This window comes from Streptomyces sp. NPDC005408 (assembly GCF_040606445.1).
GTDB lineage: Bacteria > Actinomycetota > Actinomycetes > Streptomycetales > Streptomycetaceae > Streptomyces.
Genome location: NZ_JBEXEX010000061.1, coordinates 1 through 40389, shown reverse-complemented (window position 1 = coordinate 40389; position 40389 = coordinate 1). Strand labels below are relative to the sequence as shown.

Annotated in this window: 37 protein-coding genes and 9 pseudogenes; 19 read left to right on the top strand and 27 right to left on the bottom strand. The window is 66.9% G+C overall.

The genetic code is table 11. From position 1 onward, the window contains the following. A pseudogene (locus tag ABZS64_RS34280) lies at positions 1-180 on the top strand (deaminase); the annotation flags it as partial. A gap of 75 nt (positions 181-255) precedes the next feature. Here the strand turns inward: ABZS64_RS34280 and ABZS64_RS34275 are convergent. The 3 genes from ABZS64_RS34275 to ABZS64_RS34265 form a co-directional block, all read right to left on the bottom strand. Then, a complete protein-coding gene (locus ABZS64_RS34275; protein WP_355838117.1) occupies positions 256-441 on the bottom strand; it encodes a hypothetical protein in 186 nt (61 codons plus the stop codon). Then, positions 432-908, bottom strand: a complete 477-nt coding sequence (locus ABZS64_RS34270) for a DUF4277 domain-containing protein (protein WP_355838115.1) — start codon at positions 906-908, stop codon at positions 432-434. The genes ABZS64_RS34275 and ABZS64_RS34270 overlap by 10 nt, the downstream gene beginning before the upstream one ends. Before the next feature lie 140 nt (positions 909-1048). Beyond that, a complete protein-coding gene (locus tag ABZS64_RS34265; RefSeq protein ID WP_355838113.1) occupies positions 1049-1522 on the bottom strand; it encodes a hypothetical protein in 474 nt (157 codons plus the stop codon). 419 nt (positions 1523-1941) lie between these two features. On the opposite strand from ABZS64_RS34265, the gene ABZS64_RS34260 reads away from it, so the two are divergent. Next, positions 1942-2613: a hypothetical protein gene (locus tag ABZS64_RS34260; RefSeq protein ID WP_355838111.1), complete on the top strand. Its 672-nt coding sequence runs from the start codon at positions 1942-1944 to the stop codon at positions 2611-2613. Between the two features lie 85 nt (positions 2614-2698). Here the strand turns inward: ABZS64_RS34260 and ABZS64_RS34255 are convergent. Continuing rightward, a pseudogene (locus ABZS64_RS34255) lies at positions 2699-3057 on the bottom strand (hypothetical protein). A 62-nt stretch (positions 3058-3119) separates the two neighbouring features. Here ABZS64_RS34255 and ABZS64_RS34250 point away from each other — a divergent pair. From ABZS64_RS34250 to ABZS64_RS34230, 5 genes are all read left to right on the top strand, one after another. Beyond that, a protein-coding gene (locus ABZS64_RS34250) for an IS5 family transposase (protein ID WP_355838109.1) occupies positions 3120-3928 on the top strand; the annotation gives its coding sequence in 2 pieces (ribosomal slippage) (positions 3120-3606 and positions 3606-3928; 810 coding nt in all). A gap of 1187 nt (positions 3929-5115) precedes the next feature. Next, positions 5116-5757 carry a hypothetical protein gene (locus ABZS64_RS34245; protein ID WP_355838107.1) on the top strand — a complete coding sequence of 214 codons (642 nt, stop codon included), beginning with the start codon at positions 5116-5118 and terminating at the stop codon, positions 5755-5757. A 625-nt stretch (positions 5758-6382) separates the two neighbouring features. Then, positions 6383-6721 carry a hypothetical protein gene (locus ABZS64_RS34240; protein ID WP_355838105.1) on the top strand — a complete coding sequence of 113 codons (339 nt, stop codon included), beginning with the start codon at positions 6383-6385 and terminating at the stop codon, positions 6719-6721. Next, the gene (locus ABZS64_RS34235; protein WP_355838103.1) at positions 6718-7386 is read left to right on the top strand and encodes a nucleotidyl transferase AbiEii/AbiGii toxin family protein; all 669 of its coding nucleotides are present in this window, start codon (positions 6718-6720) and stop codon (positions 7384-7386) included. Before ABZS64_RS34240 ends, ABZS64_RS34235 begins: the two co-directional genes overlap by 4 nt. Positions 7387-7663: 277 nt before the next feature. Beyond that, positions 7664-8050 carry a hypothetical protein gene (locus ABZS64_RS34230; protein WP_355838101.1) on the top strand — a complete coding sequence of 129 codons (387 nt, stop codon included), beginning with the start codon at positions 7664-7666 and terminating at the stop codon, positions 8048-8050. A gap of 88 nt (positions 8051-8138) precedes the next feature. Here the strand turns inward: ABZS64_RS34230 and ABZS64_RS34225 are convergent, their stop codons facing one another. The 5 genes from ABZS64_RS34225 to ABZS64_RS34205 all read right to left on the bottom strand — a co-directional run bounded on the left by ABZS64_RS34225 (position 8139) and on the right by ABZS64_RS34205 (position 12758). Continuing rightward, complete coding sequence (locus ABZS64_RS34225; RefSeq protein ID WP_355838099.1) at positions 8139-8702, bottom strand: DinB family protein; 564 nt, start codon at positions 8700-8702, stop codon at positions 8139-8141. A 711-nt stretch (positions 8703-9413) separates the two neighbouring features. Next, entirely contained in the window at positions 9414-10223 is an 810-nt protein-coding gene (locus ABZS64_RS34220) for a leucine-rich repeat domain-containing protein (protein WP_355838097.1), read from the bottom strand. A gap of 226 nt (positions 10224-10449) precedes the next feature. Further along, a complete protein-coding gene (locus ABZS64_RS34215) occupies positions 10450-10623 on the bottom strand; it encodes a hypothetical protein (protein WP_355838095.1) in 174 nt (57 codons plus the stop codon). Between the two features lie 634 nt (positions 10624-11257). Beyond that, the gene (locus ABZS64_RS34210; RefSeq protein WP_355838093.1) at positions 11258-12145 is read right to left on the bottom strand and encodes a GNAT family N-acetyltransferase; all 888 of its coding nucleotides are present in this window, start codon (positions 12143-12145) and stop codon (positions 11258-11260) included. A 172-nt stretch (positions 12146-12317) separates the two neighbouring features. After that, complete coding sequence (locus tag ABZS64_RS34205; RefSeq protein ID WP_355838091.1) at positions 12318-12758, bottom strand: hypothetical protein; 441 nt, start codon at positions 12756-12758, stop codon at positions 12318-12320. A gap of 1926 nt (positions 12759-14684) precedes the next feature. Here ABZS64_RS34205 and ABZS64_RS34200 point away from each other — a divergent pair. Next, positions 14685-15527 (top strand): DUF6461 domain-containing protein, encoded by an 843-nt coding sequence (locus tag ABZS64_RS34200; RefSeq protein WP_355838089.1) that lies wholly within the window; start codon positions 14685-14687, stop codon positions 15525-15527. 58 nt (positions 15528-15585) lie between these two features. Here the strand turns inward: ABZS64_RS34200 and ABZS64_RS34195 are convergent. Beyond that, a pseudogene (locus ABZS64_RS34195) lies at positions 15586-16416 on the bottom strand (IS5 family transposase). Positions 16417-16628: 212 nt separating this feature from the next. Here ABZS64_RS34195 and ABZS64_RS34190 point away from each other — a divergent pair. From ABZS64_RS34190 to ABZS64_RS34180, 3 genes and pseudogenes are all read left to right on the top strand, one after another. Then, positions 16629-17138, top strand: a pseudogene (locus ABZS64_RS34190) (replication initiator); the annotation flags it as partial. After that, positions 17138-17362, top strand: a complete 225-nt coding sequence (locus ABZS64_RS34185; RefSeq protein ID WP_355838087.1) for a helix-turn-helix domain-containing protein — start codon at positions 17138-17140, stop codon at positions 17360-17362. The pseudogene ABZS64_RS34190 and the gene ABZS64_RS34185, both read left to right, overlap by 1 nt. Then, on the top strand, positions 17362-18642 hold the full coding sequence (locus ABZS64_RS34180; protein ID WP_355838085.1) for a tyrosine-type recombinase/integrase: 1281 nt from the start codon (positions 17362-17364) through the stop codon (positions 18640-18642). Before ABZS64_RS34185 ends, ABZS64_RS34180 begins: the two co-directional genes overlap by 1 nt. Before the next feature lie 119 nt (positions 18643-18761). On the opposite strand, the gene ABZS64_RS34175 is transcribed toward ABZS64_RS34180, so the two are convergent. The 4 genes and pseudogenes from ABZS64_RS34175 to ABZS64_RS34160 all read right to left on the bottom strand — a co-directional run bounded on the left by ABZS64_RS34175 (position 18762) and on the right by ABZS64_RS34160 (position 22427). Then, complete coding sequence (locus ABZS64_RS34175) at positions 18762-19118, bottom strand: hypothetical protein (RefSeq protein ID WP_355838083.1); 357 nt, start codon at positions 19116-19118, stop codon at positions 18762-18764. After that, entirely contained in the window at positions 19115-20209 is a 1095-nt protein-coding gene (locus ABZS64_RS34170) for a polymorphic toxin-type HINT domain-containing protein (RefSeq protein ID WP_355838119.1), read from the bottom strand. Before ABZS64_RS34170 ends, ABZS64_RS34175 begins: the two co-directional genes overlap by 4 nt. A gap of 297 nt (positions 20210-20506) precedes the next feature. Continuing rightward, positions 20507-20596: pseudogene (locus tag ABZS64_RS34165) on the bottom strand (hypothetical protein); the annotation flags it as partial. Between the two features lie 1639 nt (positions 20597-22235). Beyond that, positions 22236-22427, bottom strand: coding sequence for a hypothetical protein (locus ABZS64_RS34160; RefSeq protein ID WP_355838081.1), 192 nt, complete (start codon positions 22425-22427; stop codon positions 22236-22238). A 183-nt stretch (positions 22428-22610) separates the two neighbouring features. On the opposite strand from ABZS64_RS34160, the gene ABZS64_RS34155 reads away from it, so the two are divergent. Genes ABZS64_RS34155 through ABZS64_RS34145 form a run of 3 tightly spaced genes read left to right on the top strand, consistent with a single transcriptional unit; the run spans position 22611 to position 23785 of the window. Next, positions 22611-22934 carry a hypothetical protein gene (locus ABZS64_RS34155; protein ID WP_355838079.1) on the top strand — a complete coding sequence of 108 codons (324 nt, stop codon included), beginning with the start codon at positions 22611-22613 and terminating at the stop codon, positions 22932-22934. Next, positions 22882-23280, top strand: a complete 399-nt coding sequence (locus tag ABZS64_RS34150; protein ID WP_355838077.1) for a hypothetical protein — start codon at positions 22882-22884, stop codon at positions 23278-23280. Before ABZS64_RS34155 ends, ABZS64_RS34150 begins: the two co-directional genes overlap by 53 nt. Before the next feature lies 1 nt (position 23281). After that, a complete protein-coding gene (locus ABZS64_RS34145; RefSeq protein WP_355838075.1) occupies positions 23282-23785 on the top strand; it encodes a hypothetical protein in 504 nt (167 codons plus the stop codon). Between the two features lie 338 nt (positions 23786-24123). Here the strand turns inward: ABZS64_RS34145 and ABZS64_RS34140 are convergent, their stop codons facing one another. Then, positions 24124-24291, bottom strand: a complete 168-nt coding sequence (locus tag ABZS64_RS34140) for a DNA/RNA nuclease SfsA (RefSeq protein ID WP_355838073.1) — start codon at positions 24289-24291, stop codon at positions 24124-24126. Between the two features lie 18 nt (positions 24292-24309). Further along, positions 24310-24897: a CGNR zinc finger domain-containing protein gene (locus ABZS64_RS34135; RefSeq protein WP_355838071.1), complete on the bottom strand. Its 588-nt coding sequence runs from the start codon at positions 24895-24897 to the stop codon at positions 24310-24312. 103 nt (positions 24898-25000) lie between these two features. Here ABZS64_RS34135 and ABZS64_RS34130 point away from each other — a divergent pair, with 103 nt between their 5' ends. Both ABZS64_RS34130 and ABZS64_RS34125 read left to right on the top strand, forming a co-directional pair. Further along, positions 25001-26167 carry an epoxide hydrolase gene (locus ABZS64_RS34130; protein WP_355838069.1) on the top strand — a complete coding sequence of 389 codons (1167 nt, stop codon included), beginning with the start codon at positions 25001-25003 and terminating at the stop codon, positions 26165-26167. Positions 26168-26245: 78 nt separating this feature from the next. Beyond that, a pseudogene (locus ABZS64_RS34125) lies at positions 26246-26323 on the top strand (resolvase); the annotation flags it as partial. A 203-nt stretch (positions 26324-26526) separates the two neighbouring features. On the opposite strand, the pseudogene ABZS64_RS34120 reads toward ABZS64_RS34125, so the two are convergent. The 9 genes and pseudogenes from ABZS64_RS34120 to ABZS64_RS34080 form a co-directional block, all read right to left on the bottom strand. Then, a pseudogene (locus tag ABZS64_RS34120) lies at positions 26527-28501 on the bottom strand (PHP domain-containing protein); the annotation flags it as partial. A 99-nt stretch (positions 28502-28600) separates the two neighbouring features. Next, positions 28601-28963, bottom strand: a complete 363-nt coding sequence (locus tag ABZS64_RS34115) for a hypothetical protein (protein ID WP_355838067.1) — start codon at positions 28961-28963, stop codon at positions 28601-28603. Between the two features lie 70 nt (positions 28964-29033). Then, a pseudogene (locus ABZS64_RS34110) lies at positions 29034-29264 on the bottom strand (hypothetical protein); the annotation flags it as partial. A 153-nt stretch (positions 29265-29417) separates the two neighbouring features. After that, positions 29418-29744, bottom strand: coding sequence for an ankyrin repeat domain-containing protein (locus ABZS64_RS34105; protein ID WP_355838065.1), 327 nt, complete (start codon positions 29742-29744; stop codon positions 29418-29420). A gap of 83 nt (positions 29745-29827) precedes the next feature. Continuing rightward, on the bottom strand, positions 29828-31072 hold the full coding sequence (locus ABZS64_RS34100; protein ID WP_355838063.1) for an RHS repeat-associated core domain-containing protein: 1245 nt from the start codon (positions 31070-31072) through the stop codon (positions 29828-29830). Further along, positions 31069-32577 carry an ISL3 family transposase gene (locus ABZS64_RS34095; protein WP_355838061.1) on the bottom strand — a complete coding sequence of 503 codons (1509 nt, stop codon included), beginning with the start codon at positions 32575-32577 and terminating at the stop codon, positions 31069-31071. The genes ABZS64_RS34100 and ABZS64_RS34095 overlap by 4 nt, the downstream gene beginning before the upstream one ends. 46 nt (positions 32578-32623) lie before the next feature. Then, positions 32624-33853: an IS630 family transposase gene (locus ABZS64_RS34090; protein ID WP_355838059.1), complete on the bottom strand. Its 1230-nt coding sequence runs from the start codon at positions 33851-33853 to the stop codon at positions 32624-32626. Positions 33854-33935: 82 nt separating this feature from the next. After that, entirely contained in the window at positions 33936-34988 is a 1053-nt protein-coding gene (locus ABZS64_RS34085; protein ID WP_355838057.1) for a protein kinase family protein, read from the bottom strand. Between the two features lie 484 nt (positions 34989-35472). Next, positions 35473-36297 (bottom strand): helix-turn-helix transcriptional regulator, encoded by an 825-nt coding sequence (locus ABZS64_RS34080; RefSeq protein ID WP_355838055.1) that lies wholly within the window; start codon positions 36295-36297, stop codon positions 35473-35475. 68 nt (positions 36298-36365) lie between these two features. Here ABZS64_RS34080 and ABZS64_RS34075 point away from each other — a divergent pair, with 68 nt between their 5' ends. The 3 genes from ABZS64_RS34075 (at position 36366) to ABZS64_RS34065 (ending at position 38246) form a co-directional block, all read left to right on the top strand. After that, complete coding sequence (locus ABZS64_RS34075; protein ID WP_355838053.1) at positions 36366-37145, top strand: dienelactone hydrolase family protein; 780 nt, start codon at positions 36366-36368, stop codon at positions 37143-37145. Between the two features lie 15 nt (positions 37146-37160). Further along, positions 37161-37505, top strand: coding sequence for a helix-turn-helix domain-containing protein (locus ABZS64_RS34070; RefSeq protein WP_355838051.1), 345 nt, complete (start codon positions 37161-37163; stop codon positions 37503-37505). A gap of 90 nt (positions 37506-37595) precedes the next feature. Further along, positions 37596-38246 carry a transposase gene (locus ABZS64_RS34065; RefSeq protein ID WP_355838049.1) on the top strand — a complete coding sequence of 217 codons (651 nt, stop codon included), beginning with the start codon at positions 37596-37598 and terminating at the stop codon, positions 38244-38246. 535 nt (positions 38247-38781) lie between these two features. On the opposite strand, the gene ABZS64_RS34060 is transcribed toward ABZS64_RS34065, so the two are convergent. Together ABZS64_RS34060 and ABZS64_RS34055 are read right to left on the bottom strand one after the other, a co-directional pair. Further along, positions 38782-39099, bottom strand: coding sequence for a hypothetical protein (locus ABZS64_RS34060; RefSeq protein WP_355838047.1), 318 nt, complete (start codon positions 39097-39099; stop codon positions 38782-38784). Positions 39100-39170: 71 nt separating this feature from the next. After that, positions 39171-40289: pseudogene (locus tag ABZS64_RS34055) on the bottom strand (IS3 family transposase). Between the last annotated feature and the right edge of the window lie 100 nt (positions 40290-40389).

Below are 40389 nucleotides of genomic sequence, written 5' to 3'. Positions count from 1 at the left end.
ATCATCCGGCAGTTCCTCGAGGCCGACCTCGTCGACACCCTGCATGTGGCGGTCGCGCCGACGAAGCTCGGCTCCGGGGCCCGGCTGTGGGAGTCCCCCGATGAGCTGCTCGACCGGTTCCACCAGGACGTCGTGCCCAGCCCGAGCGGCGTGACGCACCACCTGTTCTGGCGGAAGTGAGGCCGGACCAGCCGGCCGGCGCGGGTTCCGTCACCGGCGCCCGCGGCCGCGGCATGGCCGCCGCCCAGCGGCGTCCTAGGAGTACAGCTTGGAGTCCGCGACCATCAGCAGGCGTCGCTCGCCGGCGAGTGCCTTGAGGGCTTGTATCGCGCCGACGACCTGGGAGACCTCCCCGGCGCCGCCGGAAAGGACGCGGGAGAAGACCGGGACGGCGCCGTCGGCGGCCACCCCGATGCCGGCCTGGACCTGCTTCAAGTCCACCCGCCGGTCCTTGGGATGCCCGAACTTGACCATCGGGTAATCCTCGTCCTGCCCGGCCTCGGGGCGGCGCCGTGCACGGACATCCTCGTCATATCCCAGTGGATGCGGGCCACATCGATGCCGAAGCCGGCGATCGCGGCCGCCCCGACGCTGCCGGCAAGCCGGTCCAGGTGCGGAGCGATGGCGTCCAGAGCACGCGCCAGGCGGTCGTCACCCAGCAGGTCGGCCTCGACGCCGAAGACCTCCTCCACCGCCCAGCTGCGGGCCCAGTCCCCGACACTGAACAGCGGCGCCGGAGCGGGCAGCCGGTTGGCCACCAGCACCTCGATCACCTGGCCGTGCGTCAGCTCCGCCCAGGGATCGGGCGGGCAAAGGGCATCGCCGATCCCCGCAACATCCAGCCGGCGCAGAAACTCGGCAGCGACGGGCAGAGCGCCCAAACGCTTGGTCACCACGGACTCGATCACGCACTCCATACGGGGGCGTTCCGTCCGTGGCCGCGGGGACCGGGAAGTCATCGACACACCCGGACCAACGTTGACAGGCCCGTGCCGGACACTGCCCGGCCCCGCTCTCCAGCCGAATCAGCGACCCGCGAAATACGGGGCTAATCCGTGACGAAGGGGGCGTATCCGGTCGGGACCTCGTTGACCTGCAGGCCCGAAAAGAGCAGGGTGAGATGCTGCGCGTTGGTTTCGATGCGAACCTCGTGGAAGTCGATCCCGACGGCTTGGGCCCAACGGCGGGTCGCTTCCGACTCAGGGAGAACCTTCGCGCCTGGGTACAAGCAGTGCCACTTCACACCCCAGACGTATCCGTCGAGGTCGACACCGGTCTCGTGGTCGATGAGTCGGTCGTCCAGAGAGACACGCCAGGTTTCGGGCGCCACCGTCGACTCGCACCGGGCCTCGACGCAGTACCTGAAGAGATACCGCAGGTAGGCCGGTTCCACCCCGGTGCGGGGATCTGCTGTCGCGTAGACGATGACTTCATAGTCGCGCATGTAGTTGGTGTATCCGTGGTGCACGACGGCGTGATCGAAGGTCTCGTCCAACATCTGTTCAAGTACTGCGGCGTCCATTCCGCCGTTCTACCCCACGTGATCAGCCCTCCGACAGTGAGATAGGTACCAGGGCCGGACACAGCTGCCGCCCGGACAAGTCCTAGCGGCGCAACGCGTGCGGGAGATGTGGCGGGCCTGCCCCCGGCCGGTGCGGCAGGGCAGGCCCGGGAAGAGGTGCGGCATGGCAGGCGTGCTGCCCGGCCGGGCGGGGTGGGCGTACTGGCGGGCCGGTTGGGGGGCAGCCCTGGGGCGCGCGGTGGCTTCCAGGCCGAGCGGCCGGACAACCGGAGTGGACGGGGCCCTTCGCTTTGGAACGGAGTCGGCCGGGAATCGGGCCGTCCCCCGTGGCTCATCGTGCACGTACAAATGGACCCGGCCGGATTCGAACCGGCGACGGCAGACTCCGGCGGTGGTCGCCCCGACATAGAGTGATCATCATGCCGGTCCCCGTACATGCCCTCGCCCACCGGCCGTTGACCGCCGCGGCGGTCGCCGAGCTGCTGGACCTGCCGACCGCACCGCCTGTCGCAGAGGACTTCGATGCCCTCGACTCGGAGCTGCGGCGCCGCGGCTGCGGCTGGGAGCACGAACTGGTCGCCGACTCCTTTCGCACGGGCTCTGCCCACGTTCTCTGCACCGACGGCCCCAGCCCGTTCGGGACCCCGGAGGCCCGGCACTTCCTGGTCTTCGGCGAGCTGTACCCCGTCGACCCGGACGACGAGGACTTGGACAACGGGCCGTGGCTGTACGAGCTCATGGCCGACTGGCAGCAGCAGCCCGGCTGGACGGGGCACAGGCCGGCCACCGTCCAGGACTGCGAGACCGTGCTCGCACAGGCGGCGCAGACAGTGACCGAGCACCTCGGCGCGGCTCCCGAGCGGACGATTCTGTCCGACGCGGCCGTGGTCACCGGGCCCAGCCTGACCCACCGCGTCTGGCGCACCCCCACCCACGCCTTGGTGGTCGGCCCCGCAGCCGACAACGGCCCCTACGGCTACCTCACCCACCTGCAGCTGTCCTACACCCCGCTCACCTGCGGCCCCGAACTGCCGCCTGCGGACGACGAGGACGCCCTGCCCGGCTGGATCACTTCGCACATCGACTGGTGACCGATTGCGCCGAGGGCGGGCGCGGAGCGGCTGGGGCTACTTACTGATCGTTTCAGAATCAGGTTCTCCTGTCCGACGGAGCCTGTCAGTCGTCGAGTCGCTGAAGGACCTGCGCGAACTCATCGTTCTCAAGCAGGCCGACGAGTACTCGTGTCATGTTGCTGATGCCGGCATCGCGGACGATGAGGCCGTCCGAAACCCAGAAGTAGCGGCCTCCCAGGGCTTCCCCGCTTGCCGCCCACCTCTTCATCACAAGCTCGACCTCGGCCAGAGTGATGATGGTCGCGCTCCAACGAGAGCCGTCGGGGAGATCGACGAAGACGTCGATGTTGCCCACGGACTCCAGGTCCTCACCGGCCTTCGGACAAATGCGGCCTCGAAATGCTCTGTATGGACTCGGTAGAAGGGGCCGTCCCAGGCTCCCTGGTGTCTGATCTGACTCATCAGGCGAGTCTGTCGGGCCAATCGGCCCACCTCAACCGGGATCCTCCGCCACGCTTCCGGGCGTGAACAGTGATCTTGTACCCGATGGCCTGTGGACGCGCATTGCTCCGATGCTGCCGCCCCGTCCGCAGCGGCGGCATCGGTATGCAGGACGACACCGGATGTGCGACCGCATTGCGCTGGCAGGCATCATCTACGTCCTTCGTACCGGTGTGACCTGGCGCGACGTGCCACGTCAGGAGGTGGGTTGTTCCGGGGTCACGGCCTGGCGTCGCCTGCGGGACTGGACCGAGGCCGGCGTCTGGCCGCGACTGCACCGCTCGATCCTTACCGAGTTGCGGGCGGCCGGGCTGCTGGAGATGGACGACTGCGCCATCGACGGCTCACATCTCCGCGCCCTCAAAGGAGGCGCCCACACCGGACCATCTCCGGTTGACCGGGGCCGCCCCGGTAGCAAGCACCACGTCATCGTCGACCAGCACGGCACACCGCTCGCGGTGTCACTGACCGGCGGCAACCGGCACGATGTCACCCAGCTCATGCCGCTTGTGATGCCATCCCGCGCATTCGTGGCCTGCGCGGACGGCCGCGCCACCACCCGCGGCGCCTGTTCGCCGACCCAGGCTACGACTTCGACAAGTACCGGCGACTCCTCCGGCGCCGAGGGATAACTCCGAAGATCGCCCGCCGTGGTGCCCCGCACGGCTCCGGCTTGGGCAAGACCCGGTGGGTCGTAGAGCGCACCTTCGCCTGGCTTCATCAGTTCAAGCGCCTCCGCACTCGTTACGAGATACGCGCCGATTTACATCAGGGCCTGCTCGAACTCGCCTGCAGCATCATCTGCTTGAGACGAGTCCGAACCGCATTCTGAAACGATCAGTAGTGAACAGGCTGACCAGCTCGCTGTCCTGTCGCAGCGTAATTGGCAGGAGCAACGATGCCTGACCGGTCCTGTTGCCATGTCGAGTCCCCATTCGATGAAGCCTCGGCACTCGGGGCCGAGGCGTTCGGCTCCGCCACGACGTCGTCGATGACGTACTCGTCACCCACCAGGGAGAGCAGTGTCTCCCGCGTGATCGTCAGGTGAGCCAGCCGTTCCTCAGCCGCCGCGATCTTCTCTCGAAGCGAACTCCCCGCGCACGATGGCCTCTTCTGTATCCAGACGCTCGAACAGCGACGTCACCCCGCCCCTGCTTTCACCCGCAGCCGACATTGGGCCTCGACAGCACTCGAAGCCCCGGTCAAACGTAGGGCGGGCCGCAACAAGATCGCAGAGGGTGACTGCCAAATGACCCCAACCGACCACTTGCGCCCGCCTTGCGCGCGCACTGCTCCGCTGGCCGACAACTCCCGTCCGCGCCGTAGGCTCCCCCCATGCCGACCGAGGACAGCCCCCAGAGCACCGTCAAGCACTGGCAGGAGTGCACGGATGTGTACGACTTCCTGGAGCAGATCCGCCTGCGGCCCGGAATGTGGCTGCCCAGCGGTTCCCTCCGCCACTTGGAGTCAATCCTCACCGGATACCGCGTCGCTCTCGGCGTCCCATGCCATCGACGAACCCTTCGACTTCTGGCCCGAAGACGACTTCACCCAATGGCTCCGCGAACATTGCGAGATCCCCAGCTCACTCGGCTGGGCCGCAGAGATCGAACGCCAGACGCCAGCCGACTCCACGCCGGTCGAGCCGTTTTTCCGGCTGCTCGACGAGTACCGCGCGGATCGACGTTGCTGAGGCTGCGTCAGGCTGCCCTGGCAGCGGCGGGGACGCATAGCGGAGTCGACTGTCAGACCTGGCGCCTAGCGTGATCGTGGGGGAGCTACGGGCTCCGCCTGACCTGCGCGACTGAGTGTCCGACGATCGCACTGGGAGGGGAACGTGGCCAAGGAACGTGACTTCGGCCCGCACCAGCTGGCTGACTGGCTGGGGCTCGAACCGAAGCAAATTCGCCGAGCCCAGGCCCGGGGGCTGATACCGCCCCCCCCGACATCGACGATGAGCGTTGGTCCCTGACGCTGGCCAAGACACTGCCAGACCGCCTCCAGGAAATAGCGGAGGCCGTGAGCACCGGAGAGGTCTGTGACCCAGCACCGTCCCTCCACGTATCGCGGTCGGTCACCGCTGGGACGGGAGGTGCCAAAGCCACCAAGGGGCGGGTCTTCGGCCCTGTCCAACTGGCGAAATGGCTGGGCCTGGAGAACTGGCAGGTCCCCCGTGCGGTGCAGCACGGCTTGATTCCACCCCCGGATGTGGACGACAAACGCTGGTCGCACACCGTGGCCAGTACTCTGCCCGGTCGAGTCGAAGAGATCCGGGCCGCTGTGGGCGACCATCCGGGGCTTGGATCGATCAAGGCGGCAGAGCATCTATCCCAGCGCACGCAGCTGGATGTCGAGCGCGTGGACGTGCAGACCCTGGCCGATCACGGCCTACTGCAGCCGGTGGGCGAATTCAAGGGACACCCCATGTACTCCTTGGACGACCTCGACAGGCTCCCCGAGGAACAGATCACCACCACGGTCCGCGAACGCCATGCCTGGATCGAAGCGAGCCTGACGACCAAGGAAGCAGCAGCACTCCTCGGCTGGCCCGTCGGGATTTTCGAAGTAACCGCCGAACGTCACGCAGTGCTACCCGGGCCACTGGGGCGATATGCCCAGACGGACGTAGAAGAGCTACGTGATCAGCCAGGTCCCGTCTAGGGCAGTATCGACGCAACGTTCAGGAAGTGATCTTCGCCGAAGTGGGAAGCGATCTTCAAGAGGTCCCTTCGCTGCATGTCAGGTCTACTCGTGAACACCCCAACTCGGGGGCCGGGGCAGTGTCGGTGGCTGGGGTGGTGGGCGCGGAGAAACCGGACACGAGAGTGCGGGAGGCCCATGGGCTGCCGCCCGGCACGCGTGAACCCTGGCCGGAGGCGGGGTTATCGGTGCAACACACGGCAGGTGGGAGGCGGCTGCCCTGCCGCCAGGAGCACGGCGTACGGCGACGGCCCGCCCGCGCGGGGGTGCGCAGACGGGCCGTGGGCGGTGCCAGGCAGTGGTGGCGGGCGATGCGGCGGTGCCGGTGCCGGGCAGCGGTGGGCAGGCTGGAAGCGGCATGGACATCGATGAGATCTCGGCTGCGCCGCAGTCGGCCAGGGCCCGGACTTTGGTACTGGTGAGCGCCAAGCCCATGTGCCCCGACTGCCCAAGAACCCATCACTCGGAGCTGACCTGCGGAAACGACGAGGTTAGGGAGGGCGTCGTCGGCCTGGCCCTGGGAGCCTGGCCGAGAAGGCAGCGCGGCGGGGGCACACGCGCCCCCTGGGGCGGGGATACTGGTGGGGTGAGTGGAGAGATGTCGCTGCATCCGAGGTGGAGCCACCTGGCGGACCGGCTGCCAAGGTCGCTGGAGGACCTGCACGGGCCGTCCACGGGTGTCGTGCGGCTTCCGCAGCACCTGGCCTGGTCCGGTCTGACCGAGTTCGACCTCGGCGACGAGCAGCTCGCGATCGGCCTGTACCGGATCGTGCTGAACAACGGACTGCGCGCCGACCTCGTGACCTACCTCAATGCCGATCTGCTGCGGGCGCACTGGCCTGTCCTGCGCCGCGTGGTCGGCAAGCCGCTGCGCTCCTGCTGGGAGCAGCGCTTCCCGCAGCTGGCGTCCGCGGCCGCCGCGTGAAGCTGCCCCCTCTGCACGAGCGTCTCCTCGCGGACGCACTTCAGGCGGGCGCCCCGTACGGTCTCGTTCTCGCGGGCGGATACGCGGTGCAGGCGCATGAGCTGGTGTCCCGGCTCAGCCAGGATCTGGACTTCGCCACCACCGACCCGGCCGGCCTGGACGTCATCACCACGCACCTCGCCCAGGAGCTCACCGCCCGGGGTTGGCAGGTGGCGGTGATCGAGGTCGCGCCCCGCATGTCCCGGATGACCGCCACCGACCCGGTGACCGGGCAGGCCTGCGAACTCGACCTCCTCCTGGAGGTGTTCACCAGCCCACCCGCCCAGACCAGCGTCGGGCCGGTGCTCTCCCTCGACGACACCATCGGCCTCAAGACGCGGGCGGTGCACGACCGCGGCTTCCCCCGCGACCTGATCGACGTCTTCAGCGCCCGCCACCTCTACGGCACCCTGCAGATGGAACTCCTCGGCGCCCAGCACGAGGACGACTTCGACCTCGAGGAACTCCACGCCCGCCTGGAAGCGGCCGAGTTCACCCACGACCGCGAGTTCACCGCCTACGGCATGGCTCTGGACCAGGTCGCCGAGCTGCGCCGCTGGGTGAAGGACTGGGCAGATGATCTCGGAGTGCGCCTGGCCGCCCGCTACGACGAAGAGACCGGGTAGCGGGAGAGGGCGGGCGCCCGGCCTGTGCAAAGACCGCAGAGGCATACACCCATGCATCCCGGGCCTGCCGTGCATCGCGCTGCCAGGGTGCTGGTGTCGGCGGGTCGAGGTCCTCGCGGACAGCGTGAAGCCCCCGGGGCTACGTCACCGGGAGCTTCACAGCTCGGCGTGCGCGGTGAACGAGGCGGCCCGGGGGTTGTCACGGCCAGAGCCGCCAAATGGGCCCGGCTCGGCCGGCCGCTGGACTCGCGGCAGGCTCCCGGACCAGGGTGGGGTCATGAACGACGACGACAACGCCCCAGAGACGTCGGACAACGGGCCCGACCTGGCCTCGCTCTACCTGAAATCGGTCAAAGCCCGGATGGACCCCGATCAGTTCGCCACGCTCGACCAGGCCGTGCATGAACTCGCGCACATGCTGTCCGACGGTCACACCGGCATCTTCGAGGCCGGCGGCCGGGAAAACTTCACGGCCGATGTCCAGCGCGAGCTCCTTGCCGTAATGGCGATCCTGACGACCGGCCGTATGGACCACCACGTCGCGGAACTGCCAGGCCCCGACGGCAGTACGGGCTACGCGGTCGTGACCGCCGACGTCGCGAACGATCCGGAGACCGCGCGAGCGCCATGCCAGGGCCTTCTACCTGCGCAGAACGGCGGTTAAAGATCGTGAGGCCTCTCGGCGGCAGCAGCCACGGAGCGTCACGGAGTCCACGTAAGTTCCCGAAGCTCGATCGCCGGTTACCGAAAAGTCATATTCGGCGCGGTACGGCTCCGTCCTGCCAGCGGTAGAGGTCGCGCAGCAGGGAAATCTCGGCGCCGTGATGGATCAGCTCCCTGTTGACGTGCAGGACGATGCCCTCCATGGGAAACCGCTCGGGACCCACCGTGGGCGGATTCTCCAGGTCAGCGTCCGAGAGTTCGCGGACCCCCGCGTTCCATCTCCCATACATCTCATCGAGCTGTCTTAGCGCCTCGTCAGCGGTCCCCGCGTAGGCGAATGTCTGGGAGTCGACGTCCTGACCGCCGAAGTGCCATCCGACCCGATAGCCCAGGCACGAGACGATGATGTGCGCCAGCCGCCAGGCAATCGTGGTCACCGGCGCCGGCACCGGGTCAGGGGACGCGGAGTCCACCGTCCACTCCCCCGAACCTGCCGACATCGGTGCGGCCGACGTGCCACGTCGGCGGATGCTCCAGCAGCCGCGCACCGGCTCCCAGAAGTACTCCTCATCGGCAAGACCGTGCAGCCGCGGCCGCAGGTTCTTGTGCCAGTGCCGGTCCAGCTGGTCCGCGAGCCGCTCGCTTCTTGTCATTTCCGCACACTACAGACAACGGAGACCTGGCTGCGACCCTCGCGGACGCCGTCGCCGGCCGTGGGCCGCGAGAGCGTACCGCACCGGGAGATGACGCTGGGGGCTGATGTGCCCTTCGGGCCGCGCCGCCGCGAGCGGCTGTTTGACATTAACAACCCGGCTGGCTGGGTTGGGTTCAATGACCCAAATGTGACAGCCTCGACCGATGACATGACGGATGATCAAGACCGCAGACTCCCGCCCGTGATCAGCATGAGTACCCCGAGCGAGCGCCACGCCAGAGCCTCCGACCTGCATGTTCGAAGATGGCGAAGACTCAGTAGACGGGACCATCCCCGCAGGTGCGGGGAACAGCCGCTCGCGTCGCGGAGGCTCTCCTGGGTGAGGGGACCATCCCTGCGGGTGCAGGGAGCAGCCGGCGAGCTGGGACTTCCATGGCTACGTGCCGGGACCATCCCCGCGCGTGCGGGAAGCAGCAATACCTGCTCGGCACCGACGCCGACAAGCCGGGACCATCCCCGCCGGTGCGGGGAGCAGCCGAACGTGCCCGCCGTGTGGCCGACCGTCGGGACCATCCCCGCGGGCGCGGGGGGCAGGGCTTGGGCCCTTGCCCTGCGGACGCTTGAGGGACTGGCTATGCCGACTTCTACGGGAGGCGTTTCGGGCATGGAGCGAAGATCGAAGTCGATGAGCTTTTGCGGGTGTTGCTGATCAGTCCCAGTCGGACGGGGGCTGCTCGACTCTGCCGCCCTTGTGCGGCAACCGCACGTAGTCCTCGGCGCCATGGGGAAGTGCGGAAACGCATGCTGTCGAGCAGGCGTTGACCAGGAGGGGCAGCACATCGGTGGCCACTTGCAGGGAGATCCACACTTGGTGGAGCCCACCCTGCTCGATCGGCCGGTCGCAGACACTGCACCCGCGGATGGCTGTCGTCCCCCAGCGGCGGGCATCAAGTTTCGTCAGGTCGAGGTCGGCGACGGCGTCTTGGGACGGCTGCAGTCCAGGGAAGGGCGGACGGAGCTTGTAGTTCCCGAACAGTGCGCGGGTGCTCACCGTGCTCCGAGCCAGCTTGGAGCATCTGGTGATCTCGTAGGGGAACCAGTGCAGTCTGTATGAGGTGTAGGGGGTGAACTCCTCCAGGCTGGTCATCGCCCCGATCTCGGGCGGTATCCGGACCAGGTTGCTGCCATAGAGCACGAAGCGCTTGACCGCCGTCAGCTTGGCGATGCTCGGCGGCAGGGTGATGACCTGACGCCGCTCCCGGGCACTGAGTTCAACCAGCGGACGGAACTCCTCCCGTCCGTCGTCCGCAGCCTCGTCGATCAACTCCAGCAGACGCCGCCATCCAGGGGCCGAGGTGTCCTGATGCTCGCTGTGGAAGCCGACTCGGGCTCGCGGATGCGGCCTGGCCTGGTCGAAGCACGTGCATACATCCCGGTAGGACTCGCCCCCTCCGGCACCGGGGTCCGACGTGTCGCCCCACCGGTTCACAACGAGTCTCGGTTCTCCCTCATCCACCATGGCCCCAAGATACGGAGCCTCTGATGCAGGTACATCAGGCTGGCCTTGCGGGTCAGGAAGTCCGACCCCACACCTTCGAGGGTGTTGCAGCCGCCACATACCGGTCCTTCTCCGAACTACCGGCCCGGCCTCATTGTATGAGGCAGGAGAGCGAGGGCCTAGGAGCCGAGGGAGGCGGCGCTGCGGCGGGTCTCCGCGAGATGGACGTCGACGTACCGGGCGAGGGTCAGCGCATCCTGGGGGGCGTCGGCCTGGAAGGTGATGCGACGCAGCAGGCTGACCCGCTGAGCGCGACGCCCTCGCGGTCGAGCACGAAGATGAGGGCGAGGAAGGCGGACCGGGCGTTGCCGTCACCGAAGGGGTGGAAGAAGCAGACGTCAAGATAGGCGCCGATGCCCACGGGCCCGTCGTACGACTTTATGCGCTTGGCGAGGGGGCGAGAATGCCAGCGGGATGAGCGTGGTCAGCGGCCTCTCCAGCGGCTGCACCGTGGCGCTGGTGGGGACTTCCGCGACCGCGAAGCGGTAGCGGTCAGTTGCCGCCATGGTGAGCGTCTCGCCCTCCAGGGTCATCTGGACGCCGTGAGGTGGGCCACCGACGAAACTCTATGACTTGGGACTTTGCAGCGTTCGATGGGCCGGGATCCCGTGACAGTGTCCGTGAATCCCTGGGTCGTACTACCAGTACGTGTGAACCATCCGAGCCGGACTGCGTGCCCACGGGTACGTGTGTACTAGTCAGCGCGAGACCATGTCAGACTCCACCTCTGACCTGGTGCCGGGGCCGGGTCCCAATCACACAGGGGTGGGACATTGAGAGGGCTTAGATACTCCGCAGCGGCAGCCACGGGTGCGGTGATGGCCCTGGGCGTTTGCAAGAAGCTCTCGTAACGCCCACCGCCGACGTGGGGCATCACGGCGACCGGGCTTCCAGCTCATAAGTAGGTGCTTTTTCTTTCTCCCTGCTGTAGCCGGTAGGGCGGTGTCGGCGGATCAGCTTCCTGGTGGCAGGTGCGTTTTGTGTCGTTCGTGTTCCTAACCGGCTTCTGGTACGGCGTAGGAGAATTTGTACCCGGTGAAGTCGGCGACGTGGACGTATCCGATGCGTTGATAGAGGGCGTTGCTGGTGGGGTTGGTCGGGTCCGCGAACAGGACGACGTCCGTCGCGCCCGCGGTCAGGGCGGCCCTGCTCACCTCGACCGTCACGGCGCCCGCGTAGCCGCGACCCCGGAGGTGGGCCGGGGTGTAGACGGGGTCCACCCGGACCATGCCGCCGACCATCGACGTCGAGCCCGCCATGGAAACGGGAATGCCGTCCGGGGTCTCCCAGAACGTGAAGTGCTTGTCCGCGAAACGTGTGTCGGCCCAGGAGCCGGCGTCAATGGCGTCTATGGAGACGTTTTCTCCGCTACCGACGCAGAACTCACGGCACCAGCGCACGACTTGCTCATGGTCTTTTTCGCCCGCGACGCGGCCTCGGCCCTCTGGGCGCGGCTGTGGTGGGGTGAGGGTGCCGAGACGGTAAAGGTGAGTCCGCCAGAAGGGTACCGGCGCTGCGCCCGTGTGCCGCTGCCATGTCTCGGCGAAAGCGGTGGCGGTGTCGTGGTCCGCGATGACGCCGGAGGGGGAGCGGCCGAGGCCAGCCAGGTGAGCGGCGAGGGTGCCGGCCTGCTTGGCAGAGAGGGGAGTGACGCTCAGGTATCCGCGCGGAGTGCGATAAAAGATGGCGTGGACCTCGCCTCCTGACTCCAGTCGGCCAAAGACGGTGGCTTCGGCACCGTGTGCGTCCGCCCCGTGTGTTCGCAGTTTCTCGATGTCTGTCAGCGGCGTGTTGTGCAGGGCGGGACGCGAGCGCAGGAAGTCTCCGGCTCGGGCGAGGAAGTCGTCGACGTCTTCGGTGAGTTGCCAGTCATCCGGGAGCATGCTTCATGATCCCGGATGTACTCGACTCGGGAGAGCACTTGCTGGCTTCGTCCACGAGAACGGGCTCTGGCTCAACTTCCGTGACGTCGCCACGGTGAGTGACGGTTCCTGGTCCCGAGGTAGGCCCAAAACGGGCCATGGGACGATCTCGATGGTGATGGGCGGCTGAGAGCTACGAGTCCTCGATGATCCCGCAGGTGGTGAGGGGTTGTTCGTCGGTGCAGTCTATGAGGCTGCCCGCCACGGCCTTGAGCAGGCGGTCTTCCCCGGTCGGTAGCAGGACCTCGAGCTGTCGCCCAGCTACGTTGCACACCATCATCGAGAGTTCAGCGACGATCTCGACGGTCGTGCCAGGGGTCCGGAGCTGCAGATTCGAGACGGTGCCGTCAATGGTGGAGAGGAAGACACCTTCGGCTTTCACTGCGAGGCGAGCGCGGTGTCGTTTTCCGCCAGAGTTGCGGAATCGTACGTCACAGCGGATGCGGACGGCTTCCCCACGCTTCAGTCCGGCGACCGTTCGGGAAATGCGGCGCTTGCGCCATAGCTTGCGTATGCGGCGAAGGAGCGGGTCAGCCACGATCGCGAAGCCCACGATGACGAGGGTCTCCCGCATGGGCATCTCCTGTGGCTCGGCATTCCCGTGATCAAGATCGTGCGCAGACTGTCAAGCTGACAGCGCCTTCGCACCAAGATGATCCCATGGCCCCTTTCGGGCGTGCCTCGGCCCCACCTGGCAGACACCTGTTTGAGACGTGATTCTGCCACTCACCGTCACTGACCACGGAACCTGAGCCAGAACCCGTTCTCGTGAACAGAGCCACCCGGTCTTGCCCTGAAGCCAAGCGTGTTGACAAGGCCGAGCTCTACCAGTGCATCCGCCGCGACGCCGAAGCCGAGAGCCTGTCCATGAGAGCCCTGGAGAGACGACATCAGGTCACCTGGCGCACCATCCGGGCTGCCCTGGACGACCCGGCACCTCAGCCCCGCAAGCCGTTGCCTCGTCGCACCACGGTCATCGATAGCGTCCAACACCTCATTGATCCCGTGATCGAAGCAGGCCGGACCTCCAAGGAGATCTGGACGAGCCTCATGGACGACCGCGAGACCTTCATCGCTTACAGCCGCATCAGGGCCCATGTCCACGACCAAATGACTGCCCATCGCCGCACAGAGAGCCCCGGGTGGCTGCGCAATGGCCAGTCGCACTGCGCGACTTCTACGCAACCGCCCTCAGCAGCGTGCGCGCGAGGGTCGCATTGCGCACAGCCCGGCCGAGCCGAGGGCCCATTGCGCAGCCGCCGGATGGGGCGGGCACGCTCCTGTTCGCCGGCCCGCGGGGCGGTTGCGGCCGGCTTGCCGGAGCGGTGAGGAGCCATGGTGAGTTCCCCGACGAAGCGCCGCACCGTGGTGAGTTCCGCCATGAGCCGTGGTGAGTTTCTGTATGCAGGCGCGCCGGTGTGGGTCCGATGGCGTGGTGAGTCCGAAAGATTCTTTGGAATCCCCTCCAGCCGGCTCCTCGCCGTCATCCCCGTGTCCGCCGTCCTCGCCGGGCGGCACCACGTCGACCAGCCAACTGTCGATCCGCTTCTGCTGACTGGACACGTAAGTTGACGAGCACAGCCAGCGTCTCCGGGGACGAGGTCCCCACAAGCATCAAGCCCGCTCGTACGGCGGCGCTCGACGCCGGACGGGCAGCTGCCGCGGGACGGCGCCGTGCCGACAGCGAACGCTGCCGACAGCGCGTCCTCAACGTCCTGGCCAAGATGCGCGCAAGAGGCGAACACCGCTTACTGACGCGGAAATCACTCGCCGAGCCGAAGTCAATCCGCAGTACCTGCAGCGGCACCGCGACCTCAAAGTCGAGGCCGAGTCTGTACGCGCCCATCTGGCCGGCGATCGGCCGTGAGCCGCCGCCGCAGCCTCAGCCCGGAAAGAGGCCGCGCTGGAGGTTGAGAACCGCATGCTCCTCGAACGGAACGCCGTTCTCCGGCGAATTCTTGAGGAGGTGCGGGCTCAGCTCCGTGCGCTACGCGTCCAAGAACTCGGTGCCCGTGCCCGCGACGGCCTGGGCTTGCCGTCCGCGCGGGATGCCGAGATGGAGGACTTGCGGAAGCAGCGGGACGCCACTCTGGCCGCCAGCCAGCGCGCAGAGGCCGATCTAGGGGCCCTCCGCAACGTCAACCAGCGCTTGATGGTAGAGAACAGTCGACTGCTCGAGGCTGCGACCCGACACGTACCTGCCGAATAGCCCGCATCTGGGCAGTCTGCGAGCAAACCGCCCCTCGGGAGTGGTGCGGCTTCAGTGGGTCTGGAAGGCACGTCCCCGGCTCCCGTTTCATGCACCGGGGACGATGGCCTGTCGACTGGGCGGCCGCCCGGCCCCTTGGAGGCAGTGGCGGCCGCGCGGACGCCCGTTACATGACCAGCCACTCCAAGAGCTCGTAACAAGATCATGTTGCTGACACGGACTCGGAGCGACCCGAGGACCAGAACCGGCTTGCACCGGGCGTTGTCAGGGGCATCAGGCACACTGCGCCGTATGAACTTGGTGACCGCGCACGACTACGCTTGGATCCGCACCTCGCCGCTCTTCCGCCACGCGATGGAGAGCGGATACACCCTGACACTGATACGGGGGCGGACCCCGCGCGAGGTGCTGCGCGCGATGGAGGCCGAACCGCGCGGCACCGGGGAGGGAACGGCCGGGCTGATCGAGGCCGACAACGCCCATCGCGCCGAGGTGGACTACGACTACTGGGACGAGTCCTACGTCGCGGGCGCCTTCAGCACTCCGGGCGAGAACGGCGACTGGACACTCGTCCTCGGCTTCGACGGTGGCCTGGGGATCGCGGGCGCGTGCGTGGACACGCTGTCGAAGGGCGGCCGGGTTGTGGCCCACTCGACCAACGGGGGCAAGCCCATCCACCTCTTCCACTGGTTCGAGGACGGTGAGCTCCGTACGACGTTCGAGGACCCCTCGTCGCGCGACGGCAACACCCCCGATGAACTGGTCCCCCTGCTGCGGGAAGTCGGCTTCACCTCGACCCCCGAGGGAGAGCACGACGAGAGCGCCCCGGACGTCGACCGGAAGGCGGCGGTCCTCGCTCTGGCCGAGAGACTCACCGGCATACGCGTCACCGAATCCCTCCTCCAGGAGGCTACGTACGAACTGGGACTCGTCCCCGAACAGCCCGCCGAGGAGTGGACCCGCGTGGTCATCGACATCACCGATGCCCACGGGGAGCGCCTGTACAGGGAATGGACCTACGAGGAGATCGCGACGGCGTCGGACCGCGCACGGGCGGAGGCAAACGCGCCGGTCGTGATCACCTACAACGAGCCGCCGGCCACGGATCGTTCGGAGCACGAGACAGGTGAGTAGCGAGGGCGCGTGGAGGGTTCCCCGTCGCACTCGCCGCCCTCTATAAGGGAGCTTGCCGCTACGGGGGCTTCTGCGACCATGGTCCAGCAGCCTTCTTGAGCCGCCGCCAGCAGATGAGGCCGCAGCCCAGCGACACGAAGGCATTGTGGAGGTCGAGGCGTCGTTCCCACCGCACGGCCAGGCGCTTGAACTGGTGCAGCAGGGCGAAGGTCTGCTCGACAACCGTAGCGGAGCTTGCCCAGGCCCTTGATGTTCGGGGCGCCCCTGCGGGAGATCACCGGCAGGATCCGGCGGCGCCGAAGTTCACGGCGCACAGCACGTGAGTCGTACGCCTTGTCGCCCAGGACGGACTCGGGTCGCCTTCGCGGGCGGCCGGTCCGTCCGGCGACGGGCGGGATGCCGTCGACCAAGTTGAGGGTCTGGGTGATGTCATTGACGTTGGCGGCAGTTGTGATGACCCGGAGCGGAGTGCCGCGCCCGTCGCAGATCAAGTGGTGTTTGCTGCCTGTCTTCCGCCGGTCGACCGGCGACGGACCGGTTGCGGCCCCCCATTTTTCGCGCGGATGTGAGAGCCGTCCACGCACGCGCGCGTCCAGTCGAGTTCGCCAGCCGCGTGCAGTTCGGCGAGCAGGATACGGTGCAGCTGCTCGCAGACTCCGGCCTTCTGCCAGCGGTCCAGACGTCGCCAACAGGTCTGTCCGGAGCCGAAACCGAGCTCCAGCGGCAGGAGTTGCCAGGCGATGTCCTGACACAAGACGTACAAGATGCCCTGCAGGCAGAGCCGGTCTGGTACCGGTTTCGGCCCTGGTGACCGCTCGGGCCAGGGCGGCAGCAGCGGTTCGATCCGTGCCCAGAAGTCGTCGTCCACGATCCACGGCCGAGTCGTCACACGAGGCAAACGGCCGGATCCTCACATCGGTTACGCCCGACCACGGCACCTCAACAAGATCTTGTTACGAGCTCATAGCGCAAAGTTAGGCCCATGGCACGGCATTTCTGGAACATGATCGTTTCTGCCTCAATAGTGTTCACCCGCATGCCGCGCCGCCCAGGACGGCTTAGCCAGGTGAGCGCAGTCGTCCGGCAGGACGAAGCACTGCGGCTCCTCAGACGGGACAAGCAACTCAGACTGCTGAGCGTTCCTGCCGTCCCTGCCAGGGCCGCAGCGCCACCCTCCTGCCCCACGGAACTCCGCTCCCGTGCACCGCCTGCGACGGCACTGGACAGGCCCGCCCGCTGACCCGGCTCGCCGTCCCCCGGCACGTGCGGCAGATGATCCGCACCTGCTGGGAGCTCGGCCGCCTGCCGGAGTTCGCCGAACTCAAGCTCTGGAAGTGGGCGCACATGCTCGGCTTCCGGGGCCACTTCTCCACCAAATCCCGCTCCTACTCCGTCACCCTCGGCGCGCTGCGCGACGCCCGCCGCACCTGGCGCACCGAACAGGCCCGCGCACACGCCGGCCTCCCCGATTCCGATGCGGACACGACTCTCGTCGTCGGCCACTGGGACTACATCGGCGCGAGCTACAGCCCCGGCGCGAGCCTCCTCGCCGCCCACGTCTGGCACCGCAGGGAACTGGAACGGCAGTTCGAGGCCGAAGGGGGCAGCTGATGACCTCGCCCTCGTCCACGGCCCCCTACACGGAAGCGGTCCCGGCGCTGGATCTGCTCACGGTGCCCCAGGTAATGGCCCGTCTCCAGCTCGGCCGCTCCGCCGTCTACGACCTGCTCCGCACCGGCCAGCTCACATCGATCACCCTCGGCCGCGCCCGCCGCATCCCCACCCACGCCCTCACCGACTTCATCCGCACCCGCCTCGAACAGGACGCCGCCTGATGCCCACACCCCGCCCCGCCTCCTCCCGCCGCTCCCGCACCCGTGCGAACGGCGACGGAACCGTCTACCAGCGCAAGGACGGACGATGGGAAGCCGCCGGATACGTCCTCGCCCCCGGCAACACCCGCAAGCGCATCCGCGTCTACGGCACCACCCGCAAAGACGCGCTGACCAAGCTCACCGAGAAGATCGCCGCCAGCAACCGCGGCCTCCCCGTCGCGACGGCCGACAGCACCGTGAGCGCCTACCTCACGTACTGGCTGGACGGCGTCGCCGTGCACCACCTGCGGGAGAACACCCACACCCGCTACGGCGCCGCCATCCGCCTCCACCTCAACACCGGCCTCGGCGGGAAGAAGCTCGCCCGGCTCACCACCCGCGACGTCCGCACCTTCCTCGACGGACTCCGCACCACCTGCCAGTGCTGCGCTCAGGAACGGGACACCGACCGGCGGCGCTGCTGCGCCATCGGCCAGTGCTGCGAGAAGCGGCTCTCACCGCTTACCGTGAACGTCCACGCGGTCCTCAAGTCCGCCCTGGAACACGCCGTCCGCGAGGACGAACTACCACGCAACGTCGCCCGCAACGTCAAGACGACCACGCCCCGCCACCGGCGCTTCCAGCCCCTCACCGCCCCCGAAGCCCGGCAGTTCCTTCAGTCGGCCGACGATGACCGGCTTCATGCTCTGTACGAACTCGCCCTGCGCACCGGGCTCCGCAAGGGCGAACTCCTCGGCCTCCACTGGGAAGACTTCGACCTCGACGGCGGCACCGCCACCATCCACCGCTCCCTCCAACGCACCCGCACCCAGGGCCTGACCATCCTCAACACCAAGACCCTCGCCTCCGAACGCCGCATCGCCCTCCCCACCGAATGCATCAACTCCCTCAAGATCCACCAGGAACAGCAGCGGGAAGAGCGTCAGGACGCCGAACCGGGCTGGACGGGCAACGGGCTCGTCTTCACCACCTCGAAGGGCAGGCCGCTCGACCCTGGCAACCTCACCCGCCGCTTCCACCGCCTCCTCCACAAGGCCGGGCTCCGGACGATCCGCTTCCACGACCTCCGCCACTCGACCGCCACCCTGCTACTGGAACAGGGCGTCGACCTCGTCGTCATCAAGGAACTCCTCGGACACGCCCACATCGGCGTCACCGCCGGCGTCTACGCCCACGTCCGACTGCGCCTCCAGCGCCAGGCCATCGACACCCTCAGCAACGCCCTCAACCCCACCGATGACGACCCTGACGTCCCGCCCACCGCAGCCGTCGTCCGCTGACGTTGCCGTCACCGTTGCCGTCAAAACGCGTGAGGGCCTGGTCGGAAACATTTCCGACCAGGCCCTCACACATCACCGTTCACCAATTCTCGATACTCCGAGAGTCTGAAAATTGAGCTCTACCCGCCAGGGCGCACCCTCCGAAAACCGGCCGCCATGAGAGGCCCCAACTGGGCAATTATCCCATATCCAGGATCACCCGAATGCGGCAAGTACCAGAGGAATGAAGTGCAGATCAAATCAATCTCTTCTGGGATTCCCCCACGCATCCGATCTTCCAGAAAAGAGAGGATGGATACCCAATCCAGAGAGTCAGGATCTTGCGAAATGAAAGAATTCATCACGTCTTGAGTGACATCCCAAAAAAAGACGTGCGGGAGTGTCCCGTCTTCATTGAAGACGTGCGCTTCATATGAATCTTCCAGGATCGGGAACTTCGCCACAAGATCCTGCACCAACCGCACGTCGCCCCTCACGAGCAGCCCCCCAGGCCTGCGTACCCTCCCAAGCCTGAATACTTCCCGGCATGAGCATCGTCAATGGCCGAGATCAAACTGTTCGCGACCTGAATGTCACGCGCCGTCCTAACCACTGCTTCCTTCTTCCCGCCCTTCAGTCTGATTACATCCTTCGTGAGGAAATTATTGAGCGAGCTTCGAAGTTGCGTCGTGCTGGTCAAATGGTTCCGCCCTTCGACCTGCGCTCCACCGAGAGCCTCTTGATTAGCTGCAGCCATTGCCGATCCATCGCCAATCAGGTTTGCATTTCCGACACCATGGAACAGCGCGTTGACAATCCCCTGCAGTCTCGCGTTATCGACCGGAGGTATTCCGCCGCCACTGTTATGGACGAGGACCGGCGTGACGCCTGCCAGCACATAGTACGTGTGCAGGTCGTCGACGGTGAGGTTGTACGTTCGGGCATGCTTGGTGTAAGCGCGGTTGGCCTGCACCGTTGCACGAGATCCATCGATCGTTAGCAGCGTCATGCCCGGTCGGAGCTGACCAGCCTCGACCCACTTCTTCTCGGAGGGGGACCAGAAGGGGTGCTCGTGTGTTGCTGTGAGCTTCTCGTGGCCCTCATCTGTCGCGATGGTCAGTTCGTTGAAGAGCTTGTCGTCTTCGGTGACGATGAGGCGGGTGACTTTGCGTTTTCCGGTCTCCCCCGTCTCGGGGTCTGTCGCTAGGACTTTATCCCCGACCTTGACGTCTTCGATGTCCTTGGTCGTTCTATCCGCCATGAGGACGTCGGTGCCCGCGAGGAAGCACTTACGGCCAGGCACAGGTTTCGCCAGCCGGATTCCGTAAACAGTCGCTAGCAGCCCAGGCAGTGCATCAAGGACTTTCTGAGTCGTGTCGTAGTCCCTGTTTTCACCTGCACACCGTTTCGCATGAATGAGGCAATAGGTCGCTGCAATCCTCTTGGCGGCCGCAACGTCATGTGTGTTCGTAAGGTGCCGCCATGCCTCACGGCATGCAGCGCGCCCGAAGCACGCCATGCCGGTTCTGTCACCGTCTCCGACAATGGACTCCCAGTAGTTTCCTCCGTCGACCCGGTTGTAGTTCATCCACATTTGGGACAGCTGCGCTTCATCGTTGGTTCGCGGGAGTAGGCCGAGGAGTGTGTCCTCAGCGCTGTTCCCACTGCCACTGCCACTGCCACTGCCACTGCCGCCACTGGCCGTACCACCGGTGCCGCCGGTGCGCCCGAGGTGGCTGACGTCCCCGCCTCCGCCCGGACCTTGGCAGTAATGGGTAGCGCAGTCGTCTCCGGGGTGGCCACACGGCAAGCCGCCACATGGATCGAGACCGGTCGGATCCGACTCAGTGGCAGGCGAGTTGTTGGCGTAGCTGTAGCCGTTCAGGGACTGATGAGCGTTGGTGTTGAGTACGGGGTCGACGCTGATGAATTGGCCGATGCCTGGGTCGTATTCGCGAGCCCCGATGTGGGTCAAGCCCGTCTTCGAGTCGGCCGGCTTGCCGAGGAATGCTTTGTCGTCCGGCCAGGCCGTGGATGCGGTGCCGCGGGGGGGCGCCGAAGGTCGTGGTGTGGCGTTTGGTGATTGCCATGGTGGTGGCGTCGAGGGCGAGGCTTGAGGTGCCGTGGTGGTCGCCTGCCAGGAAGGTGAGTTTGCTGCCGGTTACGCCTGCCGTGGCGGTGCGCAGGGCGATGGTCTGGCCGGCGGCGGTGTAGTAGCGGCTGCCGGAGAGGGTCTTTGTGGCGCCGTTGGTGGTGAGACGGACTTCGGTGCCGCCGAGGTAGAGGACTGTGTCGCCGTCTGCTGTGGTGCTACGGCGGATGAGGAGTTCACCGGACGCGTCGTAGAGGTAGCTGGTGCCGGTGGCGGGCTTGGTGCCCGCTGCCGGCTCACTGCTCCCCACGAGCTCGCCTTCGGTGTTCCAGGTCAGGGTCTGCTGAGCCTGGGTGCCGGGGCGGCTGGTGGTGTTGCCCGCGTCGTCGTAGGCGTAGGTCGCGGCCTTGGCGCCAGTGGTCGTGGCCAGCGGATGGGGCTGGTTCTTGGGCGTCCCGTAGGTGTAGTTGGTGGTCTTGTCGCCCGAGGTGGTGTGCTCGGTCTCGGACTTGCGCTGTCCGGCGGCGTTGTAGGTGTAGCCGGTCCAGTACGGGGCCGCGCCATCGAGGTTGGCTGTGGTGCGCCCGGATGCCGCGCAGTCGGCGGTCTTGGGGGTCCAGGCTTCGGTCATGCGGCGGTGGCCGTCGTATGTGAAGCACTGGTAGTCGGCCTTCGCGGTGCCGCCCTGGTCGCCGTCGAAGACCGAGGTGACGTTGCCGGCCTTGTCCTGGGTGAACGTCAGGTCCAGCGGCTTGAAGGCGTGGACGCTGTCGGTCACGTAAGAGCTGGTGAGGCGGCGGGTGCCCGGCTCGTAGTTGAAAACGTGATAGGCCTTTGCGCCGGTACCGCTCATGCCCAGGGTGAGCTGGCGCGCGTCACCGGTCTCGGAGTACTCCGTGGCCTGGAGGTACTGGCTCGTGCCCCGCTCGGTGAGTTGCAGCCCTACCTCGTTGTAGGTGTTGGAGACGGTCTCCGAGGGCAGTCCGGCGACAGCGGGAATGCCCGAGTTGGCCACGGTGCTGTCCGCGTTGTAGGAGGTAGAGAAGGAGAGCGTCTGCGGGACGCCCGCAGCGACGAGCGGGTCGGCGGCGGGCAGGATCAGCTGGCTGCTGGTGACCTGGTAGAGCGGGTCGTAGCTGGTGACCTTCTGCGTATAGGCCTTGCTCGTGGGCTGACCGACGCCGTTCTCGTAACGGACCGCAGTGTCCTGCTGCCCCTTGGCGAGGAGGTCGAAGGTCCAGGCGGCCAGCTTGGTGGCGTCGGTCTTGGTGCCGTCCCACAGGCCGGTCTGACGGCCGAGGGGGTCGTACTCGGATACGAGGGACTTGCCGGGGCGGGAATCGGTGCTGCTGATGGCCTGGTCTAGCTCGTTGTAGCCGGTGGTGGACGTGCCCTTGTCCGGGTCGATCGCGCTCACCTGGCGGCCGAACAGGTCGTAGGCCCCGATCCCCCGGGCAGACACCAAGGAACCGGTGCCCTGGACCAAGCCGCTGGCCGACGGGGACGTGGAGATCATGGCGAGCTACGTGGTCACGGCCTGCCTGGTGCTGACGAGCGCCCTTAGCGGGATGCGGACCAGCGAGCTGGCCGAGATCGCGGTCGGTGGCCGCACCAGCAAACGGCCCGCTCCGGGTACCGGGGCGCGGTTCCGGTTGGCCAGCAAGGTGATCAAGTGGAAGCCGTTCGGCGGTGTGCCGGACGAGTGGGTGGTCATCGAGGAAGTCGACCGCGCCGTCGCGCTTGCCGAGCGCCTCGTCGGCCGCCCCGTCGGCGACCCCCTGTTCGGCTCGATCATGATCGGTGATCGGCTGGACAACCTGCGGAACTGGCTGGAGAAGTCCGGCAATCGCGAGGGTGGGGCCTGCCGCGCATCCCTCGGGGCCCGGTCAACGCCCGCATGCTCAGGCGAACTCTGGCGCAGGCCATCGTCGAGCGGCCGGGCGGTCTGCTCGCCGCGAAAATTGCGCTCAAGCACATCTCCGTCGCCACCACGGAGGGCTACGCCGCGCGTCCGGGCGGATCGCAGCGGCTGTTCCTCGCTGAGATCGAGGAGGCCGAGGAAGAACACCATGTCCAGCTCACCGTGCAGGCGTTCCGCGACGTCCAAGCCGGCCGCCTGCCCGCCGGTCCCGGGGCACGGAGTGTGATCGAAGCCTTCGCCCAGGTGGATGCCGAACTCGCCGAAGCGGCCCGGTCCGACCCCCAAGGTCCTCAACGATGACGCCCACCTGGAGAGCCTGCTGCGCAAGCAGGCCCAGACCCTGCACGTCGGGCCGGCCAACTTCTGCTGGTTCCGTGACCCGGCCAAGGCCCTGTGTCTCCGGCTCGCAGGGACCCCGGACGCGACGAAGCCGCTGGTGGGCATGTGCGACTCGGCCCGCTGCCCGCAGGCCACGCACCATCCCTGCCACCGGCCGGTGTGGGCGGGGCAAGCCGCCTCGCTCACGGTATTCATCGAGAGCCCGCGGGTGCCGCGCGGCGAACGGCAACGGCTGATCCCTGAGCGCGAGCGGGCCCTGCGCGTCGTCGCTGACCTCGACGCCGCACTGTCGGAAGGGACGGTGTGACGTGCCGCGGCTTAACGCTCAGGACAAGGCCAGCAACGAAGCGGCCGTGCGGGCCGCCATGGAACAGATCCTGCGTGACCTCCCGCCGGGAGGCAAGGCCGACCTGAAGACGCTCGCCCAGCTCTCGGGCGTGACCCGCACCGGCTTCTACGCGAAGCGCAACCGTGACGGCACAAGTCGGCCCGGCGCCTACCAGCACGTGGCCGAGGAGTTCACTGCCCGTGTCCAGGCGCTGCAAGACGCCGGCGAGATCGTCGATCCCCGCGCCGCGCAGCTCGAGCGGCTCAAGAAGGAGAACGCCGACCTGAGGGACCGGGTTGCCCGGCGGGACGGCGAGGTGGCGAAGCTGACCGAGTTCAGGATCCTGGCGATCTCGCGGTTGGCCGCCCAGTACGACGAGATCGAACGGCTGCGTTCATTGCTGACGCAGCAGGACGAGGCGGACGACGTGGTCACCCACCTCCCGTCGCGCGAGGGGAACGCGCCGTTCGGGTCCTGCAGTTGACTCGGGCGGCGACGCCGGAGGAGCGGATCTCTTCGGCGAGCTTCACCACGGCGCCCGCTCCGGGCGCTCGGTGGCACGGGTGGAGACTTCCTCCGAGAAGTCGTGGGTGACTCCGATGCCGGCGAGGGAGTCGAGCTGCGCGTCGAGGGGCTGCCACACGGTCGCTGCGTCGGCGTACCTGGAGTTGGACGTGTCCAGGTGGTTTCGGTGCTGACCATCTATGCAACAGGCGTCTGGAGCGAGACAGGCCAGCGGTGTTACCGGGCGGGGAACGTCGGGGTGAGTTCGACGTGGCGGGCGACGCGGACTCCGGTCGGCTCCAGGCGGAAGTTGGCCTGCTAGATCTCGACGCCGCGCTGTACAGCGTGGGCGACCTGGGCCTGTACTTCTTCGTGGTGGCTGCCGGGGTGGACCTGGAAGCCGGGGTTGTCGTAGAGGAAGCAGACCAGGAGGACCGCGCGTTCGTGGGCTTCGAGGCTGCGGCCGAGTTCGCCGATGTGCTTCACCAGCCGGTGGATCGAGGATCAGATGACACCCGTCCGTGCGGCAGTCCCGTTCTTGCGCTGGTTGGCATTGAAGCGTGCCTTCTTCTGACGATTCCCGCACGTGTTCATGTCACACCATCTGCGGGTGCGACTTTGGCTAGTGTCGAAGAAGGCGGCTCGGCAGGTTGGCGATGCGCACAAGGCCAATTTTCCGTCTCGTTCGCCCGCGATGATGCTGATCACGTCGGCGGCGATCACGCCTAGGGCATCTTCTACGCAGGAAGCCGAGCTAAGTCGCCATCGCCGATTGCTCTCGGGCGTCAGGATAGCCGCGGCCCGACCCTGAATGCTGCAGTCATTGATGACTTGGACAGCAGACGCAGGGAGAGCGTCTTGGATCGCGGCTGCTGTCAAGGCGGCGTGAATTGATTCCCTGAGTTCCCAAGCGAGTTCGAGCTGGGCGGTAGTGCAGGACTCCACGGCGAGGCCATTCACTGCCAGCCAGTCGACGAGTCGCAGCGGCGCGGGAATGCGTTCCACAGCGTTGCCACGACGCTCCGTCAGAGTCGCCGTGAAGCTGGTCGCTAGCACCTTACCGAGACGGAAGTCAGGGAACCGAGCACGCATGGAACCACCTTAGCGGGTTGCGCGCTGGCATCGAGACGCGCTAGAACCGTCTTAGCCGGTTCACGACAGGTCCACGCCGGTCACACGATGACCAGGAGGTCTCATGCCCAGCGACGTGCAAGCATTTGAAGCCCACGCAACTGACGCTGACCTCGACGATCTGCGCGCGCGACTGGCCGCGGCGCGGCTGCCGGAAGCTGAGACGGTCCATCGCGCAGCGCCCGACCCTCGCCGATGGGAACAGGGCGTTCCTCTCGCCGACCTCGTCGATGTCGTGAACTACTGGCGCACCGGGTACAACTGGCGGTCGTTCGAAGAGCGCCTTAACCGGATCGGCCAGTTCCGCACGACCATTGATGGTCTGGGAATTCACTTCCTGCACCGCCGATCCGCGCGCGCAGATGCCACTCCTCTGATCATGACGCACGGCTGGCCAGGCAGCATTGCTGAGTTCAGCGAGGTAATAGACGAACTGGCAGATCCGAAAGATGCAGACGCGCCAGCGTTCCACGTCGTGGCCCCGTCGCTACCAGGCTTTGGCTACAGCGACAAACCGGCCACCACCGGGTGGGGAATCGAGAAGATCGCGGCCGCATGGGTGGAACTGATGGACAGGCTCGGCTACAGCAAGTTCGCAGCCCACGGCGGCGACTGGGGAGGTGTGATCACCACCGTCCTCGGCGGCAGGTTCCCGGCGCATGTTCTCGGCATCCACACACTGACCCCGCAGGCACCGCCCGGGTTGACAACGGACGGGCTGACGGCGGCCGAGCGCAAATGGACCGAGGAAACCCGCGATTTCTGGGACGGCCCCCGCGCGGCGTACGCGAAGCAGCAGGCGGCCCGACCGCAGACCATCGGCTACTCACTCGTCGACTCACCAGTCGGGCTTCTCGCCTGGATCCTTGACAAGTTCGCTGAGTGGACGGATACCGAAGACAGCCCGTTCGAGACGATTTCCATAGACAGCATTCTTGACAACGTCACCCTGTATTGGCTGACGCGGGCAGGAGCATCGTCGGCCCGCATTTACTACGAAAGCCACGACTCGCTCGACCCCGAACTTCGGGTCGACGTCCCGTCAGCACTCAGTGTGTATCCCCGCGACATCGAGAAGTGCCCGCGCGCCTGGGCACAGGAGCGGTACCGACAGATCGTCCGATGGGGGTCGCCTGAAACCGGGGGACATTTCCCGTCGCTGGAGGTTCCCGAGATTTTCGTCAAGGATCTGCAAGAAGGCCTCGCGGCAGTGCTGGCCGCTAGTCGGTGAACGCGGCTGGGTGTCGGGACTCGGAATTAGTCCGGGGACCTGAGCTGCGCGCCGAATGCTCTGCGCGGCGAGGGGTCTCGGTCCATCGCGGCCCTCGCCCGCGAGCACGGCGTCAGCCGCGGCGCCGTCCGTACGGCCGTCGCCGACCTCATGCCCGCCTGGTTCTGGCGGCCGTGCTTCGGCTCTGAGACCCTGGGGCCCGACCCGATGGCGGCCGGCGACCCAACACTGACGTGACCTCCGTCGCATAGTGGCGATCGGAAAGCGACTTCCTGGCCCATGAACACGACCTCGCACGCGGAGCCGACAGCCCGCCTGTAATGCGACAGGAAGGCGGGGGACACGGTCAGTGCCGCGACTCGCTCGGGCATGCCGCCGGCCACCGGGCCAGGCCTGAACAGGCTGATGTCGGCGATGACGTCCTGTGTATTGCGGGGCTGCAGCCTGCTGAGCAGGTCCATCTGGCCGGGTGATTCGAGCTGGAACAGGCCCAGGGTGTCGGAGGCCTGGATGAGCTTGAACGCGAAGAATCGTCTCGCCGGTGGTGCGCTGGATCTCGGCGGTGGCGTGTGCCATCGCGGACTGCATCCGCACGCCGAGGACATCGAGTTTGATCAGGCCGAGGTCTTCGACGTCTTCTTTGTCGGCCTGGACCATCGGAAATCCGCCGGGGGTGGGCTGAACGGGCAGCCGGTCGAGCAGTGAGGCGTCGGTGAGGATGACGCCGCAGGGGTGCATGGCGATCCCGCGTGGCAGGGCGTCGAGGCCCTCGGCGAGCTCGAACAGAAGCCAGAACGGTCCTGCCTCCGAGGCCAGTTGTTTCAGCTCGGGCAGTTCGGCGAGGGCGGCGGTGATGTCGCAGGCCCGGATGTGCGGGAACGATTTGGCGATCCGGTCCACGTCCGCGGGCGGGACGCCGAGGGCGAGGCCGGTGTCGCGCAGGGCGTGCCGGGCCCGGTAGGTCTCCGGCATGCCGGTGACGGCGACCCGCTCCAGCCCGAACCGGTCAATGATCTTGTCGTAGACCTCGAGGCGCCGGGCGGATTCGACGTCGATGTCGATGTCGGGCAGCGAGGCGCGGCGCACCGACAGGAACCGCTCGAACAGCAGCCGGTGATCGAGCGGGTTGGCGGTGGCGATCATCAGCGCGTGATTGACCATGCTGCCTGCCCCGGAGCCACGGGCAGCGACCCGTATGCCCATCTCCCGTACGTCGGCGACGACTTGGGCGACGGTCAGGAAGTAGGTGTCATAGCGGAGCTGGCCGATGACGGCGAGCTCCTCCTCCAACCGCTGGAGGGCGGCTGGGTCACGGTCCAGGCCGCGGCGGACCATGCCAGCCTCGCACCGCTCGCGCAGCAGCCGGGATGCCTCCCCCGCTCCGCCGGCGGCGCCGACGACTTCCGGTTCGGGGAAGTGCGGTGTGCCCAGGCCCAGGTCCACGACCGGGTCAACCACGCACTGCGCCGCGGTCATTTCGGTGTCGGCGAGCAGGCGGCGGGCCCGCCGTTCTCCCGTGCCGGCGGCTTCGGCAATCCGGGAGGCTGCCTCCGCCATGGCTGCCGGGTCCTTGAGCCAGCGTTCCCCCGAATCGAGCCGGCGCCGGTCGATGGGGCGCAGCAGGCGGGCCGCGTCCAGGACGTCGGCGAGCCGGTGCTGGCGGGGATCGGCGTAACGGGTGGCGTTGGTCAGCACGGCAGGGATGTGTGTGTGGTCGGCGAGCTGGAGGGTGCGGGCGGCCAGGCGCAGCGAGCCGGGGCCGGTGCCGGATTGGCCGTGCCACACCGCTTCCAGCCGCAGCCGGTCGCCGAAAATCTCACGCCAGGGGGCGAGCAGCTGCTCCGCGATGTCCGGCCTGCCCGCCCACAGCGCGCGGACTGGTTCGGAGACCGGCCCGAGCAGCGCGATCAGCCCGTCGCATCCGTGCTCACCCAGCGCCTCCCAGGACAGCACGGGCGGCTCGCCGTGCGGCTGCTGATGCGCGGCGGAGGCCAGGCGGCACAGCCGCGCCCATCCGGCCTTGCTCTCGGCGAGCAGGACCATGCGCAGCGGCGGTTCCACCACGTGGGCGCCGCCGCGCACCGGGGCACGGCGGCGCTGCGCACGGACCGCAAAGAGAGGGGCGATGGCGAGGTCGATGCCGAAGACCGGCCGGATACCGTGCTCCATCGCCGCCTTCGCGAACCGCACCGCGCCGGTGACGGTGTCCCGGTCGGTCAGCGCCAGCGCGCTCATGCCGCGCTCGGCCGCCCGCCGCACCAGGTCCTCGGGATGGGAAGCGCCGTACCGGGCGGAGTAGCCGGACGCGACGTGCACGTGGGTAAAACCCGCCATGCCGCGCCTCCGAACACCACGCCCCCGACGGCGACCGTGGCGCACGGGAGTCCACACGCACGGGGGAACCACCCCCGGGCGGCGTTGACGCAGCCGGGCTCAATGCCCTGCAGGTTGCCGCCCGTCCGGATCACTCGAGGACCCTTCGGTGCCGTACGACGGGACGTCGTCGGGGGTGAGGTCGATGCGGAGCCGGTGAACGTTGACGGGATGGCGCCAGCGGCCACGATCGACGGCCGTGTCTCCGTGGAATTCGGCCACGAGCTGGGGCGCGACGGCGGTAAAGGCAAGCGGTTCGCGGCTTCCCCAGTGTGAGGTGAAGTGCACGCCGTGCCAGGGGTGATCGGCGCCCGCCGGGGTGAGGAGACCGCCGCCGAGCTCCGCACGAAGCCGCGGTGCAAGGGGTGTGCTGCGGGCCGTCAGAAGGAAGTGTCCGGCGGTGGTGTAGCGAACTCCACGCACCCCGCCCCATGAACAGCCCAACGAGCCCTCACCACATAGGACACGGTCTTAGCCGTCGCCCGAGTGCCCGGAGCTTCGGGTACTCGGCGTCAGCCGGGCGGGATAGCACTTCCTGCTGCCGGGGCACCGGCAGTACGGCACTGCCTTCGGAGTGCTGGCACTTCCATCCGCTCTCACCGACGAGATCGAGGACGGCCCGCCAGTCCTGCACCGAGGTATCCGGGGCACGCAGGTCTGGCAACGAACCCATCAGATCAGGATCGAAGAAGTACGCGACGTCATCCCACAGCAGCTCAGACACCTCGCCATGCTGCGCGGCATCCCATCCCGGGGCAGCCCGACTTCCTTGACGGACCACATTGGGCCCCGGAACTCACAGGAGCCCGCCAGGTCGCTTCCTGGCGGGCTCCTGCGTGAATCAGGCATCAGGCCGACCACTCACGTCGTCACGCATTCATCGGTGGCTCCGAATCGCGCGTCGAAGAAGTCGCTCTGCCATTACATGATCGTAGTTGGCAGCCATCCCCATGGGGTCCCTACCGCCGGGAGCCTTCTTGGTTGGGTCCGCACCATAGGCCAGAAGAATGGCCGTGAGTGCAGAGTTCAGCGGTTCTCCAGACTGAAGCGAGGAATCACCTTCGAGTTCAATGGCGTGGACAAGCAGTGTCTGCCCACAACACACTTCTTCAGGATCAACCCCGCCGTCGAGCAATCGAGTCAATTCCTCGTAATTGCTGGATTCTACCGCCTGATGCGCTGGCGTCCATGGATTTTCTGGCATTGATTCCCTCCTTCCTTTCAGGCGCCTTCCGCCGCCTATCCGGCCTACGATACCCCGATGACACGAGTGAGACGAAACGCTCGCTACCTGCCCGACGTATAGTTGATTCGAATATTGGGAAACTGCTCCCAGAATTGCCCGATTACCGAGGAGCAGGAGATGCAGGCGGTCTGCGACGAATGCATCGTAAGACTCCCCTTGATACTGGAGGACTTTCCGATCATATTGGCAACATAGGTGAGCATTTTGTACTCCGTGTCAGCCTGCCGCGGGTTACGCCCTGTGGCAGTCGCAACGAATCGGGCAGGGTTTCCGCTGTCACCCACGTTCGGCACAAACCCCTTGCGGTCGGCTTCACCACTGATGGATAGGAGTATTTCTGGGTCGCTGCCATCGAGGTGAAGCTCTCCGGCGAGGGCAGCTTTGCCCTTTCCTGCCGTTCCCTTCGCGTAAAGGTCATCAACGCGCTGCTTTAGCGACATGCCGGCCGTGACGGGGGTTCCGACCCTGACCAGACTGCCTCCCGCCGCTCCGCCTGTCGCGATTTCAGAAGCGACTTCGGCACACCCTGCAGGATTAGCCAGGCACGCGGCCGCGAGTTCAGGGCCGGCGGCCATTGCCGCCGGGGCTGTAATAATGGCGAGCGAGATCCCTGCGATGGCGTACACGATTGCGCATTGGAGCCATCCGGAACAACTCCTGAGGGGCCCGTGGTATCCGCTATAGGAGTACGGCTGTTCTACTGGCCTAGGCTGTCCGTTGTACCCACAGTTCGGGCTAGTTCCCATAGCCACGGGGCAGCTTGCCTGAGTGCCACCTCCGCCACTAGCTGTTCCGCCGGTGTCGCCGGTGCCGCCTCCGGAATTTGACTCACTCAGGATGGTCTCTTCGACCCAATTCTTTTCCTCTTCGCAATGGTTGGTGCACCCGCTGCCGACGTCGGCGTTCATGAGGCCGGTGGGGTCGGAGAAGGTGGGCGGGTTGTTGTTGGCGTAGGCATATCCGTTGAGCGACTGGTGCTGGTCGAGGGCCAGAACCGGGTCGACGCTGATGAATTGGCCGATGCCGGGATCGTATTCACGGGCGCCGATGTGGGTGAGGCCCGTTGTGGCGTCGGCGGGCTTGCCGAGGAAGGCCTTGTCGTCCGGCCAGGCCGTCGACGCGGTGCCGAGGGGGGCACCGAAGGGCGTGGTGTAGCGCTTGGTCGCCGCCAGCGTCGTGGCGTCGATCGCAAGGCTCGCCGTGCCGTGGTGATCACTGGTCAGGAAAGGGGACTGTAAAACGTTCGGCCCTGTCTCAGATTCGGTGGTAGCGGAATGTGAGGTCATCCGAGGAGGATGCGGTGGCGTAGGAGGGTGAAGCGTGCCCGCCCGTACATTTGCCTCGCGATCAGCTTGGTCTTGGTGTTGACGCCTTCGGTTCCGCCGTTGTGGTACGGAAGCGTGAGCGCGGCGATGACGGCGTCGCGGTCTCGGTCCAGGCCCCGGGTGAAGGCCTGCAGATGAGGCAGGTCGGCTGCGCGGACCTGATCAATCCAGCGCGTGAGCGCGTCAGCATTTTCTGGGAGGGGCGTGAGGAGCTGGGCGAAGTCCCTGATGGAGGTCGCGAGTTGGGTCGTCTCGGGGCAAGCGGCGGTGAGCCGGTCCAGGAGTGCCTGATGTTCGGCCTTGAGGTTGTCGGGCCTGGTCAGCAGCATCCGGGCGAATCTCCGCGCGGAGATGTGGCTGCGCTCCGCGTCCGCGCGGCCTTGGTTGATGTACTTGTCCAGGAGGTTCAGGCAGCCGGTGAAGCCGAGGGCCTTGATCTCTTCGAAGAGGTGCGAGACGGGGACGGCGGGGTCTTCGGCCCGGCGTTTGCGCAGGTGCTCGCGGTAGGGATCGACGAGGCCGGCACGGTACTTGGGGACACGGAGCATCCGCTCGGGCTGATCGGCGCGGGCGTAGCGTTTGACGGTGTTCAGAGCCAGTTGCAGCCGACGGGCGCACTCGAGCAGGCCCATGCCCTGGTCGAGTAGACCGTGGACCTGGTGCCATCGTTCCAGGGTGGTCTGTGCGCGCGGCCCGTTATACAGAGGCGCGTCGAGCACGGTGGCCCAGCAGTTGCTGTGCGCCTTCACCTCGCTCAGGGCGGCTTCGCACAGGTTGTGCCACAGATGCCAGCGATCACCGACTTGCACCGCGTCGGGCAGCGCGCGGCGGATGGCTTCGGCGTAGGTCGCGGAGCCGTCCCGGCACACGACCTCGACGCCCGGATGCTTGCGCAGCCACGCTTCCAGGGTGTCGGCCGTGCGGTCGGGCAGCACGTCGATCCGCTCATGCGTTTCGGCGTCGATCACCACGGTGGCATATCGGTGACGCCGGCGCAGAGCGAAGTCGTCGACGCCGATCACGCGGGGCACCCGCCCGGTGGGCAACGGGATGCGCAGCAGGGCGCGCAGGGCCGTGTGACGAGACAAGCCCACCGCGAGTATCGCCAGCAAACGTGCCCCGGCCCGGCCCGCTAACTCCTTGACCACAGCCTTGACTTGCCTGGTCAGACGGGCTGTGCGTCGCTGGTATCGCTCGAGGACTCCGGGCACCTGCTCGCGGAAGGTGTGACGGCAGCCGCGCGTGGGACACACCAGACGCCGCACCCGCACACGGACCACCACCCGCCGCCCATCGACCGGCACGTCGGCCACAGTCCGCAGGTGATAGCCGTGTACCCGGTCCGTCTCAGCCCCGCAGCGCGGGCAAGCAGCCGGATCCTCGGGCGTCCGTGCCCGCACCCAGATCCGCTCGCCCTCGTCGGCGACATCCTCGACGGTCAGGGGCCCCAGCCCTGAAAACAGCATGCTCACAAGCTCGTTGACATCTCGCACACGATGTCAACGACCCAAGTCACGCTCCGCTACCACCGAATGTGAGACAGGGCCGTTCATTGGACAGACCCTCGGGGTTGATCACGCTGCCAGGGCGACGGAGGATTTCTTCTGGGTGATCGGCGGTGTGCCGGTCGAGCCTGGCCAGCAGATCGTCCAGGTCGGAGGTGGTGAACTTCCACTGGAACGCCTGTGCCGTGGCGTTGTAGCGGTCTTCGAATGCCCGGAGCCGATCTCGGATCTGGTCGAGGTCCGTGAAGTCGTTGGGTGCCACGACCTTGCGTTGGAGGACGGAGAAGAAGATCTCGACCTGGTTGGTCCAGGAGGCGTGAACGGGGGTGTGGATCAAGACCGCGTTGGGAAACGCCTTGGTCAGACGGTCGGCGGCCTTCTTACCCCGGTGGGAGGACCCGTTGTCGACGATCCAGAAGACGCGTTTCGCGCTGGCGTAGGGCTCGGTGGTCAAGACCTGGGTGACCAGGTTCATGAAGGGCACGATGCCAGTGGTGGGCTCGCAGCGTCCGAAGACGTGGGCGCGGTGAACGTCGTAGGCGGCCAGGTATGCCAGGGCTCCGCCGCGCCGGTATTCGTGGTTGACCCGCATCGCGCGGGCCTGGCCCGGGGCCAGGGTGGGATGGCAGCGGCAGCGGGCCTGGATCGAGGTCTTCTCGTCGCTGGAGACCACGTACTCGTCCTCGCCCAGCAGGACGCCCTCGAAAGCGCCGGCGTACAGGTCCATGATGCGGGCGGCCTTGGGCCGGAAGTCCGGGTCGCGGATGAAGATCCAGGACCGGTACTGCCAGGGCTTGAGCGCGTCGTCCTTGAGCCAGCGGCGGACGGTGGAGGCGGAGGTCGAGTCGGCAATGCGGCGGACGACGACCTCGCGCGCCAGTTCCGGGCACGACCAGCGCGACAGCGGGGTGCCGGTCTCGGCGAGCAGTTGGCAGGCCAGGGCCTTGACTTCGGCGACCTGCACCGGGGTGAAGCGTCGTGGACGGCCGCAGCGCCTGCGGTCGGCCAGAGCAGCCAGGCCGCCGTCGGCGAAGCGGACCCGCCAGGTGCGCACGGTGTCCAGGTGCGCTCCCGTTTCGCGGGCGATCGCTGCGTTGCCCCGCCCCCGGGCGGCCTGCAGCACGATCTGCGCCCGCAGGCGGTCCTGGTGCGGGGTCCTGTGGCCGTAGGCCGCTTTCTTCAGCCGGTGCCGTTCGGCGGCGGTCAGGACGATCGGGCGCGCGGTGGCTACGGGCAAGGCAGGCAGGCCGTTCAGCAGAAGTGGATCAGGGCACCCGGAGCCTCCCGCATCCAGCCCGACTGTTGGCCGCCCAGGTCCCTCAGATTACGAACAAGCTGTCCGGGATGCCGATCCGGCGGATCGCCTCCAGGGGATACGGGGTCTGCCTGCTCTCAAGACGGAACTCGCGGTAGAAGTCCGTCATCACCGACGCGAGCGGGGCGTGGCGGGTGAGGATCGCCGCGACCTGCGGCGGGATTCCCGTCGGAGGTTCCCCTCGGGCACAGGCGCGCACGAACGCGCTCCGCTCGTCCCGCTCGTACCCGTACAGGGCGGTGACGAGCCAGTTCACCAGATGGGTGACGGTGTAACAGCGGTCATAGGTCTGGTGTTCGGTGACGAAGTCGGCCTCTTCCTTCGACAGGTCGAATCGGGAGGACATCGCGAGGCCGTAGTCGGTGAAGAACAGTCGCTTGCCGTCGGTGAGGATGTTCTGGAAGTGGCCATCGAGATGCAGGAGTCCGCGGGCGTTCATGAAGGAGGTCCCGGCCTCAAGTTCCCTTGCCACCATGGTGCATGCCTGCTCGGCCGCCGCGTCGCCGGCTTTGACCTGAACGTCCAGCCAGTCGTGCAGGTTTTGCGGGATGTACTCCAGGAACAGCGCGACGCTCGCCGAGGAGTCCCGTAGTGCTTCGAGCCGGTGGCGCACCTGCGGTCCGCCTCCCCAGTAGGCGACAACTTTCTCCACGTCGGCGAGTTCCTCGGGCAGCGCCTGCCCGGGGTGCGGCAGCACCCGCCAGTGGTACATCAGTGGGAAGCCCTCATGGTCCTGGGCGAGCACCCAGTTCGTAGTCATGGTGTGCACGGCCAACTCCCGCCAGGCTCCCCATCCCGGCCCTCCGGGGACCCCGAGGCCGGGATGGCAGAAGGCAGGTAGCTCGAAGAGGTTCGCCGTGGACCGGACGTTCTCCGGCTGCCTTTCGAGATCGGTCAGCGGCAGCCGCTTGACGAAGACTGGGGTCCCGCCGACCTCAAGCAACGCTGAGGTCCCGCCGATGCCAGAACCCATCGGCGCAGCCGTATCCACAAGGTCGCGCAGTTCGCGATCACTGCACAGCGCCAGCGATGTGGAGACGGCACTGTAGGCTGCCAAACGCGCACCACGCGACGCGTCGAAGCTCTCGACGGCTACCTCCACCAGGCATCAACCTCTCTGAAATACCTGGGCCCGTCCAACGGGCGCGAACGCGCGACGCATAGCCCTGCGGGTCGACCCCTGGCACGGGCGGAGGGCATCCAGGATCCGTTTGGGAACACAGAGTCGAACACCCTTGTGACCGCACTGTACGTGAAGACCTACAACGAGATCGGGTGAACTTGATGCCTCGGCAGACCGCCACCGCTCAGTGGCTCGGAGCTGGTCTGTCTCACCGTGGTCAGGCTCTGTCGCACCGTCGCCGGTACTCGACCCGCGAACACACACGCCAAGCCCAGGGGTCAACCCCCGAAGGACTTCCGAGCGCGACCTCTTACAGTAGTGGTCCGTTCCGGAAGTCGTTCGGGGTTGACGGTCGAGTACCGCGTGCGTGAGGTGATGGTGTTGAACTCGCAGGCGCAGCTGAGGGCAGGGGCTGCTCTTATCCCAGCAGTTCGGTGATTCGCTCCTGGTCCTGGTCGGTGGCCGTGAAGGTGACGAGCTTCTGTTCGGGATCGTCTGCGAGTTGAAGCACGACGTGGTGGAGTTCGAGCTCTCCCAGATTCGGATGGCGGAGCCGTTTGGTGCCAGATCCCAGGGGCGTGATGGTGTGCTGCGGCCACCAATCCCTTACCTCTGGGCTTGCGGCCTGCAGGCGTTCGAGCAACTCGCCGAAGCCCGTATCGCCCGGGTGGCGAGCTGCGGCGGTGCGGAATCGGCCCAGTAGCGCGGATGCCTCGGCCGGCCAGTCGACCATGACCTCCCGGGCCTGTGGATCAGTGAACATCCACCAGATCAGGTTGCGGTCCCGCGGCGGCCGGGCGGGCCAGTTGGTCCACAGGGCCTGGGCGGCCCGGTTGGAGGCCAGTACGTCCCAGCGCCGGCCGGTGACATAGCTCGGGCACGGGTCGAGCCGGTCGACGAGTGCCACGACCGCGTGTGGGAGTGCTTCAGCAACGACAGGGGCCGCTGTGGGTGCGGCGCCGTGGATGAGCTCGTGAATGTGGGCCCGTTCAGCCCCGTCGAGCCGCAGCGCCGTCGCCAGCGCGTCGAGTACTTGACGTGAGGGCCGCAGGTCACGGCCCTGTTCCAGAAAGGTGTAGTACGTCGAGGAGATGGCCGCGAGCTGGGCCACCTCCTCACGGCGCAGGCCGCGGGTCCGGCGGCGGGTGCCCGGTGGCAGACCGACGTCAGAAGGCTGAAGCCGGTCGCGCCGTGAGCGGAGCAGGTCTCCCAGTTCCCGGGCCCGGATCGCGGACTGAGTCATCCTGGCACTCCTATTACTAGGAACAACTACCTGTGGATACCAGTTTACGGCGTGGCTAACTTGGCACCATGAACGCACGAAACACCCCACTGGACGATCCCGCCTCGAACCCCACAACGACCGCGCCGCACACCATCCGTACCGAACACGTCAGCATCAAGGTGAGTGACGGGCCGCCGATGGGTGCGTACCTCGCTCGCCCCGCAGCCCCTGGCCCGTTCCCCGGCGTGCTGGTGGCCATGGAGCTCTTCGGCGTCGATGCCGCCGTCCGTGATGTATGTGACCTTCTGGCCGGGCTTGGGTTCGTGGCGCTCGCGCCGGACCTGCATCACCGCACCGAGCCTGGCGCTGAACTCCCTCGCGACCTCGCTGGCCGGGAACGCGGCTTCGAACTACTGGGGTTGATGACGCGGACCACCGTTCTCCAGGATGTCCGCGCCTGCATGGACCACCTTCAGGCATCCGGCAGCGAACAGGTCAGCATGGTCGGACTGAGCCTGGGCGGCCATATCGCCTACCTCGCGGCCACCGAGTTCGACCTCGCCGCGGTAGCCGTCTTCTACGGAGGATGGCTGCCGGGAACCGACATCCCACTCAGCCGGCCGGAACCGACCCTGTCGCTGACCCCGGCCATCACCGGGCAGGTACTCTTCCTCGTCGGCGAGAACGACCATGTCGTCCCATCCGACCACCAGCGCGAAATCGCCGACGCGCTGCGCGAGGCCGGCACCCGCCACCAGTTCGTCGTCTACCCCGGCATCGGACACGGCTTCCTCAGCACCGACCCGGCCACGGCAGCCGACGCGTGGCACCGCGTCCATGCGCTGCTCTCCAGCGCAGGCTCATAGCGCCGTCGGTTCACTATGCCCATACGCGCTGCCGTGACGGTGGTGCTGACCGCCACCGAGCGCCACCGACTGAAGAAGATGGCCTACGGCCACAAGACCCCTTACCAGGCCAGGAAGCGTGCCACGGTCGTCCTCCTCGCAGCACGCAGCCGGGGCAACGCCAGGATCGCCGCCGAGACCCACCTGCACGTGGACACGGTGCGCACCTGGCGCGGACGCTTCGCGCGCGGCGGCATACCGGCTCTGGCCGACCGCAAACGCTCCGGGCGCCCAGCCCGTTTCACCCCCGTACAGGTCACCGAGGCCAAAGCACTGGCCTGCCAAGTCGCGGCCGAGAGCGGGGTGCCGCTGTCGCGCTGATCCTGCCCGGAACTGGCCGCCGGGCAGCACCAGTCCTGGATCTTCATCACCGCCCCGGACTTCCGCCCCAAGGCCCAGCGCGTCCTTGACTTGTATGCCCGTACCTTCGAGGGCACCACGCTGGGCGACGACGAGTACGTCATCAGCGCAGACGAGAAGACCTCCGTCCAGGCCCGCTGCCGCTGCCACCCCACTCTCGCCCCCGGCCAGGCCAGAGCGATGCGGGTCAACCACACCTATCGGCGCGGCGGGGCCCTGGCCTGCCTCGCCGCCTACGACGTCCACCAGGCGAAGGTGTTCGGCCGCTGCGAGCCCACCACCGGCATCGTGCCGTTCATGGCCCTGGTCGCCCAGGTCATGAGCCAGGAGCCCTACGCCAGCGCGAAACGCGTGTTCTGGATCGTGGACAACGGCTCCTCCCACCGTGGACAGAAGGCCGCCAACCGGCTGACCGCAGCATTCCCGAACGCAGTGATGGTCCACACCCCCGTCCACGCCTCCTGGCTGAACCAAGTGGAGATCTGCTTCTCCATCGTCCAGCGCAAAGTCGTCCAACCCAACGACTTCACCGACCTGACCCAAGTCAGGGATCGGCTCCGGGACTTCGAGAACCGCTACAACGCCACGGCACAGCCATTCCAGTGGAAGTTCACCACCTCCGACCTGGACGATCTGCTGGCCAGGCTTGACCGGCACACTGCCGCTCACCCAGAACAATCCTCCGTCGCACTGACGGCATGATCAACCCCCGAAAGACTTCCGGAGCCGACCACTTAGCGCCGGTCTTCGCCCTAGCTCGCAGGCCAACCCTGCAACAGCAGGCATCGGCCTACTGACACCGCGGCCAGAAAGAGGGCAGCGCAACGGCTCTCACGGCTCAGGTGGAGCCAATCGACTCGTTCACAGCAGGCCCCGAAGATCGCTCACCGGGGCCACAAGCCTCGTTCCTCTGGGGCCAGAGGACTCGTTCGGAGCCACGGTCACGATCGCAGCAGGACGCGGGTGCGGAGGAGTCTGAAGGATCCCCGTCCGTACATCTGCCGCTTGATCGTCTTTAACGGTTGACGTGCCCTTCGACGACGCCGGAGCTGTAGGCCAGGAGGTGGCTGAGCCGGCACGTCTGGGCCCAGCGACCCAAGTCCTCACCCAGGAGCAGGACTTCACCCCGCGCATCCCACACGGGGCGCCAAGGCCAGCGAGCTCGACCACCACGCCTGACACACACCACAGCGGCCCATCGCCCGAACCCGGGCGAGCCGCCATCTGCATCGCACATTCATTTCAGGTCACGGATGGTCGCCTCGAACGCCCGGTCCATGTCCCACAGGGGTTCGAAGGTGACGTGGACGACGTGGCCGTAGGTCTGGTTGTGGAACATCTGGTAGCGCCCGAAGGCCTCGGGGTCCTCCACTTCGATCAGCGCGTACCCGCCCCATCCGGTGCCGTACGTCTGGTGGTGCACGATGCCGCTGTCGACGTCGCCCCAGTTGCCCGACCGGGCGAACGCCTTGAAGGCTTCGCCCCACGCCTCATCGAGTGCAGGCTTGGTGACGCCCTCGCTGTAGGCGAAACGCTGAAGATACTTTTGCCCCATCGACCCAGGGTCTGGTGCACGATCGGGTGACATCTTGACGTGCCCCACGGTTTGGGTTCCAGCCGCAGTGGCTAACTGGCGGCGGGGATGGTGTCTTGCCCGAAGAGTAGTTCGTACTCGATCAGGGTGCGGTAGCCCAGTGCTGAGTGGCGCCGCTGTCGGTTGTGGAAGACCTCGATGTACTCGAAAATCGCGTTCGCCAACTCGACCCGGGTCTTCCACCGTTTGCGGTTCAACAGCTCGATCTGCATCGAGGATCAGAACGACTCCATCATCGCGTTGTCCAGGCCGTCCCCGACGGTGCCGAACGATGGCAGGAGCCCGGCGGAGCGGACCCTTTCCCCGAAGACCCAGGAGGTGAACTGGGCGCCGTGATCGGCGTGCACTATCCCGCCTTGGTTCGGGGCGCCGGTTGCGGAGGGCCATGTCCAACGCGTTGACCACGAGGGTGGAGCCCTGTCTGGAGTCGATCGACCAGCCCACGATCTTGCGGCTGAACGCATCCAGGACCGCCGCGCAGTACACCCACCCTTCTCTGGTGCGGTGTTGCGTGATGTCGGTGACCCACAGCTCGTTGGGACGCAGCCGATGGAACTTCCGGTTGACCAGGTCATCGGCGGTGACGACACCCCGCAGGCGCTTGATCCGCACCGGTCCGGGCAGTCCGTAGATCCCGGCCTGTGTCATCAGCACCGACACGGTCCTCGAGCACACCTGGATGCCCATGAGCTCGGCGTGGACGCGGCGGTAGCCGTAGGTGCCGCGTGAGGCGACGTGGACCTCCCGGATCAGCCCGGTCAGCCACTCCCGTCGCAGCTGCCGCGGTGTGGTCGGGGTGCCCTTGTGTTTGTAGTAGTTCTGCCGGACGACCCCGAGGATCCGGCAGCATCGGTCGACCGGTGCCCCGGCATCGACCAGACGGTCGATCACCGGGTAGAGCCTTTTGGGGCAGGCTTGTCCTCGCCGAGGAACTTGGCGGCCTTGCGGACGATCTCGAGCTCGGTCTCGAGCTCGGTCTCGAGCTCGCGGATTCGCCGCCGCGCTGCACGCAGCTCTGCGGACTCCTCCGAGACCCTGCCAGGCCGTCGGCCGTTGTCGATGTCGTCCTGGCGCAACCACTTCGACAACGTGACCGGATGGATGCCGAGATCAACGGCGGTCTGCTTCTGTTCTTTTCCTGCCCGCACCAACGCGAGGGACTGTAAGACGTTCGGTGTAACTCCCGATCATGGAAGATGCATCGATGACCAGTGAGAACGTGACAGAGCACGAGCCCGTGGAGTCGACAGC

What these genes read in the sequence shown, in the direction of transcription:
- ABZS64_RS34130 (WP_355838069.1), top strand. Translation starts at nt 25,001, where the DNA reads ATGCCCAGCGACGTGCAAGCATTTGAAGCCCACGCAACTGACGCTGAC.
- ABZS64_RS34205 (WP_355838091.1), bottom strand. Translation starts at nt 12,758, where the DNA reads ATGCGGGAGACCCTCGTCATCGTGGGCTTCGCGATCGTGGCTGACCCG.
- ABZS64_RS34135 (WP_355838071.1), bottom strand. Translation starts at nt 24,897, where the DNA reads ATGCGTGCTCGGTTCCCTGACTTCCGTCTCGGTAAGGTGCTAGCGACC.
- ABZS64_RS34095 (WP_355838061.1), bottom strand. Translation starts at nt 32,577, where the DNA reads ATGCTGTTTTCAGGGCTGGGGCCCCTGACCGTCGAGGATGTCGCCGAC.
- ABZS64_RS34265 (WP_355838113.1), bottom strand. Translation starts at nt 1,522, where the DNA reads ATGGACGCCGCAGTACTTGAACAGATGTTGGACGAGACCTTCGATCAC.
- ABZS64_RS34260 (WP_355838111.1), top strand. Translation starts at nt 1,942, where the DNA reads ATGCCGGTCCCCGTACATGCCCTCGCCCACCGGCCGTTGACCGCCGCG.
- ABZS64_RS34180 (WP_355838085.1), top strand. Translation starts at nt 17,362, where the DNA reads ATGCCCACACCCCGCCCCGCCTCCTCCCGCCGCTCCCGCACCCGTGCG.
- ABZS64_RS34200 (WP_355838089.1), top strand. Translation starts at nt 14,685, where the DNA reads ATGAACTTGGTGACCGCGCACGACTACGCTTGGATCCGCACCTCGCCG.
- ABZS64_RS34210 (WP_355838093.1), bottom strand. Translation starts at nt 12,145, where the DNA reads ATGCTCCCGGATGACTGGCAACTCACCGAAGACGTCGACGACTTCCTC.
- ABZS64_RS34155 (WP_355838079.1), top strand. Translation starts at nt 22,611, where the DNA reads ATGCTCAGGCGAACTCTGGCGCAGGCCATCGTCGAGCGGCCGGGCGGT.
- ABZS64_RS34185 (WP_355838087.1), top strand. Translation starts at nt 17,138, where the DNA reads ATGACCTCGCCCTCGTCCACGGCCCCCTACACGGAAGCGGTCCCGGCG.
- ABZS64_RS34170 (WP_355838119.1), bottom strand. Translation starts at nt 20,209, where the DNA reads ATGAACTACAACCGGGTCGACGGAGGAAACTACTGGGAGTCCATTGTC.
- ABZS64_RS34100 (WP_355838063.1), bottom strand. Translation starts at nt 31,072, where the DNA reads ATGACCTCACATTCCGCTACCACCGAATCTGAGACAGGGCCGAACGTT.
- ABZS64_RS34230 (WP_355838101.1), top strand. Translation starts at nt 7,664, where the DNA reads ATGAACGACGACGACAACGCCCCAGAGACGTCGGACAACGGGCCCGAC.
- ABZS64_RS34060 (WP_355838047.1), bottom strand. Translation starts at nt 39,099, where the DNA reads ATGGGGCAAAAGTATCTTCAGCGTTTCGCCTACAGCGAGGGCGTCACC.
- ABZS64_RS34105 (WP_355838065.1), bottom strand. Translation starts at nt 29,744, where the DNA reads ATGCCAGAAAATCCATGGACGCCAGCGCATCAGGCGGTAGAATCCAGC.
- ABZS64_RS34150 (WP_355838077.1), top strand. Translation starts at nt 22,882, where the DNA reads ATGCCGAACTCGCCGAAGCGGCCCGGTCCGACCCCCAAGGTCCTCAAC.
- ABZS64_RS34160 (WP_355838081.1), bottom strand. Translation starts at nt 22,427, where the DNA reads ATGACCACCCACTCGTCCGGCACACCGCCGAACGGCTTCCACTTGATC.
- ABZS64_RS34075 (WP_355838053.1), top strand. Translation starts at nt 36,366, where the DNA reads ATGAACGCACGAAACACCCCACTGGACGATCCCGCCTCGAACCCCACA.
- ABZS64_RS34225 (WP_355838099.1), bottom strand. Translation starts at nt 8,702, where the DNA reads ATGACAAGAAGCGAGCGGCTCGCGGACCAGCTGGACCGGCACTGGCAC.
- ABZS64_RS34070 (WP_355838051.1), top strand. Translation starts at nt 37,161, where the DNA reads ATGCCCATACGCGCTGCCGTGACGGTGGTGCTGACCGCCACCGAGCGC.
- ABZS64_RS34220 (WP_355838097.1), bottom strand. Translation starts at nt 10,223, where the DNA reads ATGGTGGATGAGGGAGAACCGAGACTCGTTGTGAACCGGTGGGGCGAC.
- ABZS64_RS34080 (WP_355838055.1), bottom strand. Translation starts at nt 36,297, where the DNA reads ATGACTCAGTCCGCGATCCGGGCCCGGGAACTGGGAGACCTGCTCCGC.